Annotated in this window: 52 protein-coding genes and 1 tRNA gene (1 of these 53 only partly in view); 47 read left to right on the top strand and 6 right to left on the bottom strand. The window is 43.5% G+C overall.

Annotation, left to right across the window (positions count from 1 at the left end; translation table 11 throughout):
* The 6 genes from recG to DWW60_RS13360 all read left to right on the top strand — a co-directional run.
* On the top strand, positions 1-186 hold the 3' end of the coding sequence (recG, locus tag DWW60_RS01795; protein WP_117874246.1) for an ATP-dependent DNA helicase RecG. Its footprint begins 1,851 nt before the window's first position; 186 of the gene's 2,037 nt are visible here — the last part of the coding sequence; its start codon lies beyond the left edge, outside the window; it ends in the stop codon at positions 184-186.
* Between the two features lie 20 nt (positions 187-206).
* On the top strand, positions 207-1,799 hold the full coding sequence (locus DWW60_RS01790; RefSeq protein WP_117874245.1) for a cellulase family glycosylhydrolase: 1,593 nt from the start codon (positions 207-209) through the stop codon (positions 1,797-1,799).
* A gap of 104 nt (positions 1,800-1,903) precedes the next feature.
* On the top strand, positions 1,904-2,470 hold the full coding sequence (gene rsmD, locus DWW60_RS01785; protein WP_117874244.1) for a 16S rRNA (guanine(966)-N(2))-methyltransferase RsmD: 567 nt from the start codon (positions 1,904-1,906) through the stop codon (positions 2,468-2,470).
* Positions 2,463-2,951, top strand: a complete 489-nt coding sequence (gene coaD, locus DWW60_RS01780; protein ID WP_117549014.1) for a pantetheine-phosphate adenylyltransferase — start codon at positions 2,463-2,465, stop codon at positions 2,949-2,951. Before rsmD ends, coaD begins: the two co-directional genes overlap by 8 nt.
* Positions 2,952-2,997: 46 nt before the next feature.
* Positions 2,998-3,741, top strand: a complete 744-nt coding sequence (locus DWW60_RS01775) for a hypothetical protein (protein ID WP_117549013.1) — start codon at positions 2,998-3,000, stop codon at positions 3,739-3,741.
* Positions 3,742-3,947: 206 nt separating this feature from the next.
* Positions 3,948-4,253: a hypothetical protein gene (locus DWW60_RS13360; protein ID WP_147341842.1), complete on the top strand. Its 306-nt coding sequence runs from the start codon at positions 3,948-3,950 to the stop codon at positions 4,251-4,253.
* Between the two features lie 480 nt (positions 4,254-4,733).
* On the opposite strand, the gene DWW60_RS01760 is transcribed toward DWW60_RS13360, so the two are convergent.
* Positions 4,734-5,978: a tRNA(Met) cytidine acetate ligase gene (locus tag DWW60_RS01760; RefSeq protein WP_117874242.1), complete on the bottom strand. Its 1,245-nt coding sequence runs from the start codon at positions 5,976-5,978 to the stop codon at positions 4,734-4,736.
* A 290-nt stretch (positions 5,979-6,268) separates the two neighbouring features.
* On the opposite strand from DWW60_RS01760, the gene recA reads away from it, so the two are divergent.
* The 6 genes from recA (at position 6,269) to DWW60_RS01730 (ending at position 12,267) form a co-directional block, all read left to right on the top strand.
* A complete protein-coding gene (recA, locus tag DWW60_RS01755) occupies positions 6,269-7,327 on the top strand; it encodes a recombinase RecA (RefSeq protein ID WP_022216537.1) in 1,059 nt (352 codons plus the stop codon).
* Positions 7,320-7,940: a regulatory protein RecX gene (locus DWW60_RS01750; RefSeq protein WP_117549446.1), complete on the top strand. Its 621-nt coding sequence runs from the start codon at positions 7,320-7,322 to the stop codon at positions 7,938-7,940. Before recA ends, DWW60_RS01750 begins: the two co-directional genes overlap by 8 nt.
* Positions 7,941-8,014: 74 nt before the next feature.
* On the top strand, positions 8,015-9,568 hold the full coding sequence (gene rny, locus DWW60_RS01745) for a ribonuclease Y (RefSeq protein WP_022216535.1): 1,554 nt from the start codon (positions 8,015-8,017) through the stop codon (positions 9,566-9,568).
* Positions 9,569-9,725: 157 nt separating this feature from the next.
* Complete coding sequence (locus tag DWW60_RS01740; protein ID WP_117874241.1) at positions 9,726-10,280, top strand: NUDIX hydrolase; 555 nt, start codon at positions 9,726-9,728, stop codon at positions 10,278-10,280.
* Between the two features lie 225 nt (positions 10,281-10,505).
* Positions 10,506-11,384: a site-specific tyrosine recombinase XerD gene (xerD, locus tag DWW60_RS01735; protein WP_117549009.1), complete on the top strand. Its 879-nt coding sequence runs from the start codon at positions 10,506-10,508 to the stop codon at positions 11,382-11,384.
* Between the two features lie 34 nt (positions 11,385-11,418).
* Complete coding sequence (locus DWW60_RS01730; protein ID WP_055222574.1) at positions 11,419-12,267, top strand: formate/nitrite transporter family protein; 849 nt, start codon at positions 11,419-11,421, stop codon at positions 12,265-12,267.
* A gap of 195 nt (positions 12,268-12,462) precedes the next feature.
* On the opposite strand, the gene aroC is transcribed toward DWW60_RS01730, so the two are convergent.
* Positions 12,463-13,560: a chorismate synthase gene (aroC, locus tag DWW60_RS01725; protein ID WP_022216531.1), complete on the bottom strand. Its 1,098-nt coding sequence runs from the start codon at positions 13,558-13,560 to the stop codon at positions 12,463-12,465.
* 286 nt (positions 13,561-13,846) lie between these two features.
* On the opposite strand from aroC, the gene DWW60_RS01720 reads away from it, so the two are divergent.
* The 19 genes from DWW60_RS01720 (at position 13,847) to DWW60_RS01630 (ending at position 38,099) form a co-directional block, all read left to right on the top strand.
* Positions 13,847-14,017 (top strand): chorismate--pyruvate lyase, encoded by a 171-nt coding sequence (locus DWW60_RS01720; protein WP_117549008.1) that lies wholly within the window; start codon positions 13,847-13,849, stop codon positions 14,015-14,017.
* Between the two features lie 128 nt (positions 14,018-14,145).
* Positions 14,146-14,412, top strand: coding sequence for a 30S ribosomal protein S15 (gene rpsO / locus DWW60_RS01715; protein ID WP_004851136.1), 267 nt, complete (start codon positions 14,146-14,148; stop codon positions 14,410-14,412).
* Positions 14,413-14,717: 305 nt separating this feature from the next.
* On the top strand, positions 14,718-16,814 hold the full coding sequence (locus DWW60_RS01710; RefSeq protein ID WP_022216529.1) for a polyribonucleotide nucleotidyltransferase: 2,097 nt from the start codon (positions 14,718-14,720) through the stop codon (positions 16,812-16,814).
* Positions 16,815-16,971: 157 nt separating this feature from the next.
* Positions 16,972-19,374, top strand: coding sequence for a GH36-type glycosyl hydrolase domain-containing protein (locus tag DWW60_RS01705; protein ID WP_117874240.1), 2,403 nt, complete (start codon positions 16,972-16,974; stop codon positions 19,372-19,374).
* Positions 19,375-19,486: 112 nt separating this feature from the next.
* Entirely contained in the window at positions 19,487-20,143 is a 657-nt protein-coding gene (locus tag DWW60_RS01700; protein WP_022216527.1) for a ClpP family protease, read from the top strand.
* A 59-nt stretch (positions 20,144-20,202) separates the two neighbouring features.
* Positions 20,203-21,084 (top strand): undecaprenyl-diphosphate phosphatase, encoded by an 882-nt coding sequence (locus DWW60_RS01695; protein WP_117549004.1) that lies wholly within the window; start codon positions 20,203-20,205, stop codon positions 21,082-21,084.
* A 21-nt stretch (positions 21,085-21,105) separates the two neighbouring features.
* A complete protein-coding gene (locus DWW60_RS01690) occupies positions 21,106-24,003 on the top strand; it encodes an FtsK/SpoIIIE family DNA translocase (protein WP_117874239.1) in 2,898 nt (965 codons plus the stop codon).
* Between the two features lie 19 nt (positions 24,004-24,022).
* Positions 24,023-25,693 carry a formate--tetrahydrofolate ligase gene (locus tag DWW60_RS01685; RefSeq protein WP_117874238.1) on the top strand — a complete coding sequence of 557 codons (1,671 nt, stop codon included), beginning with the start codon at positions 24,023-24,025 and terminating at the stop codon, positions 25,691-25,693.
* 12 nt (positions 25,694-25,705) lie between these two features.
* Positions 25,706-26,548: a bifunctional methylenetetrahydrofolate dehydrogenase/methenyltetrahydrofolate cyclohydrolase FolD gene (folD, locus tag DWW60_RS01680; protein WP_117549001.1), complete on the top strand. Its 843-nt coding sequence runs from the start codon at positions 25,706-25,708 to the stop codon at positions 26,546-26,548.
* A 28-nt stretch (positions 26,549-26,576) separates the two neighbouring features.
* Positions 26,577-27,890 carry a 30S ribosomal protein S12 methylthiotransferase RimO gene (gene rimO / locus DWW60_RS01675; RefSeq protein WP_022216522.1) on the top strand — a complete coding sequence of 438 codons (1,314 nt, stop codon included), beginning with the start codon at positions 26,577-26,579 and terminating at the stop codon, positions 27,888-27,890.
* Positions 27,887-28,411, top strand: a complete 525-nt coding sequence (gene pgsA, locus DWW60_RS01670; RefSeq protein WP_015534884.1) for a CDP-diacylglycerol--glycerol-3-phosphate 3-phosphatidyltransferase — start codon at positions 27,887-27,889, stop codon at positions 28,409-28,411. The genes rimO and pgsA overlap by 4 nt, the downstream gene beginning before the upstream one ends.
* 240 nt (positions 28,412-28,651) lie before the next feature.
* Positions 28,652-30,067 (top strand): acyl-CoA carboxylase subunit beta, encoded by a 1,416-nt coding sequence (locus DWW60_RS01665; RefSeq protein WP_117874237.1) that lies wholly within the window; start codon positions 28,652-28,654, stop codon positions 30,065-30,067.
* A gap of 15 nt (positions 30,068-30,082) precedes the next feature.
* Positions 30,083-31,060: an OadG family protein gene (locus DWW60_RS01660; RefSeq protein ID WP_022216521.1), complete on the top strand. Its 978-nt coding sequence runs from the start codon at positions 30,083-30,085 to the stop codon at positions 31,058-31,060.
* A gap of 19 nt (positions 31,061-31,079) precedes the next feature.
* The gene (locus DWW60_RS01655) at positions 31,080-31,460 is read left to right on the top strand and encodes a biotin/lipoyl-containing protein (RefSeq protein WP_015534886.1); all 381 of its coding nucleotides are present in this window, start codon (positions 31,080-31,082) and stop codon (positions 31,458-31,460) included.
* A gap of 41 nt (positions 31,461-31,501) precedes the next feature.
* Complete coding sequence (locus tag DWW60_RS01650) at positions 31,502-32,632, top strand: sodium ion-translocating decarboxylase subunit beta (RefSeq protein WP_022216519.1); 1,131 nt, start codon at positions 31,502-31,504, stop codon at positions 32,630-32,632.
* A 33-nt stretch (positions 32,633-32,665) separates the two neighbouring features.
* On the top strand, positions 32,666-34,072 hold the full coding sequence (locus DWW60_RS01645; protein ID WP_015534888.1) for an oxaloacetate decarboxylase subunit alpha: 1,407 nt from the start codon (positions 32,666-32,668) through the stop codon (positions 34,070-34,072).
* A gap of 98 nt (positions 34,073-34,170) precedes the next feature.
* Entirely contained in the window at positions 34,171-35,430 is a 1,260-nt protein-coding gene (locus DWW60_RS01640; RefSeq protein ID WP_117874236.1) for an NAD(P)/FAD-dependent oxidoreductase, read from the top strand.
* 40 nt (positions 35,431-35,470) lie between these two features.
* Positions 35,471-36,133 (top strand): (d)CMP kinase, encoded by a 663-nt coding sequence (cmk, locus tag DWW60_RS01635; RefSeq protein WP_022216517.1) that lies wholly within the window; start codon positions 35,471-35,473, stop codon positions 36,131-36,133.
* Positions 36,134-36,149: 16 nt separating this feature from the next.
* Complete coding sequence (locus DWW60_RS01630) at positions 36,150-38,099, top strand: bifunctional 4-hydroxy-3-methylbut-2-enyl diphosphate reductase/30S ribosomal protein S1 (RefSeq protein WP_022216516.1); 1,950 nt, start codon at positions 36,150-36,152, stop codon at positions 38,097-38,099.
* A gap of 71 nt (positions 38,100-38,170) precedes the next feature.
* On the opposite strand, the gene DWW60_RS01625 is transcribed toward DWW60_RS01630, so the two are convergent.
* Complete coding sequence (locus DWW60_RS01625) at positions 38,171-39,229, bottom strand: ribonuclease H-like domain-containing protein (protein ID WP_055144524.1); 1,059 nt, start codon at positions 39,227-39,229, stop codon at positions 38,171-38,173.
* A gap of 202 nt (positions 39,230-39,431) precedes the next feature.
* On the opposite strand from DWW60_RS01625, the gene ruvA reads away from it, so the two are divergent.
* From ruvA to DWW60_RS01575, 10 genes are all read left to right on the top strand, one after another.
* Positions 39,432-40,034 (top strand): Holliday junction branch migration protein RuvA, encoded by a 603-nt coding sequence (ruvA, locus tag DWW60_RS01620; protein ID WP_117874235.1) that lies wholly within the window; start codon positions 39,432-39,434, stop codon positions 40,032-40,034.
* Positions 40,035-40,060: 26 nt separating this feature from the next.
* A complete protein-coding gene (gene ruvB / locus DWW60_RS01615) occupies positions 40,061-41,068 on the top strand; it encodes a Holliday junction branch migration DNA helicase RuvB (RefSeq protein ID WP_022216513.1) in 1,008 nt (335 codons plus the stop codon).
* A 13-nt stretch (positions 41,069-41,081) separates the two neighbouring features.
* The gene (locus DWW60_RS01610) at positions 41,082-41,483 is read left to right on the top strand and encodes a cell division protein ZapA (protein WP_015534892.1); all 402 of its coding nucleotides are present in this window, start codon (positions 41,082-41,084) and stop codon (positions 41,481-41,483) included.
* Positions 41,473-43,827 carry a peptidase U32 family protein gene (locus tag DWW60_RS01605; protein ID WP_117874234.1) on the top strand — a complete coding sequence of 785 codons (2,355 nt, stop codon included), beginning with the start codon at positions 41,473-41,475 and terminating at the stop codon, positions 43,825-43,827. The genes DWW60_RS01610 and DWW60_RS01605 overlap by 11 nt, the downstream gene beginning before the upstream one ends.
* 23 nt (positions 43,828-43,850) lie before the next feature.
* Positions 43,851-45,350 carry an FtsW/RodA/SpoVE family cell cycle protein gene (locus DWW60_RS01600; RefSeq protein WP_055279976.1) on the top strand — a complete coding sequence of 500 codons (1,500 nt, stop codon included), beginning with the start codon at positions 43,851-43,853 and terminating at the stop codon, positions 45,348-45,350.
* Positions 45,331-46,782: a peptidoglycan D,D-transpeptidase FtsI family protein gene (locus tag DWW60_RS01595; protein WP_071849453.1), complete on the top strand. Its 1,452-nt coding sequence runs from the start codon at positions 45,331-45,333 to the stop codon at positions 46,780-46,782. Before DWW60_RS01600 ends, DWW60_RS01595 begins: the two co-directional genes overlap by 20 nt.
* Positions 46,783-46,903: 121 nt before the next feature.
* The gene (locus tag DWW60_RS01590) at positions 46,904-47,356 is read left to right on the top strand and encodes an NUDIX hydrolase (protein ID WP_022216509.1); all 453 of its coding nucleotides are present in this window, start codon (positions 46,904-46,906) and stop codon (positions 47,354-47,356) included.
* A gap of 63 nt (positions 47,357-47,419) precedes the next feature.
* Complete coding sequence (locus tag DWW60_RS01585; RefSeq protein ID WP_015534895.1) at positions 47,420-48,274, top strand: class B sortase; 855 nt, start codon at positions 47,420-47,422, stop codon at positions 48,272-48,274.
* A 45-nt stretch (positions 48,275-48,319) separates the two neighbouring features.
* Positions 48,320-48,403 (top strand) — tRNA-Leu (locus tag DWW60_RS01580).
* A gap of 96 nt (positions 48,404-48,499) precedes the next feature.
* Positions 48,500-48,721 carry a hypothetical protein gene (locus tag DWW60_RS01575; protein WP_015534896.1) on the top strand — a complete coding sequence of 74 codons (222 nt, stop codon included), beginning with the start codon at positions 48,500-48,502 and terminating at the stop codon, positions 48,719-48,721.
* Between the two features lie 102 nt (positions 48,722-48,823).
* Here the strand turns inward: DWW60_RS01575 and sigE are convergent, their stop codons facing one another.
* Positions 48,824-49,561, bottom strand: a complete 738-nt coding sequence (gene sigE / locus DWW60_RS01570) for an RNA polymerase sporulation sigma factor SigE (RefSeq protein WP_015534897.1) — start codon at positions 49,559-49,561, stop codon at positions 48,824-48,826.
* Complete coding sequence (locus tag DWW60_RS01565) at positions 49,539-49,994, bottom strand: sigma-E processing peptidase SpoIIGA (RefSeq protein WP_022216507.1); 456 nt, start codon at positions 49,992-49,994, stop codon at positions 49,539-49,541. The genes sigE and DWW60_RS01565 overlap by 23 nt, the downstream gene beginning before the upstream one ends.
* Before the next feature lie 292 nt (positions 49,995-50,286).
* Here DWW60_RS01565 and DWW60_RS01560 point away from each other — a divergent pair, with 292 nt between their 5' ends.
* From DWW60_RS01560 to DWW60_RS01550, 3 genes are all read left to right on the top strand, one after another.
* On the top strand, positions 50,287-51,981 hold the full coding sequence (locus DWW60_RS01560; RefSeq protein ID WP_055273013.1) for a S8 family peptidase: 1,695 nt from the start codon (positions 50,287-50,289) through the stop codon (positions 51,979-51,981).
* 102 nt (positions 51,982-52,083) lie between these two features.
* Positions 52,084-52,776: a CDP-alcohol phosphatidyltransferase family protein gene (locus tag DWW60_RS01555; protein ID WP_055144505.1), complete on the top strand. Its 693-nt coding sequence runs from the start codon at positions 52,084-52,086 to the stop codon at positions 52,774-52,776.
* An 87-nt stretch (positions 52,777-52,863) separates the two neighbouring features.
* Positions 52,864-53,748, top strand: coding sequence for a phosphatidylserine decarboxylase (locus DWW60_RS01550; RefSeq protein WP_055144502.1), 885 nt, complete (start codon positions 52,864-52,866; stop codon positions 53,746-53,748).
* 113 nt (positions 53,749-53,861) lie between these two features.
* Here the strand turns inward: DWW60_RS01550 and DWW60_RS01545 are convergent, their stop codons facing one another.
* Complete coding sequence (locus tag DWW60_RS01545) at positions 53,862-54,236, bottom strand: metal-dependent transcriptional regulator (protein WP_055144499.1); 375 nt, start codon at positions 54,234-54,236, stop codon at positions 53,862-53,864.
* A gap of 267 nt (positions 54,237-54,503) precedes the next feature.
* On the opposite strand from DWW60_RS01545, the gene DWW60_RS01540 reads away from it, so the two are divergent.
* From DWW60_RS01540 to feoB, 3 genes are all read left to right on the top strand, one after another.
* Complete coding sequence (locus tag DWW60_RS01540; RefSeq protein WP_330417732.1) at positions 54,504-54,713, top strand: FeoA family protein; 210 nt, start codon at positions 54,504-54,506, stop codon at positions 54,711-54,713.
* Positions 54,714-54,766: 53 nt separating this feature from the next.
* Complete coding sequence (locus tag DWW60_RS01535; RefSeq protein WP_022216503.1) at positions 54,767-54,988, top strand: FeoA family protein; 222 nt, start codon at positions 54,767-54,769, stop codon at positions 54,986-54,988.
* Positions 54,989-55,119: 131 nt separating this feature from the next.
* Positions 55,120-57,609 carry a ferrous iron transporter B gene (gene feoB / locus DWW60_RS01530; RefSeq protein WP_117874232.1) on the top strand — a complete coding sequence of 830 codons (2,490 nt, stop codon included), beginning with the start codon at positions 55,120-55,122 and terminating at the stop codon, positions 57,607-57,609.
* Positions 57,610-57,671: the final 62 nt, after the last annotated feature.

Raw genomic sequence — 57,671 nt, 5'->3', positions numbered from 1 at the left:
AGGGGCCCGGGCGATTTCTTTGGAATAAGACAGAGCGGGGAGCTGATGTTCAAGGTTGGGGATATATACAATCATGCTGACATGCTTAGGGCGGCGCAGGACGTATACGACCGCTATGGACAGGAGATAGATGCGAAACTGATAAACAAAGGGGATGACAGGCTGTACACTATGCCTGTATTATAAATAAAAAAAGGGGGTATACCATGAAAAATAAGAAAACGATAGTTATGGGAATAATTATTGGCATTTTGCTGATAATTATAGCGGTTATGGGATATGTGATCGCTTCGGGAAAGAAAGGTGATTCCGTTAAGAAAGAAACGCTGCAGGAGACTTCTGCAGGCACAGAAGAAGTGAAAAGTGCTGACAATACGGGCGATACAACTGAGTCGTCAGAAAAACAGGATGACCAATCCCTGGATATTGCAGGCGATTTCTATGCTGAGATAGGACATGATACCACGTGGGAGGCAGATGGCAAAAAGTGTGCTACAGAGAGCATCAACATATATAACAACACATCTGCGTCTGCAAAGGATTGGAAGCTTGAGATTACATATAAGGGAACTCCGGCTGTAGATCAGATATGGGGCGGAGAGTACAAGATATCAGGCAAAACAGTGTCAATAAAGGCCGTGGATTACACCCAGGAGATACCGGCTAAGGGCAGTATCAACCTCGGATATAATTTTTCTTCAGATGACCTCGCCGTTGAGAAATACGTGCTGTATGTAAATGACACACAGTACAGCGGAGATGGTCTTAAGATGGTAGCATCAGCGCCTGAGAAGACCGACAGCAATGAAACAAGCGGAGGCGGGAAAAATACAGAATCCGCTGCCATTGAGAAGAAAAACAATACAAATGTTCCGGGAGAGATCCCATTTGAAACACATGGAAAACTTTCGGTAAAAGGAACGGATATAGTGGACATGAATGGAGACAAATATCAGCTTAAGGGTGTCAGCACCCATGGAATCACATGGTTCCCTGATTATGTGAATAAGGAAGCCTTTGAGACTCTGCGGGATGACTGGGGTGCAAATCTTATAAGACTTGCGATGTATACGGATACAGGAGACAGCTACGGATACTGCAGTGGCGGAGATAAGGACGAGATACTTGCTCTTGTCGACAAAGGAGTTAGTGCAGCGACTGAGCTTGGCATGTATGTCATAGTTGACTGGCACATACTAAGCGACAGTGATCCGAATAATCATATAGATGATGCAAAAGAATTCTTTGACAAGGTATCTAAGAAATATGCGGCACAGGAGAATGTCATATATGAGATCTGCAACGAGCCGAATGGTGGAACCCAGTGGAGCAGTGTCAAGTCGTATGCCGAGACTATAATACCGGTCATCAGGGCAAACGACAAAGATGCTCTGATAATCGTGGGAACTCCAAACTGGAGCCAGGATGTCGATATTGCGTCACAGGATCCGATAACCGGTTATGACAACATCATGTACGCAGTGCATTTTTATGCGGCTACCCACAAGGATGACCTGAGAAATAAGGTTAAGACGGCTCTGGACAACGGACTTCCTGTATTTGTGAGTGAGTTCAGCCTGTGCGATGCATCGGGCAATGGAGGTATTGATTACGATTCATCTGACGAGTGGTTCGAGCTTATAAACGAGAATAATCTCAGCTATTCATCATGGAGTCTGTGTAACAAGAATGAGACATCGGCACTTATAAAGTCTGATTCAACAGCCACGGGCAGCTTTTCCGATGGAGATCTGTCGGATACCGGAAAATACGTGAGAGACAGAATAATGGGAAAATAGAGTGAAGATTGGAAGCTCTTCTTGTAATTTCGCAGAAGGCATGGTATAAGAATGTCTGGCGGAGAACGTTTACAATAAACAGTACATATAGATAGGAGATTAATATGAGGGTTATTGCCGGTAGTGCAAGAAGTCTGAAGTTGGTGACGGTTGATTCGATGGATACCAGACCGACAACGGACAGGATAAAAGAAACCTTGTTTAATATGCTCTCAAATGATATTCCGGGATGTCGGTTCCTTGATGTGTTCAGCGGAAGTGGAGCTATTGGAATAGAGGCGCTCAGCCGTGGGGCAGACATGGCAGTATTTGTTGAGAACAGCAGAAAGGCAGTGGAGTGTATCAATAAAAACCTTGCGTTTACAAAGCTTGCCGACAGGGCGCAGGTATTGTCAGCGGATGCTGTTCAGGCAGTGGGGATGCTGGGGAGACAGGGGAAGGCATTCGATGTAATATTTATGGATCCTCCATATGGAAAGCTTTTGGAAAAGGCTGTGCTTGAAAGGCTTGCAGGTTCACCTCTGATGGATGATGACACAATGGTCATTGTGGAGTCGGATCTTGACACGGATTTTGATTATCTTGATGATCTGGGACTGGAGCTTTATAAGACGAAGAAATATAAGACCAATAAACATACATTTATATATAGGAGACTGGAAGATGAGTAGAGCTATTTATCCGGGAAGTTTTGATCCGGTGACACTTGGCCACCTGGATATAATTAAGAGATCTGCGGAAATGTTTGATGAGCTTATAGTCGGGGTGCTCAATAATACCGCAAAATCTCCATTGTTTTCTTTGGAAGAACGTGTTAATATGTTAAAGAATGTAGTCTCAGATATCCCGAACGTGAAAGTTATGGGTTTTGGAGGACTGCTGGTGGATTTTGCAAGACAGAACGACGTGAAGGTCATAGTGAGAGGCCTTCGGGCTGTGTCGGATTTTGAGTATGAATTACAGATTGCCCAGAGCAACAGGAAAGTTGCCCCGGATATTGACACGGTTTTTCTTGCAACCAGTATTGAGTATTCGTACCTTAGCTCAAGCGTGGTCAAGGAATATGCGAGCTTTGGTGTGGATGTACATGATTTTATCCCGGAGGAGATCAGGGATACATTGAGAGACCGATATTCGACAGACAGAGACTGACAGACGAAGGAAGAATTTTTGGATAGATTATTAGGAGGAGAAAAACATGGCAAGAAAAGGTATTGAAGAGATGATCAGTGAGATAGAGATATTTATTGACAATTGTAAGTATCAGCCATTGTCATCCAGTAAGATTATTGTACCAAAGGAAGATCTGGAGCAGATGGTGGGCGAACTCAAGCTCAAGCTGCCTAATGAGATAGAGAGATGTAAGAAGATCATGAGAAACAAGGAGGCTATACTTGCAGATGCAAGAGCGAGAGCTGATTCTATCATCACAGAGTCTGTTGCAGAGGCAAACAGACTGGTTGATCAGAGCCAGATAGTTGAGCTTGCCAACATCAGAGCGAATGAGATAACAGACATGGCGAGAAGTCAGGCTGAACAGATCATCGCTGAGGCGAATGCAGATGCCAGGGAAGTCAGAGCAGGTTCTATGTACTATTCAAAGGACAAGCTCACAGAGATCAGCCAGTATATAAATGCAACACTTCAGGCAGAGAGAGCAAACTATGAGAATCTCATTAAGTCTCTTGAGGACAATGCGGCAAGAGTTGCTGACAATATGGCAGAGCTTGATTCAAGCATAGCTCAGATCAATGGCGTTCCTGAGCAGGTACAGCCAAGTGCTGACGATTCAGCATTTGCTGATGATGACAACACAGATTACAATGTATACGGCAAGACAGAGTATTCATCAGACGACTCTGACGATGAGGATTATGATGACGAGGATGATGATGAATATGACGACGAGGATGAGGATGATGAGGAGTTCCTCGACGAGTAATCACGCCAGATGATACAGGATGTATTTACAGAAACATCATATAGAAAATGAAACACAGGAAGGCACATACTGTTTTCCCTGTTGTGTATTTTATGAATGACAGCCCGGATATTCTTATCATATCACGGCTTTGGAACAAGGCTGATAGCCCTCCAAAGGCAGTGAGTGAGAGAATGAGGGCTGTCTTTATTTTTGTGGAAATATCCATGCCGTATAATATTGGAACACCGCTGCCTATCTCCAGATATGCGGATATGATGGTGCAAGCATCGCCTGAAAAGTATCTGCACATAAGATTTCCTGCAATGGCAAATATGACCATGTACACACCGATCACAGTTATATTGTGTACCGAGCTGCTTATTATGTCAGAATACGTATTTTCTGGATTCCCTGAATTGGGGCTCTGGTTGTCTGATGATACCTGGACTGTTGCGGCAGTAAGCAGCTCCGTGGAAGTGCTGGAGCGGTGGGATGACATATATGACAGAGTAAGCGCTATTACAGTATAAATGATCTGTGGAAGATATACAGCCTCGATCAGCCGTGCAAACGATATATATTCCATCAAATGATCCCTGTATATGTAATTGTAAAGAAACATCGGACTTATATTGTTGCACATCGGGAGTAGGCTCTGACATACGTTTTCAGAGATGATCCTCTTTCGGTAAAAGAAAGCTATGATGATCGTGCCTGTGGGAAAACCGCATAGCAGGCCTATTATAAAGATGATCGCATATGCGCAGCATTTTGATACCTGTATCGATCTGAGAAAGCTGGTTATAACACCGGTCAGCAGCATAAAGGGGAGCAGAATAGGCACAATGGATGAGTACCATAGCTGTAACCCCTGGGTGCATCCGGATCTGATGATGTCTGAATTTAAACATGCAAATATTATAATTGAAGCTGTTAGAATTATATAACATACGTTCTTCATATGCCAATTGTATTCATTTTATAGAGCAAATATGATAAATAAGAATATGTCATATAACTATGACAGGTTGTTCAAAATCGGTCTTTATACTGATTTTGTATTTGTTGTATACCATGTTTCTGTATATGTCTGCGGCTTTTATGTCGTATGAGAACATGGACAGACCTGTGGAATCTGTATTTTTGTATATCTCGGCTGAACGGGTTATGATCGGTACCTGCGAAGCCTTTTTCATGCTTTTTATCACGGCACCTGCATCTTTTTTTAGTCCAAGAAGCTTGATGTAGGCTATCCAGCCGTTTTCTTTAAAATGGGAATAGTCATCACATCTCAGGTCTGTGATGGTGTGCAGCAGACCTCTCTGAATGTGCGTGAGAGTATAATTCCTGCATTTAAGTGCTGTTGCGGTCTCAGTAAAGGATAGATTTGTGTCAAGCCTGGAGAGACGGTTGCAGAGATCTCTATCCATGTCAACGATGTCATCCGTGCACGGAGCAAGTATCCTTCGTGCTGACAGGAGATGAGACAGGTCGTCGTCGAACATCGGAAATGACTTTCTGTACGCGTTTTGCAGGATGTTGTAGCAACTGTCAGGAATGTGGCGCCTTAAGCTTTCAACATCACTTGACCGGAGTAGCTCACGTATGGCTGAGGCCGAACAGATGTCGTTGTCGGTGGCAGTGCTGTTGTATTCTGATAAGATCCTTCTGATCGGGACAGTTTTGATCCTGGAGTCTGTCTGTATAAGAGTAGCAATATACTCTATGGCCAGAATGTTGTTCGGGCTTGCCAGGATACGGTCAAGATCAGCGCTGGTATAACCGGTAAGGTTCTGGTTCTGCAGATACTCGGAGATGGCGGCTGCTCTGGCTGATCCATATGAGATGCCCGAAGATACGGATTTTCTTATGGATTCCGATACCTGTGGCGGTTCATTGACGGTGAGTTCGGCAATTTTTTGCAGAAGATCAATGTCATCACATTCTGCGCCGAATGAGATATAGTCTATGCCATCAAGAGCGTTCATCATGCAGACTGCGGCATGTGCATAGTCTCTGGCACTTGATGATGCGTATACAAATGGAATCTCGAACACAGCGTCTACACCGCATCTCAAAGCGATCTCGGTTCTTGTGTGCTTATCTGCTATGGCAGGAACGCCTCTCTGAAGAAAATTGCCGCTCATAAAGCATATGACATGTTCGGCACCAGTTAGAAGCTTCGCCTGCTGTATCTGATATTCGTGTCCCTTGTGAAATGGATTGTATTCGCAAACTATGCCTACTGTGCTCATGGCTCCTCCTTGAAATGCGTGTTTTATAACCTGTCACGATTTATAATGCCTTTGTCGGTAAAGTTTATTCTATCTTAATAATTAATGGCTGTAAAGTGTGTTATAATGACGGGCATAAAGATGTTAAGTGAAAAATTCAAGATGCGGCATTGTTCTGATGCCGATGATCCCCACATACCAGACAGATATTGATTAATTAAGTGAAGGCAGCCAATTTATGGTTGACAAAGTGGCAATAATCTAATACTATATTAAAAGATAATCGAACATATGTTTAGGAGGAAGATACAATGGCGAATAATTCCGGTAATGTAAATATTGATGATAAGAGAAAGGCATTGGATGCCGCTATAGCACAGATAGAGAAGCAGTATGGTAAGGGTTCGGTGATGAAGCTTGGCGATTCCAATGCGAATATGAATATAGATGTGATCCCTACAGGATCCCTCAGCCTTGATATAGCACTTGGACTTGGCGGTGTGCCTAGAGGAAGAATCATAGAGGTGTTCGGACCTGAGTCGAGTGGTAAGACGACGGTAGCACTTCACATTGTTGCTGAGATACAGAAGAGAGGCGGAATCGCAGGCTTTATAGATGCCGAGCATGCACTTGATCCGACATATGCCAAGAACATAGGTGTAGATATAGACAATCTTTACATATCACAGCCTGACTGCGGAGAGCAGGCGCTTGAGATCACAGAGACCATGGTCAGATCGGGAGCGGTTGATGTCGTTATCGTGGACTCTGTTGCTGCACTTGTACCAAAGGCAGAGATAGACGGAGAGATGGGCGATTCGCATATGGGACTTCATGCCAGACTTATGTCACAGGCGCTCAGAAAGCTCACTGCTGTTGTCAGCAAGACCAACTGTGTTGTCATATTTATCAATCAGCTTAGAGAGAAGGTTGGAGTTGTGTTCGGTAACCCTGAGGTTACAACAGGTGGTCGTGCACTTAAGTTCTATGCTTCCGTAAGACTTGACGTAAGAAGAATTGATACGCTCAGACAGGGCGGTGAGATCGTAGGTAACAGAACAAGAGTTAAGATAGTTAAGAACAAGGTGGCTCCTCCATTCAAGGAGGCTGAGTTCGATATCGTGTTCGGCAAGGGTATATCTAAGGTTGGAGATATTCTTGATCTTGCTGTTGCGAACGACATAGTGGATAAGTCCGGTGCATGGTACGCATACAACGGCAATAAGATAGGTCAGGGAAGAGAGAATGCGAAGGCATATCTTGAGAACAATACAGCTATCTGTGATGAGATAGAGCAGAAGGTAAGAGAGGCGGTTGGTGTTGCCGGAGAGTCTGCCGAGAACACTGTAGATGATGGAGCAGATGAGTAGGATCGCAACTGTCACTGATATCAGGAAGATCGATGATAAAAGGTTTTGTCTGTTTGTGGACTATGAGCCTTTTTCATCGGTCTATGCATCGGATATACGAAGATTACATCTTGCCTGTGACGGTGAGATAGAATGGAGTAAACTTGAGGAATTCAGACGGGACTATCTGTTCAAACGTGCCATGAACAAGGCTGTGAACTCCATAAAATTTTCGGACAAGTGTGAATACGATATCAGGCAGAAGCTTAAGGATCTGTATTACGACGAAGAGATCGTGGATCAGACCATCGACAAACTGAAGTCGTATGGATATATAGATGATTACAGGTATGCATGTGGATATATACGCAGAAACTCCGCTAAAAAAGGCATTCGTGTCATACGATTTGAATTGCAGGCAAAGCATATAGGCCAGGATATTATCGATCTGGCTGTGGAAGACTCAGACATATCAGACGAAAGCGACAGGATAACACACATTTTACAAAAAAAATACACTGTGGAAGAACTGACTGAAAAGCGTGATAAAGTCTATGCATACATGTACAGCAAGGGTTTTGACAGGCGTAAGGTTTCTGAGTGTATACGAAATATTGTCTCTGATATTACTTGACATAACATCTTAAAAATATTAAACTTAAATAGTTGTATTCTTGTACAATGAAAACTTAATAAGGAGGTGCTCCTGTGAATTCACCAATAGTATGGGGAATAATCGCTGTTGTTGTAGTTGCACTGCTTGTTGCTACATGGTTTATCGCTATTGCATATCGCAAGAACATAGTAGAGACCAAGATAGGAAGAGCAGAGTCACAGGCAAGAGAGATTATTGACGAAGCTCAGAAGACCGCCGAGGCTAAGAAGCGCGAGATACTGCTTGAGGCAAAGGAAGATTCCCTTAAGACACGTAATGACCTTGAAAAGGAAGTAAAGGACAGACGTGGAGAACTTTCACGTATGGAGAAGAGAATTCTTGCACGTGAAGAGAATCTTGATAAGAAGACTGAGGCAGTTGAGAAGAAGGAAGCTAGTTTAGCTAACAAGGAAAGCGCACTGGACAAGCAGAAGGCTAAGGTTGAAGAGTTACAGGCGAAACGTTTACAGGAACTTGAAAGAATTTCAGGTTTGACCTCTGAACAAGCAAAAGAATACTTATTAAAGACTGTTGAAGATGAAGTAAAGCATGAAACAGCAGTTATGGTCAAGGAATTAGAAACCAGAGCTAAAGAAGAAGCGAACAAGAAGGCGAAGGAGTATGTTGTCAATGCAATACAGAGATGTGCGGTTGATCATATCTCAGAGACAACGATCTCATTAGTTCAGTTACCTAACGACGAGATGAAGGGTAGGATAATTGGTAGAGAGGGTAGAAATATTCGTACCCTTGAAACTCTCACAGGTGTAGATCTTATCATAGACGATACTCCTGAGGCAGTTATCTTATCAAGCTTTGATCCGGTAAGACGTGAGGTAGCAAGAATTGCACTTGAGAAACTCATCGTGGATGGTAGAATCCATCCAGCCAGAATCGAAGAGATGGTTGAGAAAGCGCAGAAGGAAGTTGAAAACATGATGCGCGAGGAAGGTGAAGCTGCTACTCTTGAGGTAGGAATTCACGGAATCCATCCAGAGCTGGTAAGACTTCTTGGAAAGTTGAAATTTAGAACAAGCTACGGACAGAACGCATTGAAGCACTCTGTTGAGGTAGCTCAGTTGTGTGGTTTGTTGGCCGGAGAGATAGGTGTCGATATCAAGGTTGCAAAGCGTGCTGGATTACTCCATGATATAGGTAAATCACTTGATCATGAGATGGAGGGTTCACATGTTCAGATCGGTGCAGATCTTTGTAGAAAGTACAAAGAGTCAGCGCTTGTTGTCAATGCGGTAGAATCACATCACGGTGATGTTGAGCCTGAGTCATTGATAGCACTTCTGGTACAGGCTGCAGATACAATTTCTGCTGCAAGACCGGGAGCAAGAAGAGAGACCTTGGAGACTTATACTACAAGACTTAAGAAGTTAGAGGATATTGCTAATTCTCATAAGGGTGTAGATAAGACATTTGCTATTCAGGCAGGTAGAGAAATTCGTGTAATGGTAGTTCCTGAGCATGTAAGCGATTCTGATATGGTATTGCTGGCTAGAGATATTGCAAAGCAGATCGAAGACGAGCTTGAGTATCCTGGACAGATTAAGGTAAATATTATAAGAGAGTCACGCGTGACAGATTACGCAAAATAAAAATTAGGGTTTGTAGAGATGATCTACAAACCCTTTTTATGATTTGTCATATAATGAAGATAACATCAAGCCGGTGCTTGAAGATAATTGAGGTGTATATGTTTCGTAATTTGTATGCATGATGAACTATGAAAACGGGAAGATAGGTGATCGATAAATGGAGAAATTTAAGAAAATAAAAACTGAAGTGGCTTACAGGGCGCATGTGTTTGATGTATATAACGACTATCTTGAACTGCCTGACGGCAGAAATGTTGTATATGATCTGATAAAGCATCATCCGGGAGCGTGCATCCTTCCGGTGAAAGACGATGGATCGATCATATTGATAAAACAGTACAGGAATTCTATTGATGATATAACCTACGAGGTTCCGGCTGGTTTTATCGATGAGGGAGAGGCTCCTGAAGATGCAGCCAGAAGAGAACTCAGGGAAGAGACTGGGTTTACTGCGAAGGTCGTGGAATATGTGACAAGGACTGTTCTGGCTATCGGTACAAGTGATGAACAGACTTACGTGTATATAGGCATGGGACTTACCGGAGGAACATGTGCATTGGACGAGAATGAATTTATAGAGACCGAGGAGATAGGTCTTGATGATGCACTCAATATGATAAGAGATGGCAGGATAGTGGATTCCAAAACAATAATTGCAATCTACGCATATTGGGGTAAGAAATGCTCCCAAACAAGCAATCACATAATTTGAAACATAGAAAATTCAACTGAAACATTGTCGGAATTAAAAAATGTGAAATATTTTTGAAAAGAATTATGTCAATATCTAGTATACATAATTTGATCGCGCACCGCATTTTGTACTTTTGCTAAAAATGCCGTGAAGCCTTGATTTTACTTGTTAAAATAGTGTTTGATTTTATTTACATTTATATTTATAATATAATTCAGTCTACATAACTAAGGGGATAAATTAGTGGAACAATACATAGACAGATATGTTGATTATTTAAGAAATGTAAAAAAATCCAGCGAGAATACTGTTGCATCATATCGGAGAGATCTGATAAAATTCTACAGGTATTTTGACGAGAAGGGCATAACGAGGATTGATGATATTAATGAAACTTATATCACTTCGTATGTGTTGGAAATGGAGAAACAGGGGATGTCCATGGCTACGGTGTCACGTAACATTGCATCCATAAAGTCATTCTATGCCTATCTCATGAGGGAGAGGATTGTGAATGAGGATCCAACGGAGAATATCAAGCCTCCGAAGATCGTGAAGAAGGTTCCTGAGACGCTTACCATAAGTGAGGTGAACAAGCTTCTCGACCAGCCTACCAACAAGACTCCAAAGGAGATCAGGGATAAGGCGATGCTGGAGCTGTTGTATGCTACAGGAATACGTGTTACAGAGCTTGTGACATTGAAACTCACGGATGTCAACATAAAGCTTGGGTTCATTGAGTGCCACGACGGCGACAGGGTGAGGACTGTTCCGGTTGCGGAGGTTGCTCAGAGAGCCCTCAGCAGATATATTACTGAGGTGCGCGATGATATGAGTGGAGGCAGTGATTATCTGTTCTTCAACTGCAAGGGTGCACCTATGACGAGACAGGGATTCTGGAAGATAATAAAGTATTATGCGGCTAAGGCCGGCATAGATAAGGATATAACACCTCATATGATAAGGCATTCATTTGCCTCGCATATGTTGGGGAATGGAGCGGATATAAAGTCTGTTCAAGAGATGCTTGGACATGTGGATATTGCGACAACCCAGATATATCTTACAAATAAGCAGAGTAAGCTCAAGGAAGAATATGCAAAGGCATATCCGAGGGCCTAACAAATAACTTATAAACTAAGGAGACAATTAAATCATGGAAAACAATTACTACGTTCCGGCACAGATCATTGAGAATAATCTCAAGGGTGCTGTTGGAAAGGCAAATCTCAAGCTGTACAAGATGATTATGATGGGATTCTTTGCAGGAATGTTCATTGCGATAGGAGCTGAGGGATCAAACCTTGCGGTGCATACGGTGGACAATTTCGGACTTGCGAAGACTCTTGCAGGATGTATATTCCCTGTAGGACTCATGATGTTATCGATTATCGGTGCAGAGCTGTTTACCGGAAACTGTATGATGATAACAGCGGTTATTGATGGTAGGATAAAGCTTGTGCAGATGCTCAAGAATTGGGTTATTGTATATCTCAGCAATATGCTTGGATCAGTTGTGACTGCAGCTCTTATATATGGAAGCGGTCAGTTTGATAATTCAGCAGGCGGCCTTGGCGCTTATACCATCAAGGTGGCTATGGGTAAGACAGGCCTTGATTTTTGCAATGCGTTCATGTCGGGAATAATGTGTAATGTTCTCGTGTGTATCGCGGTTCTCATGTCATCTTCGGCTAAGGATATAATTGGAAAGCTGTTTGCATGCTTCTTCCCGATAATGGTATTCGTCGTGTCGGGTTTTGAGCACTGCGTTGCAAATATGTACTATATACCTGCAGGTCTGATGGCTGCATCAAACAGCAAGTACGTGGACAAGGCATGCGAGCTCTATGGATATACCGCACAGCAGATAAGTGACCAGCTCACAGTGGGACATTTCTTCAGTAAAAATCTCCTCCCTGTAACGCTTGGTAATATCATCGGCGGTGGTCTGATAGTGGGAATTGGACTTTACATCATCAACAAGCCTAAAAAGGTGGAAGAGTAGAATTTGGCGCCAGACTTATAGGCAACAAGGTCAGAATGATGGACTGAATAAATGATGGATTGAAAAATAAGATAGATAAATAAAAAACAGATGTGGCATGATTTGAGGAATCACCCTGGATCATATCACATCTGTTTTTTATTACTTACATTTTATCGCATTATTGTTTGTCGCAATTTTCAGTTTGTTTGACAATTACTTATAAAAGTCAATTATCTTGTCCATTCTGGATGACATATTCTCAAATATAAGATCAAGGATCGTCAGGGCGGTCATGGCCTCGACGACCACAACAGCTCTCGGCCCAATGATAGGATCGTGGCGGCCTCTGATCGAGACCTCTATGTTATCCCTGGACTTGTTAACGGTTTTCTGTGTGGATGCGATGGATGGGGTCGGCTTGAAATGCGCCTTGATGATTATGTCTGAACCATCGCTCATTCCGCCGAGAATACCTCCGGCGTGATTGGTCTCCTTGTCTACGTTATAACCGTTCATGACAAATGCATCATTGTTATATGAGCCTCTTGCAGTGGATACCTCGGTGCCGTCGCCAATCTCGACAGCTTTCACAGCTCCGATGGACATAACTGCCTTTGCGAGGCATGCATCCAGTTTGTCAAATACCGGTTCACCGATACCTGCCGGCATTCCATGCACGATACATTCAACACCAGAGCCTATGGAATCGTTCTCCGCCATGCAGTCTTGAAGAAGGATTGATGCCTTCTCGTAGGCATCCGGGTCCGGCATGTTGAGGTCGTTCTTAAGTATATAGTCAGCGTCAAAATTGTTCCTGTCTATATGTACATCACCGATGGAAGATACGTAGGTAGTTATGGTGATACCGAGTTCCTTCAGTATCTTTGAGGCGATCGCACCGGCTGCAACTCTGCCGATGGTCTCTCGTCCCGATGAACGGCCGCCGCCTCTGTAATCCCTGAAGCCATATTTTTCATCAAATGTATAATCTGCGTGGCCTGGTCTGTAATATGTGGCGATATCTCCGTAATCCCCGGAGCGCTGGGATGTATTTCTCACCATCATGGATATAGGAGTTCCGGTTGTCTTTCCCTCGAAAATTCCTGACAGTATCTCTATGGTATCGGATTCCTTTCTAGGCGTTGAGAACTGTGAAAATCCGGGTTTTCTGCGATCCAGAAATACCTGTATATCTTCCTCACACAGTGGAAGACCGGCAGGGCAGCCGTCAACGACAACTCCCAGAGCCTTTCCGTGGGATTCTCCCCATGTGGTGATGGTAAATTTATTTCCTATGGTGGAACCTGCCATAATATATCTCCTTTCAAATGCGGCGAAACCTGCCGCTCTCTATTCGGCAAATGAACTGCAGAATCCTGCAGCGCAAATGTCCGCGCGCACTATTATAGCATAGATAAGTTTGTGATAACAAGAAATAAGTTGGGATGCTGTAAAGTGTGAAAGCGTATAAGGTGAATGTCAAACTGGGAATATTACCGGCCGGGGTTGTAATGAAATATGTTATATATTAAAATATCTATGAAATGAATGAAAGAACACGGCTGAAAGCACAGCCGGACATAAGGTGGTCAAGAAAATGGAGAAATATTATATAGTAAAATCGATAGACGGAGATTACGCAAATCTTGCTGATGAGAATGATCTTGGCGGTGAGACAAAGCTCGTTGCAAGGGCGCTGCTTCCGGAAAGTATAGCGGAAGGAACAAGGCTGCACTATGCATTTTTGCAGTATGAAATTGCGGATTAATTTCCTCTTTACAAAACCAGACACATATGTTATCCTACACAAGGTCAACTGACACTTAGTTTGAGGACACCTCTAGGCCTTTTGCCCGGTGTCAGTCATGTATATTATTTTATAGGAGGATTGTTATTATGATAACAAAAGAGCAGAAGCAGGAAATCGTAGCTAAGTACGGCAAGGATGCAAACGACACAGGTTCAACAGAGGTTCAGATCGCACTTCTTACAGCAAGAATCAACGATCTCAACGGACATTTCAAGGCTAATCCAAAGGATCATCACTCAAACCGTGGTCTTCTTAAGATGGTTGGTCAGAGAAGAAACCTTCTTGCATACCTCAAGAGCAAGGATATCGAGGCATACAGAAAGCTCATCGAGAGCCTTGGACTTAGAAAGTAATTTCTATTCGAGCCTTAATACAATAACAATTATGGGAATCATGTGTACACGCATGATTCCTTTTTATTTGCCCGGACACATTTTTATGGTATCAAATAGTGTAAACAGAGGTGTTTGGATATTGTATTTTTTATATTCGTATGATAAAATTTAAAAGATTGTGGAATGACATATCGAGACTTCTATAAAGAATATCATGGATCATCGCTGAAAGATGGCAAAAAGGTTATAAGACATGGTGTTTTTTATAGTTGTTTCGACGTCTTCCACAATACAAATAAATATTAAATCAAGGAGATTTTGAGATGAGTAAGGAATTCAAGAGATACCAGAAAGAGATCGCTGGCAGAATGCTCACTGTTGATATCAACAGAGTAGCTGCACAGGCAAATGGTGCTGCATTTATCAAGTACGGTGACACAACAGTGCTTTCAACATGTACAGCTTCAGAGAAGCCAAGAGACGGAATCGATTTCTTCCCACTTTCAGTAGAGTATGAGGAGAAGTTATATTCAGTAGGAAAGATACCTGGAGGATTCAATAAGAGAGAGGGTAAGGCATCAGAGAACGCTGTCCTCACATCACGAGTAATCGACAGACCTATGAGACCTCTTTTCCCTAAGGATTATAGAAATGACGTAACACTCAACAACCTTGTTATGTCAGTAGATCCAGAGTGCAGACCGGAGCTGGTTGCAATGCTCGGATCATCTATCGCAACATGTATATCAGACGTTCCATTTGACGGACCATGTGCCATGACACAGGTAGGTCTCATCGACGGAGAGTTCATCATCAACCCAACACAGAAGCAGTGGGATGAGGGTGATCTGAAGCTCACAGTTGCATCTACATCACAGAAGGTTATCATGATCGAGGCCGGTGCAAATATTGTACCTGAGGCTAAGATGATCGAAGCTATCTACATGGCTCATGATATCAACCAGGACATCATCGCATTTATCAATGAGATAGTAGCTGAGGTTGGAAAACCAAAGCATTCATATGTAAGCTGTGCAGTTCCAGAGGAGCTCTTTGCAGCGATTAAGGAGATCGTTCCTCCAGAGGCTATGGAGGAGGCTGTATTCTCAGACGAGAAGCAGGTTCGTGAGGAGAACATCAGACAGATCACAGAGAAGCTTGAGGAGGCATTTGCAGACAACGAGGAGTGGCTTGCAGTCCTTCCAGACGCTATATACCAGTATCAGAAGAAGACAGTAAGAAAGATGATCCTCAAGGATCACAAGAGACCTGATGGACGAGCTATCAACCAGATCAGACCACTTGCTGCTGAGGTTGACATCATTCCTAGAGTCCACGGCTCAGCTATGTTTACAAGAGGACAGACACAGATCTGTAACGTATGTACACTTGCTCCACTTTCTGAGATCCAGAGAGTTGACGGACTTGACGAGAACGTTACATCCAAGAGATATATGCACCACTACAACTTCCCTTCATACTCAGTAGGAGAGACAAAGGTTTCAAGAGGACCTGGACGTAGAGAGATTGGACACGGTGCACTTGCTGAGAGAGCACTTCTTCCTGTACTTCCAAGTGAGGAAGAGTTCCCATATGCGATCAGAACCGTATCAGAGACATTTGAGTCAAATGGTTCAACATCAATGGCATCAACATGTTCATCATGTATGTCACTCATGGCTGCCGGTGTTCCTATCAAGGCTATGGTTGCCGGAATCTCATGCGGACTTGTAACAGGTGATACAGACGACGATTACATCGTACTCACAGATATCCAGGGACTTGAGGACTTCTTCGGAGATATGGACTTCAAGGTAACAGGTACAACAGAGGGTATCACAGCTATCCAGATGGATATCAAGATTCACGGACTTACAAGACCTATCGTTGAGGAGGCTATCGCAAGAACACGTGAGGCAAGACTCTTCATCATGGAGACATGTATGAAGCCGGCCATCGCAGCTCCAAGACCAACGGTCAATGAGTTCGCGCCAAAGATTAAGCAGATCAAGATAGATCCAGAGAAGATCGGTGAGGTTATCGGACAGAGAGGTAAGACTATCAACACTATCATAGAGGAGACAGGTGTTAAGATTGATATCGATGATGAGGGAAGAATCTCTATCTGTGGCGTAGAGCAGGCAGGTATGGACAAGGCTATCGAGATGATCAACATGATCGTAGAGCCTCTTGAGGTTGGCAAGAACTACCATGGTAAGGTTGTAAAAGTTATCGACTGTGGAGCTATCGTATCGCTTGCACCTAACAAGGATGGACTCATCCACATCTCAAAGCTTTCAGACAAGAGAGTTGCAAAGGTTGAGGATGTTGTAAATGTAGGTGATGAGGTTGACGTTAAGGTCATCAAGATCGACGAGAGAGCAGGAAGAATAAGCCTGAGTCTCAAGGATGTACAGTAAATAACAGTTCTGAGCTAAACTATAATAAGATATTTTTTATAAGGGTAAATTTGATGTCTCGAAGCCGGTCTGTCATATGGCCGGTTCCGGGGCATTGTAGTAAATAAAGGCATACATGAACAAACTAAAAAATAAATGCAGATTTAAGGGGGAACATATGAGATACGGTTATTTTGACGAACAGAACAAAGAGTATGTAATTGACAGACCAGACACCCCGGCACCTTGGGCAAACTACCTTGGTTCACCGGAATACGGAGCTATAATCTCCAACAACGCAGGAGGCTACAGCTTTGAGAAGTCAGGAGCAAACGGAAGAATACTGAGATACATATTTAACAGCTTTGATCAGCCTGGAAGATATGTATATCTTCGCGATGATGACACAAAGGATTACTGGTCAGCATCATGGCAGCCGGTAGGCAAGAGTCTTGATGTGTATAAGAGTGAATGTCACCATGGAACGGCATATACAAAGATGTATGCAGATTATTCTGATATCAAGTCAGAGGTGCTGTATTATGTTCCACTTAACAAGACACATGAAGTGTGGAAGGTGAGAGTTACCAACAACTCTGATAAGCCTCGTAACCTTTCAGCTATCGGATACTGTGAGTTTACCAATGACTGCAATTATGAGCAGGATCAGGTAAATCTCCAGTATACACTGTTCATAACCAGAACATATTTCATGGATAACAACAAGATCCTTCAGGTCATCAATGAGAATGTTGAGAAGGCTGAGATCAATGGAAGTAAGGCAAACAGAAGATTCTTTGCACTTGCCGGAAGTGATGTTGCATCATACTGTGGTGACAAGGAGGAGTTCCTTGGAAGATATCACGGCTACGGCAATCCGATCGGAGTTATAAATGGAGATCTTGGCAACAAGCTCAACTACAACAGCAATGCCTGCGGTGGACTCCAGACAAAGTTCACACTTGCTCCGGGCGAGTCAAAGGATTTTGCATTCATAGTCGGAATGAAGGACAATGACGCTGCAAATGCTGTCATAGCCGGATACGCAGATCCTGCCGCAGCATGTCAGAAGGAGCTTGACGAGCTGATCGAGTATTGGCATTCAAAGCTCAACAACTTCCAGGTGCACACACCTAGTGATTCATTCAACAACATGGTAAATACATGGAATGCATACCAGTGTTTCATGACATTCATATGGTCAAGAGCTGCATCGTTCTCATACTGTGGTCTGAGAAACGGATATGGATACAGAGATACAGTTCAGGATATCCAGGGCGTTATCCACCTTGCACCTGAGATGGCTCTTGAGAAGATCAGATTCATGCTGTCAGCACAGGTTGACAACGGCGGTGGACTCCCACTTGTAAAGTTCACACATAACGCAGGTCATGAGGATACACCGGATGATCCATCATATGTACAGGAGACAGGACATCCTGCATACCGTGCAGACGACGCACTTTGGCTGTTCCCAACTGTATATAAGTATATTGCTGAGTCAGGCAACCTTGACTTCATAGACGAGGTTATTCCATTTGCCAACAAGGATGAGGGTACAGTTTATGAGCATCTTAAGAGAGCGATAGATTTCTCCATGAATAGACTTGGAGATAATGGTATGCCGGCAGGACTCTGGGCAGACTGGAATGACTGTCTGAGACTTGGAAAGAGAGGCGAGTCAACATTTGTTGCAATGCAGCTCTACTATGCGATGACAGTTATCAAGTATTTTGCTGAGATGAAGGATGATGCAGAGTACATAGATTACATCAACAGCATTCAGTACAAGATGGGTGAGACCATTCAGGAGAAGTGCTGGGAGGATGACAGATTCATCCGTGGATACAAGGAAGGCGGACAGGTCATCGGTTCAAAGAATGATCCTGAGGCAAGCATGTGGCTGAATCCTCAGTCATGGGCAGTTATAAGCGGACTTGCCACAAGAAAGCAGTCTGAGATCGCCCTTGAGTCTGTTCACAGGGAGCTTAACACAGAGTACGGTGTGAGACTTATGTTCCCACCATACAGAGAGCATGCATTTGACGGAGCGCTCATGCTTCTGTTCAATGCAGGAACAAAGGAGAATGCGGGTATATTCTCACAGCCACAGGGCTGGATAATACTTGCCGAGGCGCTCATGGGACATGGAAACAGAGCGTTTGAGTATTTCAACGAGAGCTCTCCTGCATCCATGAATGATAAGGCAGAGATCAGAAAGCTTGAGCCATACTGCCATGGACAGTTCACAGAGTCTGTTGGAAGTCCATTTGAGGGTCGCGCTCATGTACATTGGCTCACAGGTACAGCATCCACATGTATGGTTGGCTGCGTTGAGGGTATCATGGGTATGAGACCAGACTTTGGCGGAATCAAGATCGCGCCTTCAGTCCCATCAGACTGGAAGGAGTTCGAGATCGAGAAGATGTTCAGGGGTAAGAAGCTCTCAATCAAGGTTCAGAATCCTGATGGACATGAGAGCGGTTTCCAGAGCCTCACATTAAATGGTGAGAAACTTGAGACCAATTATATCCCTGCTGACAAGCTTGCTGATACAAACGATATCGTGCTTGTAATGTAATGAATATAAATACATTATTTATACCATATTAAGTTAAGAAGGGCTCAGCCCTTCTTAATTTTTGCCCTGATGCGGAATGAGTGGATCGGGGTTGGAAGGTGGTGCAGGCGAAGTGGAATCGGTATCGATCGCTGAGAGGTTAAAACTCACTGACAACATACATGTTATGGATGTTCCAGGTGGAGGTTATATCCTGTTATGTGGAATATATGGAGAGATTGAGGGGCATGACAAGCTTCCTGCCGGTATGAAGAGTACAAGCTACGAGAAGCTGCTTCCGGTGATAGCCCAGGCAGAAAACTGCGGAGATGTAAAGGGAGTCCTGACTCTGATAAATACGGTCGGAGGTGATGTTGAGTCTGGACTTGCCATATCTGAGATGTTGTCCAGCCTGTCAAAGCCGGTCGTCAATATCGTGCTTGGCGGCGGACATTCCATAGGAGTTCCTCTGGCGGTGTCGGGAAATGTGTCTTTTATAGTGCCGACCGCAACGATGATAGTTCATCCAATAAGGACAAATACGGCGGTGCTTGGAGTTAAGCAGAACTTTGAATATATAGAGAAGATGCAGGAGAGGATCATACAGTTCACAGTGGATCACTCATCTATAGACAGGAAAGAACTGGAGAAACTTATGTTTAACACGACAGAGCTGACCAAGGATGTGGGCTCGGTCCTGATAGGAAAACAGGCTGTCGAAAAAAGGGTTATAGACAGGATCGGTGGTATGTCGGCGGCTTTAAAAACGCTGTATGACTTGATTAATTAAGAAAATGATAGTAAAATTCCATAGGATATTGTATAAACATCGATCAAGGGAGGTCGGTCATGAGCTTATTACAGGCAATTTTGATGGGAATAATACAGGGAGCTACAGAATTTCTTCCAGTCAGCAGTTCGGGACATCTGGCTATTTTCAAGAATATTTTTGGAGTGAAGACCGATACGGGTATATTATTTGACATACTGCTCCATTTTGGCACGCTGGTTGCCATATTTATAGTCTACTGGGCAGATATAAAGAAGCTTGTTATAGAGGGACTCAAGATAGTTGGAGACTGCTGTGTCAATCTGGTAAATTTCATAAAGAACAAGACCTCGAAGGAGGGACAGATATATCCGTATAGGAAGATTGTGTGTACGGCATACAGAAAGTTTGTTATGCTCATACTCGTGTCAACTCTTACGACGACGGTGATCGCAGTCCCATTTGACAAAGCTATAGGACATGCGGGAGATACACTTTTGATACCGGGTATCTGTCTGTGTATAACATCTGTTATCCTGTATTTTGCGGACAGACTGCCGGCTGGTAAGAAAAGTGTGGCAAAGGCTACATACAGAAATGCCATATTTGTTGGACTGGCACAGGCTGTTGCCACGCTTCCCGGAATATCCAGATCCGGAAGTACGATAACTGCAGGTATGGCGTGCGGCTACACAAGAAAATTTACAGTAAAGTATTCGTTTATAATGTCCATACCGGCTGTTCTTGGCGCTGTCATACTGGAGATACCTGATCTGTTTAAGGCATCAATCTCAGGGGCGGATGTCGTTAATTACATAGTTGGTATGATCGTTGCCGGCATTGTCGGATACATATGTATAAAATTTATGCTTTATACGGTCAAGAAAAAGAATTTTAAGGGATTTTCCATATATTGTATGATCGCGGGAATCGTGTCTGTAATATGGTATTTTGTTGCTTAAGATTTAGAATAGAGGTAGAAAATGGCTGCTGGTAATAAAAAGTCATACAAGAACAATACATCAAGGAATGGCACGTCCAAAAACGCTGCGTCTAAAAAGACTGTGGCAAAGAACTCTTCAAAAGGCGGATCAAATAACAGGACATCTGCGAAGAAGAATACTGCATCGAAAAAAACATCTGCCAGATCAAAGACTGCCATAGAACGCAAAGCCCGGGAAGAGGAACTGGCAAGGCAGAAGCAGATGAGAAGTGAGATCATACTCATAGTTCTCTTTGCATTTTCGGTATTTCTGCTGCTTGCAAACTTCAGGATCTGCGGAATAGTGGGAGATACCGTATCGGGATTTTTCTTTGGAATAATCGGTTTCAGCGAGTACATATTCCCGGTATATCTGTTTGTGTCGGCTGCCTATCTTATATCAAATGATTTCAGGAGAAAGATCGTCAAAAAGGTTGTATATTTTGGCGTTGTGCTCATCCTGTTGTCCATGGTATTTCAGACTATATATTCATCGACCTTTGAGTCGGTCAAGGTTCTGTACATGGATGGGTATAAGGACAGATCAGGCGGAGGAGTTATATGCGGAGGAATATTCTTTGCGATAAGGACACTGCTTGGAGTTCCGGGTGCGTGCATAGTAATATTTATAGCTGCGGTTATCATGTTCATTCTCATAACGGAGATATCAGTTATAGACGAGATCAAACTTTTCATAGCATCTATCCGTGAGCGCAGAGAAAGCGATGATGACGAACAGTATGAAGATGAGGAGTATCAAAGTGACAGATATGACGATGGTTATTACTCACATGATGTAAATGATACTCCGGTTCGCAGAGTGAGACCATCGATGGCAAATCTCAATGTGTACAGCAGTAATAATTCCAAGGGCGACAGAGCTTCCGACAGGACTGCTGCAACACAGGTCAAGCCAAGGAAGACTAAGACACAGAAGGATGTAGAGAGGGAGCCTGCCAGGGATTTCTTTGCCATGGAGGATGTCCACGAGCTCACTCCTGGAGATGGCGCTGTGGATATGTCCTATGATGAATTTAACAATGATATAGAGAAGATCGTCATGACCGACAGAGAGGAGATCGTCAATCCAGTTCAGATAGACAGAGGGGATCCTGTGCATAAACCGGTGCGGAAGCTTGCACCTGTGAAGAGAAGAAAGCCGGTGGTCGTAACTCCTGAAGAAACAAAGCTGGCTGCTGTGGACACTGATATGGAGGATGCAGAGATACTTTCATTTACTGATGATGCGGAGGATGTCCTTGCGGGAGCGGTAAATGGCAATATGCATCCAGAGAGTGTGTCAGATTACAATCCGCTCTACGACTCTGCATTTGCGGAGGAGGAGAAGACGGATACCGCGGCTCAAAGCAAAAAGAAGCCGGCGGTACAGACTGAGAGCTCAAAGCAGTATCAGGAGGGAAGAAAGTATAAATTCCCAACGGCAGATCTGCTGTCCCAGCCTAAAAAGGCGAACAATTCCAACAGGGATGCCCATGTCAGGGAGACCGCCATCAAGCTTAAGAATACCCTCGAGACATTTGGCGTTAATGTAACCATAACAAACTATAGCTGCGGTCCTGCTGTAACGAGATTTGAGATGCAGCCGGAGCAGGGTGTCAAGGTCAGCAAGATACTGAACCTTGCGGACGACATAAAGCTCAACCTTGCGGCTGCGGATATACGTATAGAGGCACCGATACCTGGCAAGGCAGCCATAGGAATAGAGGTCCCTAACAAGGAGAACTCAATTGTGGCGTTCCGGGAGCTTATAGAATCAGATAATTTCAAGAACCTCAAGTCCAAAGTGGCATTTGCGGTTGGTAAGGATATAAGTGGACAGGTTATCGCAACCGATATTGCCAAGATGCCACATCTTCTGATCGCCGGAGCCACAGGTTCAGGTAAATCAGTGTGTATCAATACACTTATAATGAGTATACTGTACAAGGCCACACCGGAGGAGGTAAAGCTCATAATGATAGATCCTAAGATGGTTGAGCTTGCATGTTACAATGGCATACCACACCTTTTGATACCGGTCGTAACAGATCCAAAGAAGGCGGCAGGGGCACTCAACTGGGCAGTTATGGAGATGACCAGAAGATACCAGCTTTTTGCTGAGCACAGTGTACGTAATATACAGGGATATAATGACAAGATTGAAAATGCCGTTATAGCAGGAGCCGATGGAGAGAAACTGACCAAGATGCCACAGATAGTGGTTATAGTGGATGAGCTTGCGGATCTTATGATGGTTGCCCACGGCGAGGTCGAGGATGCAATAGTCAGACTTTCACAGCTTGCCAGAGCGGCGGGTATACATCTTGTCATAGCAACACAGAGACCGTCGGTTGATGTCATAACAGGTCTCATAAAGGCAAATGTTCCATCGAGAATAGCATTTGCAGTTTCGTCGGGAGTTGATTCCAGAACCATACTTGATATGGTAGGAGCAGAGAAACTTCTTGGAAAGGGAGATATGCTGTTCTATCCGACAGGCTATCCTAAGCCGGTCAGAGTACAGGGCGCATTTGTGTCGGATGATGAGGTTACAGCGGTTGTTGATTTCCTCAAGAAGAACAATGGCGTGGGAACATATGATGAGGAGATATCCAAATCGATATCCGGAAATGGTGGATCAGGAGCCACAGCGATAGGTGGGGCTTCAGCCAGTGATAAGGATGAATATTTCGTGGAAGCGGGAAGATTCATTATAGAGAAAGAAAAAGCTTCTATAGGTATGCTTCAGAGAACGTTCAAGATAGGCTTTAACAGAGCCGCAAGGATCATGGATCAGTTGATGGCCGCGGGAGTAGTTGGCCCGGAGGAGGGCACAAAGGCCAGAAAGATCCTGATGACTCAGGAACAGTTTGATGAATATATAGACACTAATTTATAAAAAGCGGAGGATAAGAGCTATGATGACAGACATTGAAATTGCACAGAAGGCTGAGATGAAGCACATAAGGGAGGTTGCTGCAAAGCTCGGAATATCAGAGGATGACCTCGATCTCTATGGAAAGTATAAGGCAAAGCTCTCAGATGAGCTTATAAAGAAGGTTGAGGGCAACGAGAACGGAAAGCTTATCCTCGTTACAGCCATCAATCCAACACCTGCAGGAGAGGGAAAGACGACAATCACTGTAGGACTTGGTGAGGCTATGGGACAGCTTGGAAAGAAGGCGGTTATCGCACTTCGTGAGCCATCACTTGGACCATGTTTTGGAATCAAGGGTGGTGCAGCCGGCGGCGGATATGCACAGGTAGTACCTATGGAGGATCTCAACCTCCACTTTACAGGAGATTTTCATGCTATAACATCCGCAAACAATCTCCTTGCAGCCATGATGGATAACCATATCCAGCAGGGAAATGCACTGAGAATAGATGTGAACAGAATAGTGTTCAAGAGATGTATGGATATGAACGACAGAGTTCTCAGACACACAGTTGTCGGACTTGGAAAGCGTGTCGACGGAGTGCCTAGAGAGGACGGATTTGTCATCACAGTTGCATCGGAGATCATGGCTATTCTCTGTCTTGCAAGTGACATGAAGGATCTTCAGGAGAGACTTGGCAGAATAATCGTTGCATACAACATGGACAATGAGCCTGTGACAGCGGCTGATCTCAAGGCTGTAGGCGCTATGGCAGCGCTCTTAAAGGATGCCATCAAGCCAAACCTTATCCAGACACTTGAGCATACACCGGCAATCGTACACGGCGGACCATTTGCAAATATAGCACATGGATGTAACAGTGTAATGGCTACAAAGACAGCATTAAAGCTTGCAGATTATGTAATAACAGAGGCAGGATTTGGCGCAGATCTCGGAGCTGAGAAGTTCTTCGATATCAAGTGCCGAATGAACAACCTTAAGCCGGATGCGGTGGTTCTGGTTGCTACAGTAAGAGCACTCAAGTACAATGGCGGAGTTGCAAAGGCAGATCTCGGCGAGGAGAATCTCGACGCGCTTAAGGCTGGTATAGTAAACCTTGAAAAGCATATTGAGAATCTTCAGAAGTATGGCGTTCCTGTTGTTGTTACACTGAACAGATTTGTCACAGACAGCCAGGCAGAGCTTGACTTTGTCAAGAAGTTCTGCGAGGACAGAGACTGTGATTTTGCTCTTGCAAATGTATGGGAGCAGGGAGGCAAAGGTGGTATAGACCTTGCAAATGCAGTGCTCAACACGCTGGAGAACAAGAAGAGCAACTTCAAGGTGCTCTACGATGACAGCCTTTCAATAAAGGATAAGATAAATTGTATCGCTACAGAGATATATGGCGCGGATGGTGTTACATACAGCGCAGAGGCCAGCAAGGCCATCGCCAAGATCGAGGAGATGGGATTTGGTAACTTCCCTGTATGTATGGCAAAGAACCAGTATTCTCTGTCAGATGATCCAAAGAAGCTTGGAAGACCTACAGGATTCGATATAAATATCCGTGAGGTTTATGTCAGTGCAGGAGCGGGATTTGTGGTAGCGATTACCGGAACGATCATGACCATGCCTGGACTTCCAAAGGCTCCGGCTGCAGAGAGAATTTATGTGGATGATGACGGCAAGATCGTCGGATTATTCTAGGAGGACAGATAAATGTATAAGCTTATAGATGGTAAGGTTATATCAAAACAGATAAAGGATGAGCTCAAGGAGAAGGTTGCAGGGCTTAAGGCAGAGGGTGTAGAGATATGCCTTGCTGTTATTCAGGTCGGCAATGATCCTGCTTCATCAGTATATGTTGGCAACAAGAAGAAGGCATGTGAGTATATAGGAATAGGTTCACTGTCATACGAGCTCCCAGAGGAGACAACTGAGGAGGAGCTTCTTGCACTTATAGAGAAGCTCAATTCTGACGATAAGGTGAACGGAATACTTGTACAGCTCCCGCTTCCAAAGCATATAGATGAGGATAAGGTCATAAAGACCATATCTCCAAAGAAGGATGTGGACGGCTTCCATCCGATGAGTGTTGGTGCGCTCAGCATAGGACAGCCGGGCTTTGTGTCATGTACACCAGCCGGAGTTATCCAGCTCATCAAGAGATCAGGAATAGAGATAGAGGGTAAGGAGTGCGTGGTACTCGGCAGAAGCAATATAGTAGGCAAGCCTATGAGCATGCTGCTGCTCCGCGAGAATGGAACCGTAACCGTGTGCCATTCCAGAACAAAGAATCTCAAGGAAGTGTGCAGACGTGCTGATATACTCGTGGTGGCAATAGGAAAGCCAGAAATGATCGATGCATCTTACATCAAGGAAGGCGCAACAGTTATAGATGTGGGAATCCACAGGAATGAGAATAATAAGCTCTGCGGTGATGTGGATTTTGAATCAGCCAAGGAGGTTGCCGGAGCGATAACTCCTGTACCTGGCGGAGTCGGCCCTATGACCATAGCCATGCTCATGTCAAACTGCGTGGAATCAATAAATATAAACTAAGAACAAGTGCAAAATTATTGGAGAACAGATGAAAGTATTACTCATATCACTAGGCTGTGATAAAAATCTGGTGGACAGCGAGGTCATGCTCGGTTTGCTGAACAAAGCCGGCCACCAGCTTACAAATGATGAGACAGAGGCAGATGTAGTAGTTGTAAATACCTGTGCGTTCATCAGCGATGCGAAAGAGGAAAGCATCAACACCATCATCGAGATGGGAGAACTGAAGAAAACCGGAAAACTAAAAAAGCTTATCGTTGCGGGATGTCTGTCCCAGAGATACAAGGACGAGATAATGAAGGAGCTTCCGGAGATCGATGTCATTATTGGTGCGACCAATTACGATAAGATAGTTGAGGCAATAGGAACCGACGAGGAGTCGATCGTAGATGATATAAATTATACTCCAAGGCCGATTGCCGAGAGAATAGTAACGACAAATGCATCGATGGCGTATTTTAAGATCGCAGAAGGTTGTAATAAACTGTGCACTTATTGTATAATACCTCACATACGAGGCAGATACAGAAGCATGCCGATGGACAGCCTGATCGCATCCGCTGAAAAGCTTGCGTCTGATGGTATAAAGGAGCTTGTCCTTGTGGCACAGGAGACTACGCTGTACGGAGTTGATCTGTATGGTGAGAAGAAGCTTCCAGAGCTTCTCACAAAACTCAGTGAGATAGAAGGCATAGAGTGGATAAGACTTCTGTACTGTTATCCGGAGGAGATAACAGATGAACTAATAGAGGTTATGGCCACGAATCCGAAGATCTGCCATTATGTCGATATACCTATCCAGCATTCTGAGAATGCGATACTTAAGAGAATGGGCAGACGGACCAGCAGAGAGGACATTGTGGAGCTTGTCGGCAGACTGAGGACAGCCATGCCGGATATAGCCATCAGAACCACGCTCATATCTGGTTTCCCAGGTGAGACACAGGAACTGCACGATGGTCTGGTCGACTTTGTTGACGAGTGCGAGTTTGACAGGCTTGGAGTATTCACTTATTCGCCTGAGGAGGGCACTCCGGCTGCGGAGTACGAGGATCAGGTGGATGGAGAGCTGGCTGTAAAGTGGCGCGATGAGATCATGGAGCTTCAGCAGGAGATTTCCTATGAGAAGAACCAGCAGATGATCGGAAGCACCCAGAAGGTTCTCATTGAGGGATATCTGGTCGACGATGATGTATATGTGGGAAGAACCTACAGAGATGCTCCGGGGGTTGACGGAATAGTGTTCGTCAGCGCACCATATGAATTGATATCCGGTTCATTTGTGGATGTGAAGATAACCGAGGCAAATGAATATGACTTGACAGGAGTGATAGTAGAATGAATTTACCAAACAAATTGACAATACTAAGAGCTATAATGATTCCATTCTTTCTCGTGTTTTTATATATGTCACCGGGATGGTCGAAGTGGGTGGCACTTGGAATATTCATAGCCGCATCACTTACAGATATGCTTGACGGAAAGATTGCAAGAAAATACAATCTGGTCACCAATTTTGGAAAATTCATGGATCCTCTGGCAGATAAGCTGCTGGTATGTTCGGCACTCATAGCACTGTCGGATCTGAACAGGATCCCAGCATGGATCGTTATAGTGATCATAGCGCGTGATTTCATAATAAGCGGATTCAGACTTATTGCGGCAGAAAAGGGAATTGTTATTGCTGCCGGATGGTGGGGAAAGATCAAGACAACGGTTCAGATGATCATGGTAGGATTTCTGATAGCTGATCTCAAGGTGTTCTACATCTTTGATCAGGTGCTCATCTACCTTGCACTTGCACTGACACTTATATCTCTTGGAGATTATCTGTATCACAACAGAGAAGTTCTCAAGGACTAAAACAGTAAAAAATAAAACAGATTTTATAATTCAACGGGGAATTTGGGGTATACTTTTGTTTGGGGGTATATTTTACACAGATTCCCTGTTTTATTTTGAAAAATAATTGCTTACAACGCCGATAAACCTTTGGTGGTTTTTTCGATTTTACTTGAAATATGACGACAAAGGCTTTACAATTATACTCGGCGAAAATTGGACTATATATAGTCCTAAAATAAATTAAACGGAGGGCTAAAAATGAGCAACACACCAAGCTTGTCAGCAAGTGACAGAATTTCAATGTTACTTGATGACTCAAGTTTTGTTGAAATCGGCGCATATGTAACTGCTAGAAATACAGATTTCAACATTCAGGACAAGGATACTCCAAAAGACGGCGTAATAACCGGTTATGGAGTGATCGATGGCAATTTAGTTTATGTTTACAGCCAGGATGCAAAGGTGCTCGGCGGTTCTATAGGCGAGATGCATGCCAAGAAGATCGCAAACCTTTACGACATGGCAATGAAGATGGGTGCACCTGTTATCGGGCTGATCGATTGTGCCGGACTCAGACTTCAGGAGGCTACAGATGCTCTTAATGCATTTGGAGAGGTATTCATGAAGCAGACTCTTGCATCAGGTGTAATACCACAGATCACAGCTATATTTGGTACATGCGGTGGTGGTGCAGCACTTATACCTAATCTCACAGACGTAACATTCATGACTAAGGAAGGAGCTAAGCTCTTTGTTAACAGTCCAAATGCTCTGGATGAGAACCGTGCAGAGAAGCTTGACACTGCAGCAGCAGATTATGTTGCAGAGAACACAGCAAATGTTGACGCAGTATACGACACAGAGGCAGAGCTTCTCGGTGCAGTGAGAACTATGGTAGGTCTTCTTCCATCAAACAATGAGGATGATGGCGACTGCGCAGTATGTGAGGATGATGTGAACAGAATCATTCCAGATCTTGCTACAAAGGCAGGGGATGTGAAGGCTGTTATAGCAGATATCACTGATGATGAGTTTGTATTCGAACTCAAGAAGAATTTTGCAGATGACGTTGTTACTGCATTTATCAGACTTAACGGTGAGACAGTCGGTGTTGTCGGAAACCAGAAGGATGTCATGACAACAGCCGGTGCATATAAGGCAGAGGATTTCGTAAAGCTTTGTGATTCATTCAATATCCCAGTTGTCACACTTGTAAACATCAAGGGATTTGCAGCAACTGTAAAGGAAGAGAAGACTATCTCAAAGGCTGTTGCAAAGCTTACTTACGCTTATGCCAACGCAACAGTGCCAAAGGTAACTGTTATGCTTGACAAGGCATATGGTACAGCCTACACAGTTATGTGTTCAAAGGCTATCGGAGCTGATGTTGTATTTGCTTGGCCTAAGTCAGTTATCGGAACAATGGATCCAGAGATGGCTGTAAAGATCATGTATGAAGATGAGATCGCAGCAGCCGGTGACAAGCTTGCTTATATCAAGGAGAAGAAGGCTGAGTACACAGATGCTCTTTCAGGTGCCGTATCTGCAGCGAGAAGAGGCTACGTGGATGATATCATCGAGCCTGATGCAACAAGAAAGAGAGTTATAGCAGCACTCGATATGCTTTTTTCTAAGAGTGAGGACAGACCATTCAAGAAGCATGGAACAATATAAAGGAGTGACAACTTAATGGAAAAGATAATAAAGAAAAAGTTATTATTGATAGTTTCTATGTTAGCTGTTACATTTGCACTTGCCGGATGTTCGTCTTCAGACAAGAAAGTAGAATTTGACTATGACGGAAACACATTGGTTCAGATAGCAGAAACACAGGCTACGAATTACATGCAGGTTGCGCAGGTTGAAGATGTATATAATTTCTATGTGGATGAAGAGGCAAATGGCGGTCAGGTAGATGAAACGACTGCTGATGCATTAAAGGTTTTTTCAACGATTGAGTCTGACTATGGTAAATTCCAGCAGTTTAAGCCGGTCAATCTCGAAGATGAAGATGATAAAACAATACAAGAAGTTGATGACAAGGTTGTTGTTACATTATATGCAGAATGTGCAGAAAAAGAAGCTATAGTAAAGGCAACATTTGTAGACAATTCGGTAACTTACAATTTCCAGAAGTATTCAGTGATGGCTCAGAATCAGTATTCAGAAGAAGAGGCTGATCAGATGCTTGCATCAAATGGTGTTTATCCATACAAGATTTCCGAATTTGAAGTTGCTGCTAATCAGACACTTAAGGACAAGATGAAGGATGCGGGAGCAAATACCCTCATAGGTATGGGTATCGTGTTTATAGCACTTATCTTCATATCATTCATAATTTCACTTCTCAAGTATGTTCCGGCTCTTTTGGACAAGGAGACAAGAGAGAAGAGAAAGGCTGAGAAGGCAAAGAAGGCTCTTGGAAGCGTTGCAACATTAAATGTTGACAAGGAGGATGAGACTCCTGCAGGAAACGCACCTGCTCCGGCTGGAATAGTAGACATTGTCAACACAGCGACCGGTGAGAGCGTTATGAACGACTCAGAGCTTGTTGCGGTTATATCAGCAGCGGTTATGGCGGCACAGGGCGGAAAGACAAGAGTTCGTGTAAACTATCCAAGTAACGATAAGTTGGTTGTAAGACCAAGAAAAAAGAATAAGAGATAATTATAGGAGGATAATTGTTATGAAGAATTATAGAATCACAGTTAATGGCACATCATACGATGTATCAGTTGAAGAATTATCAGGTGGCGCAGCTCCAGTAGCAGCACCTGTAGCAGCAGCTCCAGTGGCAGCACCTGCACCAGCAGCAGCTCCTGCAGCTCCAGCACCAGCAGCAGGCGGCGCAGGAAGCGTTAAGGTTTCATCACCTATGCCTGGTAAGATCCTTGCAGTAAAGGCTAATGTTGGCGATTCAGTAAAGAAGGGTCAGGTAATCCTTATCCTTGAGGCTATGAAGATGGAAAACGAAGTTGTTGCTCCAGAAGATGGTACAATCGCAAGCATAGACGTTACAGTAGGCGCTAGTGTTGAGTCAGGCGATACACTTGCAACACTCAACTAATTGCTTGAATTAGAATAAATCTTATAGGAGGAAACAACTAAATGGGCAGCACAATAGTTGACGTTTTGACAAATTTAGCTAATCAGACCGGTTTTGCAAGTCTTGACTGGAAGAACTACGTTATGATCCTTATAGCGTTTGTATTCATGTACCTTGCAATCGGAAAGGGCTTTGAGCCACTTCTTCTTGTCCCTATCTCATTTGGTATGTTTCTTGTAAACATGTTCCCAGATATTATGGCAGAGGGCGGCTTGTTACATTATTTTTACCTGCTTGATGAGTGGAGTATCTTACCTTCGCTTATATTCATGGGTGTAGGTGCCATGACAGACTTTGGTCCGCTTATTGCAAATCCAAAGAGCTTCCTGCTTGGCGCTGCAGCTCAGTTCGGTATTTATGCAGCTTACTTCCTTGCATTCCTTATGGGATTCAATGGTAAAGAGGCTGCAGCTATATCAATCATCGGTGGTGCTGATGGTCCTACATCTATCTACCTTGCCGGTAAGCTCGGTATGGGTGGAACACTTCTCGGACCTATAGCAGTTGCGGCATATTCATATATGTCACTGGTTCCAGTTATCCAGCCACCTATCATGAAGGCTCTCACAACAAAGAAGGAGAGACTTGTTAGAATGCCACAGCTCAGACCTGTAACCAAGATCGAGAAGATTCTCTTCCCTATCATTGTTACACTTGTGGTAGTTCTTATACTTCCAACAACAGCTCCACTTGTAGGTATGCTGATGCTTGGTAACCTCTTCAGGGAGTGCGGCGTTGTAAAGCAGCTCACAGAGACAGCTTCAAACGCTCTTATGTATATCGTTGTTATCTTACTTGGTACTTCAGTAGGTGCATCTACAAGTGCAGAGGCATTCCTTAAGATGAGTACACTTAAGATAGTATTCCTTGGTCTTGTCGCATTCGCATTTGGTACAGCAGCCGGAGTTCTCTTCGGTAAGCTCATGTGTTGGGCGACAAAGGGTAAGGTTAATCCGCTTATCGGTTCAGCTGGTGTATCAGCCGTTCCAATGGCAGCCAGAGTTTCACAGAAGGTTGGATCACAGTATGATCCTACAAACTTCCTTCTGATGAACGCTATGGGACCAAACGTTGCAGGTGTTATCGGTACAGCCGTAGCTGCAGGTACATTCCTTGCAATATTTGGAATTTAATCAGAATTTATATAATTATAGGAGGACGATAAAATGGCAGATAAGAAACCGATAAAGATTACGGAAACTGTACTGCGTGATGCGCATCAGTCACTTATAGCTACTCGTATGACAACCGAGCAGATGCTTCCTATCATCGACAAGATGGATAAGGTTGGTTATCATTCAGTAGAGTGCTGGGGCGGTGCAACATTTGATGCATCACTCAGATTCCTTAAGGAGGATCCATGGGAGAGACTCAGAAAGCTCAGAGATGGATTCAAGAATACAAAGCTGCAGATGCTCTTCAGAGGACAGAATATCCTCGGATACCGTCATTATGCAGATGATGTTGTAGAGTATTTCGTACAGAAGTCAATCGCAAATGGTATTGATATCATCAGAATATTTGACTGTCTGAACGATCTTAGAAACCTTCAGACATCAGTTAAGGCTTGTAACAAAGAGGGTGGACATGCCCAGGTAGCTCTTTCATATACACTCGGTGATGCATATACTCTGGATTACTGGAAGGATATGGCAAAGAGAATCGAGGATATGGGAGCAGATTCAATCTGTATCAAGGATATGGCTGGACTTCTTGTTCCAAATAAGGCTACAGAGCTTGTACAGGCACTCAAGGATGGTTCAAGCCTTCCAATTCAGCTTCATACACATTACACATCAGGTGTAGCTTCAATGACATATCTCAAGGCTGTAGAGGCTGGATGTGATGTCATCGATACAGCAATCTCACCTCTTGCGCTTGGTACATCACAGCCTGCAACAGAGGTTATGGCCAAGACATTTGAGGGAACAGAGTTTGATCCAGGTCTGGATCAGAAGCTTCTGGCTGAGATAGCAGACTACTTCAGACCACTCAGAGAAGAGTGGATCGCAAGTGGTCTCTTAAATCCAAAGGTTCTTGGCGTTAACGTTAAGACACTTCTCTACCAGGTACCTGGTGGAATGCTTTCAAACCTCGTATCACAGCTCAAGGAGATGGGTGCTGAGGATAAGTTCGAGGCAGTTCTTGAGGAGGTTCCAAGAGTTCGTAAGGACTATGGTGAGCCACCACTTGTTACTCCTTCAAGCCAGATCGTTGGCACGCAGGCAGTTCTCAACGTCGTAACAGGCGAGAGATACAAGATGTGTACAAAGGAGTCAAAGGCACTTGTACGTGGCGAGTATGGTCAGTCAGTAAAGCCTGTTGATCCAGAGGTTAAGAAGAAGGTTATCGGCGATGAGAAGCAGATCACATGCCGTCCAGCAGATCTTCTTGAGAACGAGCTCGACAAGATTGAGAAGGAGATGATCCAGTACAAGAAGCAGGATGAGGATGTACTCACATATGCACTGTTCCCACAGGTTGCAACTGACTTCTTCAAGTACAGAGAGGCTCAGGATAAGAAGGTCGATGTCACACTTGCTGACAAGGACAGCACAGCTTATCCAGTTTAATAACTGAATTCATAAGGTCAGATATATAAATGATCATAAAAAGGGACGGAGCTCCGCGAGCGGAGTCTCTGTCCTTTTGTTTAATATATGGAGATAATATGACAGGAAAAATAGTGGTTATGGGAGCAGGAGCTGCAGGGGTAATGGCTGCACTGACAGCGGCACAGAAGAATAAGGTCATTCTCATTGAAAAGAATGACAGGATCGGAAAAAAGTTATTTATAACAGGTAAGGGACGTTGTAATGTGACAAATGCATGTGACGCTGACGGATTTTTTAATTCAGTGGTCACAAACAGCAAGTTTATGTACAGCTCCTTTTATACATTTGACAACAATATGATAATGGACTATCTGGAGAAGGCCGGATGTCCGCTCAAGATAGAACGCGGAGGAAGAGTGTTCCCGACAAGCGATCATTCTTCAGACGTTATAGGAGCATTCAAAACTCTTATAAACAGAAATAAAAATATAAGTCTGTATTTGAATACGAAGGTTACAGGAATCAATATAGAGGATGGCAGGATAAAGAGTGTTGACGTATCAGGAGATAACGGCGGGACAGGCAATGACAGGATATACTGTGATGCTGTTATAATTTGTACCGGCGGAAGATCGTATCCACTCACGGGATCTACCGGAGACGGATACAGACTGGCAGAACATATGGGTCATACGATAAAGCCGTTAAGTCCATCACTGGTTCCGTTTGAGATAGAAGAGAAATGCTGCTCCATGATGATGGGACTGTCGCTTAAAAACGTGGCACTTCACATAAGCAGTGGAAAGAAGAAAATATTTGACGAACAGGGGGAGATGCTGTTTACCCACTTTGGCATAAGTGGGCCGCTGGTGATCAAGGCCTCCGCATATATACACAGGTATATTGGAAAAGATATAGACATGTACATAGATCTGAAGCCGGCTATGGACAGAGATATGCTTGATGCCAGACTCCTCAAGGATTTCAAGAAATATGCAAACAAAGACTTCAAGAATTCTCTTGGAGATCTGCTTCCGATCAAGATGATAGATGTGGTTGTGGAGAGATCCAGTATCGATCCGTATAAGAAGGTCAACTCAGTGACCAGGGAAGAAAGACAGAGACTTATAGATGTGCTGAAGGAATTCAGACTTACATTTGTGGGGCTTCGGGGATATGATGAGGCTATAATCACAAGAGGCGGAGTGAGCGTAAAAGAGGTAAATCCTTCCACCATGGAGTCTAAGCTTGTGGGGGGCGTGTATTTTGCCGGAGAACTGCTGGATATCGATGCGCTGACAGGTGGATTTAACCTGCAGGTGGCGTGGTCGACTGGATATCTGGCTGGACTTTCTGCTTCCGAGAGTTTACAATAGGCGTGGACGACAGTCAATTTAATTACAGGGAGACGAAGATATGAATATAGCAATAGATGGACCTGCAGGTGCAGGCAAAAGCACGATAGCAAAAAAGGCGGCAGGCGAGCTTGGTTTTATATATGTGGATACAGGTGCCATGTACAGGGCGGTGGCTGTATATCTCACAGAAAGCGATATATCTGCCAGCGATGAAGACCTGGTGGAGAAAAGCATAGCGGACATTTCCGTGGAGATAAAATATGAGGATGGAGCACAGCAGGTCTACCTTAACGGCGAGAATGTAACAGGAAAGCTGAGAACTGAGGCTGCCGGTAATATGGCTTCAAAGGCATCTGCACTTCCATGCGTCAGGGAAAAGCTTTTGTCACTCCAGCGGGATCTCGCTGCTTCAAATGATGTTGTCATGGATGGAAGGGATATAGGAACAAATATACTTCCTTCAGCAGAGCTCAAGGTATACCTTACCGCCTCTTCGGCAGTGAGGGCCAAAAGAAGATATGACGAGCTTGTCGCAAAGGGCGCTGAGAATATTGATATAGAGAAGATAGAGCAGGATATAATCCAGAGGGATAAGCAGGATATGGAGAGAAAAACAGCTCCTTTAAAGAGGGCTGATGACGCGGTTCTTATCGACAGCTCAGATATGACGATAGAGCAGGTTACAGACACTATAGTCGGACTTGCAAGAGAGAGAATGTAATACAGGTGGTTTAGATATGGAGATATTACTTGCAAAGAGTGCCGGATTCTGCTTTGGCGTTCAGCGTGCGGTGGATACAGCATACGAACATGCTGACGAGGAAAATGTGTATACTTATGGTCAGATAATACACAATGAAGAGGTGGTTGGTGACCTTACAAAGCACGGAGTGCAGGTGATCGACAGTGATGACGAATTGCTTGAGATAAAAGACAGCAAGGTCATAATCAGATCCCATGGCGCTGAGAAAAGGATATATGACATTCTGGAGGCTGGTGGGAATACGGTGATAGATGCGACCTGTCCATTTGTCAAGAAGATACACAACATAGTGCGCGAGGAAGGACAGAAAGGAAATACAGTCGTCATCATAGGCGACTCAAGCCATCCCGAGGTGAAAGGAATCGTGGGCTGGTGTGTAGAGCCTCCGGTAGTCATAGGTTCCGAGGAGGAGGCTGAGGCTTTTGTAAGAAAATGTATTGACGGAGAGGTCAAAACAGCGGATAATATATCGATAGTTAGTCAGACAACTTTTAATTACAGAAAATTTAATTATATTGTTGATATTATTCGAAATAAATTGTATAATGTTACTGCTTATAAGACTATCTGTAATGCTACGTCTGTGCGTCAAAGGGAGGCGCAGGAGATTGCATCAAAGGTAGATGCCATGATTGTTATAGGTGGTCGGAACAGCTCTAATACTCAGAAGTTATATGAGATTAGTAAAAAAGAATGTGAGAATACTTACTATATACAGACACTCGTTGATTTGGATTTGACTACTTTTGAATCCGTTAGTAGGGTAGGTATTACAGCTGGGGCATCTACCCCAAACAAAATTATTAAGGAGGTTCATGGTAGGATGGACGAGATGAATTTTGAAGAATTATTAAAGAATGATGAGAGCAGAGTCTCAATCAAGACAGGAGAGATAGTAGAAGGTAGAGTTATCGATGTTAAGCCTGATGAGATTCTGGTAGACATCAGCTACAAGTCAGATGGTATTATTCCTAGAAGCGAGTATACCAACACACCTAATGCAGATCTGACAGAGCTTGTACATGTTGATGATCCGATAACAGCCAAGGTTGTTAAGACAAACGATGGCGAGGGATCAGTTCTTCTCTCATACAAGAGAGTTGCTGCAGAGAAGGCTAATGAGAAGCTTGAGGCTGCTCTTGAGTCAGGAGAGATCCTTACAGGTAAGGTTGTTCAGGTTGTAAGCGGTGGACTTAACGTTATGTACGATGAGACAAGAGTATTTATCCCTGCTAGTCTTGTTTCAGATACATACGAGAAGAATCTTGACAAGTACCTTGATCAGGATATCGAGTTTGTACTCACAGAGTACCAGCCAAAGAAGAGAAGAATAATTGGTAACAGAAAGCAGATCGTTGCAGCAAGAAAGGCAGAGGCTGCAAAGGCTCTGTTTGATAGAATAGAAGTTGGAATGATAGTTGAGGGTGTTGTAAAGAACGTTACAAGCTTCGGTGCATTCATAGATCTCGGTGGAGCAGACGGACTTCTTCACATCTCAGAGATGTCATGGGGAAGAGTTGACGATCCTAAGTCAGTTCTCAAGGTTGGTGATACTGTTAAGGCATTCATCAAGAACATTGACGGCGAGAAGATCGCTCTCAGCCTTAAGTTTGATGATACAAACCCATGGCTTAACGCAGCAGAGAAGTATGCTCCTGGAACAGTAGTTACAGGTAAGGTAGCAAGAATGGCTGATTTCGGTGCATTTATCGAGCTTGAGCCAGGTGTTGACGCACTTCTCCATGTATCACAGATCTCATATGAGCATGTTAACAAGCCAGAGGATGTATACAAGGTAGGCGATGAGGTTGAGGCAGTTGTTGTTGAGTGCAATGCAGAAGACAAGAAGATCAGTCTCAGCGTAAAGGAATTACTTCCAGCTCCAGAGTATACAGATGATGTAGCAGAGGACACAGAGGAGTAATCTGATATATAGACAGTTAAGAAAACCGTAGTCGATAATGACTACGGTTTTTTTATGCCAGAATATTTATATCAGAATAGTTTGTTCAGGACTGCAAGGATATAGGCGTGGGATTGCTCACATTTTTCGTGTAATTCGGTGCTGTCCGAAAGAAAACGGTTTCCTTTAAGATCTGTATCATAGAATATCTCTCCGTGAAATCCTGGTGGACAGGGTATGAAGCTGCCGGTCTTGGTGGTGAAAGCATTGTCCTTTGTCGCTTTTTCCTTGTGGGCATCGTCCACATAAGCCGCCATTGATTTGTGTATGGCCATGTGCTCCATAGGTAGATAGTAATAATTTTTGTAGTCCTTGAAGAAGTATTTCATTTCGGTGTCCCGGGTCTTTGGAACGACCACATGCATATGTGTGTTACATGCATTTACAAGAATTCCATTCAGGGATTCCGTTATGCGGCATGGAAGCTTTGGAATGGAACAGTTGTATGTTATTGAATCGATGGTATCGGATATATCATCTATCTGAAAGTCATCAGGAATATGAGGGATATTCACAAATTCAGATATAGATATAAGCCCTCTTATATCGTCATGGTTATGGGTGAGCATATCGTCAAGCAGAGATTCGTCGTGAGAATTCAGATAATGCTTGTAGGCGGATATAAGATCGCCTCCTGATATAAAAGTATTTCTCTGGAAGTCAATCAGATGCTCTATGTCAAACTGTTTAGCCGAGTCCAGACGCAGAAGCTTTTTGTATTTTCTGGTTGTTCTATATATATCCACGCTCTGTATATTGTCAAGCGTAGAGTCCACGTCGAATTGCTCCATCTTTTTCAGCAAGTAGGGGATGTCAAAGGTATCGCCGTTGTATGACACCAGTATTTTGTGATTCTTTAGGATCTGTTCAAAATGGGACAGCATTTCAGGCTCTGAAGTTCCGTTGTCATTGAATATCAACTGGGTGCGAAATGCACTGTCTGAGAAATATGAACATCCGATCAGATAGAGATCCGAACGTTTGGCGCTGAGGCCGGTTGTTTCTATATCAAAATAGAGTATATCCGACAGCTCGTCCGATATGTGAGCTGTATCTACATTTATGTCTTCAGTATATTCAAAAATTTTCATAATGGCTCCTTTGGGTTCCCTGCGTAAGGTACATTATAGAACAAGCACTGTTCTGCAATATATATAGTAGCTGTCGTTTTTCAAAAAAGCAAACATATATTCACAATTGATAAATAATATGATATAATTACGAAGATTTAATGTCGGTTTCTATGCGATTTTGAGATACCGTCATATATTACAGGACAGGAAAAGTTAACGGATGATTTCATATATTCGAGGAGCACTTGAAATAAAGGGTGACAATTATATAGTGATCGAGTGTGGTGGAATAGGGTATCAGCTCATGGTATCCGGAAAGTTTATGGAGAAGCTTCCACCGGTACATTCAGAGATAAAAGTAAGCACATACATGTATATACACGAGGATGAGATAAGTCTGTTTGGCTTTGAGAACGCAGATGAACTCAATGTGTTCAAGATACTGCTGGGAGTGAGCGGTGTGGGGCCAAAGGTTGCCATGTCTCTTCTGTCAACACTCACCGTGAACGAGCTCAGGCTTGCGGTCATATCTGAGGATGTAAAGGCCATATCAAAGGCTAATGGAATCGGGGCAAAGGGCGCTTCGAGGATCATTCTGGAGCTCAAGGATAAGCTGAGCATGGAGGATATGATAGATGCAGCATACAATGATTCGGTTGCTGTGCAGACCGCTGCAGGCGATGTGAGAACAAATGTCATATCGGCTCTCACAGAACTTGGATATTCAGGTGTTGAGGCGGGACGTGCTGTTTCGCGCGTAGATGGTTCAGCGGATATGGATGAGGAGCAGCTCCTTAAGGCGGCACTCAGATTTATGATATAGATTATTGATCAGATAGGTAGAAAAAAATGGGCAGAATTATTTCAACAGAAAGCTTGGACATAGAAGAACAGAAAAGTGAATATAATCTCAGACCTCAGTATCTGTCGGAGTATATTGGACAGAAAAAGGTCAAGGATAATCTGCACATATTCATAGAGGCGGCGAAGAAGAGAAATGAGCCACTGGATCATCTGCTTCTGTATGGACCGCCGGGACTTGGTAAGACGACGCTGTCGACCATTGTGGCAAATGAGATGGGGGTAAATATCAAGATTACCTCGGGACCTGCCATAGAAAAGCCCGGTGAGCTTGCCGCGATACTCAACAATCTGTCGGACAACGACATTTTGTTTATCGATGAGATACACAGACTCAGCACACAGGTTGAGGAGGTGCTCTATCCGGCTATGGAGGATTACGCAATAGATGTTGTGATAGGCAAGGGCGCAGGTGCAAGGTCGATCAGACTTGATCTGCCAAGATTTACACTGATAGGTGCAACGACGAGGGTCGGAATGTTGTCGGCTCCCCTAAGGGACAGATTTGGAATGGTGGACAAGCTGGAATTTTATACCCATGACGATCTGAGAGAGATAGTGATGAGGTCAGCGGAGGTTCTTGGAGTTGACATAGACGAGGAGGGTGCACTTGAGATCGCAAGAAGATCAAGAGGTACACCGAGACTTGCGAACAGACTTCTCAAGCGCTGCAGGGATTATGCTGAGGTGTGTCATGACGGCCATATAGATCACGATGTTGCTAAGGCCGCTCTGGACAAGCTTCAGGTCGATTCCATGGGACTGGACGTGAACGATAGAAATATATTAATGACAATGATAGAGAAATTTGCAGGAGGGCCTGTCGGTCTGGATACACTGGCGGCTGCCGTTGGTGAGGATCCGGGCACGATAGAGGATGTGTATGAGCCGTATTTCATAATGAATGGATTCATAAACAGAACTCCCCGGGGAAGAGTTGTCACTGATCTATGTTACAGACATTTTGGACTGGATGCATTTATAAAGGATAAGTAAAGGAGAATGGGATATGGCACAGAAGAATGATATCAAGGTGGTAATCAACAATAAAGTATATACATTGAGCGGCCAGGAGAGCGAGGACTATCTCCAGAATGTGGCGACATATATCAATGGCAAGATAGCAGAATGTCAGTCATCTGAGGCGTACAGGAGATTTAACGCAGAGTATCAGAATGTTCTGCTTGCACTGAATATAGCCGATGACTACTTTAAGGCAAAGGATCAGGTCAATCAGATGCTCACCGAGGATGACGACAAGGATAAGCAGATATATGATCTGAGACATGAGGTTATCGAGGTGCAGATAAAGTATGAGTCTGCACAGAAGATGATAGAGGAATACAAAGAGAAGATAAGTGAACTTCAGAGACAGATCATAAAACTTGAAGCGGAGAAAAATGTTAAATAAGACTGAAATTTTGGCACCGGCGGGCAACACGGAGGCGGTGAAAGCTGCAGTCAATGCATATGCAGACGCGGTATATCTTGGAGGCAGTATGTTCAGTGCCCGGGCATTTGCCGGTAATTTTGATGAAAAAGAATTGCTTGATACCATAGACTATTGTCACAGATTCGGAGTGAAGGTCTATATGGCGATCAACACACTGCTTAAGAATGAAGAGATACAAAGGCTCCCATCATATGTGGAGCCTTATTACAGGCAGGGCGTGGATGGGATAATTGTACAGGATATGGGAGTTGTCTCCGTTCTGGGCAAGTCGTTTCCAGACCTTCCATTGCACGGAAGTACACAGCTCAGCGTGTCCAGTTCACAGGGCGCTGCGTTTCTGAAAAGCATAGGCATGACCAGATTTGTGCCATCGAGAGAATTGTCATTGTCAGAAATCACAGAGATCAAGAAAAATGTTGATATAGAGGTGGAGACATTTGTCCACGGAGCGATGTGTTACAGCTATTCCGGAAGGTGCCTGATGAGCAGCTTTGCCGGAGGAAGAAGCGGTAACAGGGGAAGGTGTGCCCAGCCGTGCAGAAAGCAGTATGCCTCAAATGATGTAAATGAGTATATGCTCAGCCTGAAGGATATGTGCATGTTGAAGAGTCTGAGCAGGCTCATAGATGCGGGAATTGATTCTTTCAAGATAGAGGGAAGAATGAAAAAGCCAGAGTATGTGGCTGCAACCGTGACTGCGTACCGTGAGGTCAGAGATGCTTATCTGGCGGGCGAATCAGTGGAGAAACTGGCAGAGGAGCAGGAGAAGAAGCTTCTCGACATATATAACAGGGGCGGATTCTGCTCAGGTTATTATTACACATCCAATGGCAAAAAGATGCTTGCAAACAGCAGACCGAACCACACAGGAATTAAGGTTGGGCGTGTGAATGCGGTAGAAAAGCCATATGTGGATATAAAACTTGACGAGAATGTATCCGCAGGCGATGTCCTTGAGATAAGAGGCAGAAATGGTGATGTGGAGCTCACATGCAATGTGGCGGCAAAAGCGGGAAAGAATGTCAGACTTAAGGCGAAGTCATTCAGGAGCATTGCAAAGTTCAATGATGTATACCGTACAAGAAACGGTAAGCTTCTGGAAGATATACAGAATAATATAATAAATGCCGACAGGAAGATAGAGCTCGCTGCACATGTCAGTGCGTATGCGGATCAGCCATTAGAGCTTAAGCTTTCAACTGTAGAAGGAAAGTGTTCTGTCTCAGTCGAGGGGCCTGTGTGTACACAGGCACTTAACAAGCCTGTCACAGAGTCACAGATAGTTGACAAGATCAAAAAGACAGGCGGTACAGATTATGTGCTCGTGGATATAGCTGCTGATGTATCTGACAACCTGTTTGTACAGATAAGCGCAGTGAACAACCTGAGGCGGGAGGCGCTTGAACAGCTTGGACTGCAGATCTCACAGAGTTACAGGCGGGATGGCGGTGCAGTAAGAACTGGCCTGCCTAGCGCTGAAAGACCTCTTGAAAATGTGAAAAACAACACTGTTCACGGTGTTACAGTTGGAGTGTCGGACGCTGACCATGTAAATATTGTTAAGAATTATAAATGGGTCAGCAATGTAATAGTAGATTATAATGTCAGAAAATATGCAGATGAATTGAAGCAGGCCGGATTCAGAGTGATCCTTGCTCTGCCTGAGGTATTGCGGCAGAGAGAGCTTGACAGATATTCAGGCCTTTCCGGTGAACTTGGTTCATTTGACGGTGTGATGATCAGAAATTATGATGAGCTGGGAATTCTAAAGAAGTTGGACTATAAGGGACTCGTGATCGCAGATGCCAGTCTCTATGCGTATAATGATAATGCGTTTGATTTCTATAGAGAGAATATGGGTGATGTGTGCTTTATGTGCTCAAACGAGCTCACACTTGATGAGATACATGGTCTTTCATATGATACACTCATAAAGCTCTATGGTCATCAGAAGGTTATGATCACTGCAAACTGTATAGCAGGCAATTACATGAACGGCTGTGCCTCAAGGAAGATGTCCCGGAATGTCCTGACGGATGACAGGGGAAACAGATTCTATGTCAGAAATGACTGTGCGCACTGCTATAACATTATATATAATGGTGTTCCTACAAATATGATAGACAGACTGGCTGAAACCGGTATTTCAGGTAAAGACTGTTATATTGAATTTACAATTGAGGATACTAATAAAGTAAAGGATATAATGGACAGTCTGGAGCTTGCCATGTCAGGGGAAAAAGCAGTATCCATGTCTGTAGATCAGTATACCAGGGGACATTATTACAAAGGAATCGATTAAGATTTTTTGATAAAGGTGGAAACATGATAACAATAGTAACGGAGATAGCGAAGTATTTGATCATATTTTTTATGGTTTTATACACCGTAAAATGCTTTACGGTTTTAAAGCCTGTGCCTGCCGATAAGAAACGGCGGGCGCTTAATGTGCAGATATTTTATGTGTTCATGATACATTTTCTTTGCTATCTGACATTATATCTGCATTATGAGAAGAAGAGCATACTTATATTTTATCTGCTACAGATGATAGTATCCATAACATATATGGTTTCATATCATGCCATTTATAAGGGCTCATCGAGACTTATAACGAACAATATGTCATTCCTTCTTCTCATAGGTTATGTCATGCTGACAAGACTTGATTTTGACCTGGCGAAGAAGCAGTTTATATTTGCCACGATCATGTTGGTGGTGACGGCATTTGTGCCGTTGTTCGTGGTAAAGTTCCCGCAGATAAAGAAATGGAATATATTCTATGCGGTGTTTGGTATAGGCTTCCTGTGCACGGTGTTCATCCCGCATGTGGGAGTTGATAAATATGGTTCAAACAACTGGATAAGCATAGGCGGAATATCGATGCAGCCTATGGAGATCGTCAAGATCATATTCGTATTCTTCCTTGCCAGCTCATTTGAAAAGGCAAAGAACTTTAAGGATATGATGAAAACGATCTGTGTAGCAGGACTTTTCATGCTGGTTCTGGTGGCTGAGACGGATCTCGGTGGTGCGGTGATCTTCTTCATGGTATTTGTCATGATGCTGTACCTTGCCACTGGTAAGCACAGCATACTTATAGGCGGAGGCCTCGGAGGTTCGGTTCTTGCTGTGGTTGGATATATGCTTTTGAAGAATCATTTCAGCCATGTCACCATGAGAATCGATGCATGGCTTAACCCGATCGAATATATAGATGGAAGTGGATATCAGGTTGCACAGAGTCTGTTTGCGATAGGCTCGGGCGGATTCGAGGGAACGGGTCTGTGCCAGGGACTTCCGACATCGATACCGGTCGTGTCCAGTGATTTTATATTTGCTGCGATATGTGAGGAGCTTGGAGTTATATTTGGACTCTGCCTGCTTCTTATGTATCTGAGCTGCTTCATATATTTCATCAATATATCGATGAAGATAAGAGATGCTTTTTATAAGAATGTAGCCTTTGGTTTTACAATATGCTTCATATTCCAGATATTCCTGAACGTTGGCGGTGTTGTGAAGTTCATACCATCTACGGGTGTGACGCTGCCACTTGTGAGCTATGGAGTGAGTTCGGTTGTCAGCACACTCATTATATTTGGAATAATTCAGGGTATATGTGTATTAGAGAACAGAGGAGTTGATAAAAATGTCAGACAGGAAAGTATCAGCAGGGAAGAGTGGACAGAGACCCCAGTTGCGGTCAGGGGCCAGTCAAACAGCGGTGAAAAACAACGCAAACAGAAAAAGCCAGTCCAGCGCAAAGCAAAGACAGGATACGACAGGAAAGAGACGAACTCAGATGAATTCTGGGGAGAATAGTGACATTCTGGACAAGAAGACAAATGACAAAAAGAATGTGCCTGTTCTGGTTATAACATATTTTGTTGTCATAATCTTTATCTGTATGTTTGCATATATTATCGTGTTTATGGTGAGGGATTCAAGAACATTCATCGCCAATTCATACAATGGGAGACAGTCTCTCTATGCGGAGAAGATAAAGAAGGGAAGCATCATATCCAGCGATGGAAATGTCCTTGCGGAGACATTGACGGATGATGATGGAAATGAGTACAGAAATTATCCATATTCCAATGTGTTCGCACATGTTGTCGGATATGACAGCAACGGACAGGCGGGACTTGAGATGAGCTCCGCGTACTATCTCCTGACATCAAACCAGAACATAATCACGCAGACATACAACAAGCTCAGGAATGAGAAGAGTCTGGGAAACAATGTCATAAGTACACTGAATACCACGCTGCAGAGCACGGCTTACGATGCACTGGGATATAATGACGGCGCTGTTGTGGTTATGGAACCGGATACTGGAAAGATCCTTGCCATGGTCTCAAAGCCTGATTTTGATCCGAACTATATAGACAGTGTGATAGAGGATTCACAGGATTCTGACAGCTCTTATCTGTTGAATCGTGCAACACAGGGTCTGTATCCACCTGGTTCAACCTTCAAGGTACTCACGGCTCTGGAGTATATTCATGAGAACAGCAATTATCAGAAATATTCGTATGAGTGCGAGGGCGAGGATATATTTGACGGAGTACAGATACACTGCTCAGATTATGCGGTTCATGGAACTGTGGATCTGGCGGACTCACTGGCGAAATCTTGTAACACTTCATTTGCCAATATAGGAATGAAGCTCAACAAGCAGTCGTACAAGGATCTGTGTGAGAAGTTCCTGTTTAACAAGGATCTTCCTTATGACGGATATTACAGAAAATCAGTATTCGAGTTAAATGCAACCTCAGATGATTCGGAGATACCGCAGACAGCCATAGGACAGGGCGACACACTTATAACACCTCTGCACAGTGCCATGATCATGAGCACCATAGCAAACGGAGGAGTCATGATGTCCCCATATCTTATCGACAGGATAGAGACATGCGATGGCAATCTTGTAAAGACATTCAAGCCGAACACCTACGGTAAGATCATATCTGCATCTGACGCAAGACTTCTGAAGGATCTGATGCTTGGCGTAACATCATATGGTACGGCATCGGATGCATTTGCAGATTGCTCATATACCATAGCCGGAAAGACAGGTACTGCGGAGTTCAACGACAACATGGATTCACATTCGTGGTTTGTTGGATTCTCAAATGTTGATGATCCGGATATAGTCGTATGTGTCATAGTTGAGAATGCAAGCTCAACTGGAGCTTCAGCAAAGTATATTGCCAGACAGCTCTTTGACGCATACTATAATTATGTGAAATAATTGCACAAAATGATGCGTATGCCATTAATACGTGATCATATTTACTTTAAAAATAATTTGACATATGATATACTGACTTCAAGTTTTAATTACACACCCGGAAGAAACAGGAGGAATTGCAGTGATAGAAGCAACAAGCTGTGGAGGGGTGGTAATCTTCAGAGGAAAAGTATTGTTGTTGTATAAGAATTACAAGAACAAATACGAAGGATGGGTTCTCCCCAAGGGAACTGTTGAAAAGGGCGAGGAGCACGATGAGACCGCCTTGCGAGAAGTGAAAGAGGAGACAGGTGTAAGCGCATCTATAATCAAATACGTGGGAAAGAGCAATTACACTTTTAACACGGCATTTGATGTGGTAAATAAGGATGTTCATTGGTATCTCATGATGTCTGACAGCTATTACAGCAAGCCACAGAGAGAAGAGTATTTCGTGGATTCCGGTTACTACAAATACCATGAAGCCTACCACCTTCTGAAATTTCCTAACGAGAAGCAGATACTTGAACAGGCATATTCAGAGTATGTTGATCTTAAGAAAAAGAATCTGTGGGGAAACAAGAAGTATTATTAATCAACAAAAGGACTTCTGTATGCAGGTACAGAAGCCTTTTTAGTTTTCTTTTGAGGGTAAGACATGAACAGAAAGAATGCAGACAGATCAAAACAAAAGAAAAAGAGAACAGCAAAGGATATAGTTTTGGACATACTGCTGGTCGTTTTTTTACTTATAGCAGTTTGGAGCGGTGCGTATCTTGGAAGGTATTATTATATTGCGAAGAATGCGCAGAATAACTTCAATGATCTTAAAGGAATGCTCGATACCGATGGGGATGATACCGAAAAGGTTACGGTGGAGGTCTCGGATAAAAGTAAGGACAATGGCGAGAAGAAGATACTCAAGAAATTCGAGAAGTTATACGAGAAGAACAGTGATATTGCAGGATGGCTCACGATCGATGGCACGACCATAGATTATCCGGTCATGTACACTCCCGATGACAACGATTATTATCTGCATCTGGATTTCGATAAGAACTGGAGTGATCCGGGTACACCGTTCATAGATACGAACTGCAGGCCGTTTGATGACAGAACGGACAATGTTCTCATATACGGACATAACATGAAGTCGGGAATAATGTTCAGAGAGCTGCTTCAGTATGAGGACGAGAGCTTTTATAAGAAGCATAAGAATATCAAGTTTGACACGTTGTATGAGACCGGAACATACGAGGTCATCGGTGCATTCCGATCGGAGATATATCCTGACGATGACACGGAGCACTATCATTATTATGAGTTCTTTAACGCTGCGGATAAGGCGGAATTTGATGAATATATTGATTTTGTCAAGTCAAACACATCATATGACAGCGGTGTTACGGCTGAGTACGGTGATGAACTCATCACACTTTCAACATGCGCTTCACACACTGAGGATGGCAGATTTGTCGTGGTTGCGCGAAGGATAACAGGGGATGATAAGTAGTTGACACTAAATGGGGCATGTGTTAATATAACAAATGTCGCAAGCGCCGGCTTGTCGGAATTGGCAGACGAGGCAGACTCAAAATCTGTTGGTGGCAACATCGTGCGGGTTCAAGTCCCGCAGCCGGCATTATATTGAGCCTGAAACCTGAGTAGAATCAAGGGTTTCAGGCTCTTTTGGTATACGTGGGAATAAGATCTTGAAATGAATGGGAGGTGATATATTATGATGAGTAGAAAAGTAAAACAGCAGGTGAATTCGGCTGTGAATGAGTTGGATATGAATCTGGCGAACAACTACAAGGATCTGGCGCATAAAGCCTTGAAGGAACTTGATGAGCTGGTTACGAAGCTTAATGAGGAGGGGCAGCTCAAGGAAAAGGACTACACCAAACTGAGGGATAAAGTGGATGATTACAAGAGACGTATGGCGGGATATCATCACTGACAGTATGTCATAATGACATAATATCGTCACTGAAAGATTATGACCGGGAGACTGCAGAACAACGGATGTATGTAGCTTCCCGGTCATATTTGTCTGTGTGTATCAGTATTGCTTCATTATCTCTCTGCGAAGCTTCTTGATTATTCTTTTTTCCAGCCTGGATATGTAGGACTGGGATATTCCCAGGAGATCAGCCACCTCCTTCTGAGTCTTTTCTACCCCACCTATGGTGTTTATTCCATACCGCAGTTCTATGATGGTGCGTTCCTTTTCACAGAGCTTTGATATTGCATTGTCGAGGAGATTGTAGTCTACCTCTGTCTCCAGATCACGGTAGACTACGTCCTCATCCGTTCCCAGAATGTCGGACAGAAGCAGTTCGTTGCCGTCCCAGTCAACATTCAGCGGTTCATCGATGGACACCTCTGTTCTGAGCTTGCTGTTGCGACGGAGAAACATGAGTATTTCATTCTCAATACATCTTGATGCGTAGGTAGCAAGCTTTATGTTTTTGTCATTTTTGAAGGTGTTTATGGCTTTGATGAGACCGATCGTGCCTATGGATATCAGATCCTCAATTCCGACACCCGTGTTGTCAAATTTTTTAGCAATGTATACGACAAGTCGCAGATTTCGCTCTATCAGCATTTTCTTTGCGGAATCCGACTGGTTGTTTGTGAGTTCGTTTATGACCACGGCCTCCTCGTGGGGCTCCAGCGGGGCGGGAAGTACCTCGGTTCCTCCAATATAATATATATCTTTGCCGCTTTTCAGGGAGCGCAGTGAAATATTGCTGGCAACAGTAAATTTGAAGTCGTTACCCCTTATTGTGTTTAACATGTCTTTTGCCTCTTTTCATATAATATTTGCTTAAAAGAATACATTTGTCTGTGTGAAGTATATTAAATGTATTTGGGCTGATACCGATCAGTGGTCTGTGTTCCATGTATGAGCTGTCGATGAACATGTAGTCAATGTCCATGGCGAGCATAAGCTGATTTCCGGAGCATATCGTATTGTAGGGAATTATGTGTATTCCGGCCGGAATGTCATCACGGTAATCATATTCATATATGGAAGACGGTTTTTTGATGTAGTCATCGAGCAGTGGAGTCAGTTCCGGTGGAGCCAGTTCGATGGCTACGGCGTATGTAGTCACGGCGACGTTGCGTCCTGTGAGATTGCATCTTAGCGTGTTACCTGTGTCCAGGTAACCGATAGCATTGGTGATCCTTGAATGTCTGCCTAGTAATACATTTGTCAGAAAGTTCAAATAATTCACTTCTTTTCATGTAGTGCAATTGGAATTATATATGTGGGCCGGTAAGAAAATGGTCGTATTACAATAAATGAAGCATCGATATTTCGATTGAATTTTTAATATGTTGATGGAAATGTGGTTAAGTTTTTCAATATACGACTATATATTTGAAAAATGTGTATAAATCTGTGGATAATGTGGAAAAGTGCTAAAACATCCTAAAAAGTGCGAAATAAGCAAACAATTTGCGACATAGAGCGATATTTTGTGCAATATAATGATAAAAAATGAGAAATGTATATGTATGGATGACAAAATAAGCCCTGAACTTAAACTTGCCATGGATGCGGATGGTTACATGCCGTACAGCAGTCTTTATCTTGGATATAACGCATCCGATGATTCGTGGATGCTGATAATCAGACATTCCGGTGACATAGATGATCTTGAGGGAGATATTCTGAATAGCTGCGTTTATCTGCTCGGGGGATATGCCATAGTGAACGTGTATTCCTACAATATAAAAAGGCTTCAGGAGGAGCCGAGGGTACTTTATATCGATAAAGCTCAATATTACAGTTATGGTGCGGGTGTCGCCTATGACAGATACATATCCTGCATAACGGAAAATTTCATGTCGAAGTATGGGCTCACAGGCGAAGGCGTATGTATCGGAATTATAGATAGCGGCGTGAATATCCTCAACCGGGAATTTGCAGATGACGCCGGCTCCAGGATAGTCATGTATTGGAACCAGAATACAGATTATGAAAGGACTTACCCAAACCGCTATGGTCTTGGACGGATATATGATCAAAGTGAGATCGGGCAAATGTATGAGGACAGGCGGCTGCCCGGTGTCATGGGAGAGCAGCACGGCACGGAGGTTGCATCTGTGGCCGCCGGGAGCAATATAGGAGTGGCGGGAAAAGCCCGGATCATTGTCGTTGAACAGTCGCTTGAACGCGCGCTGCCGGACACGATAGGTATAATGATGGGGATAGATCTGCTTGTGAGATACAGCATGGAGACTGGAACTCCGGTAGTGATAAATCTTTCATATGGAAATAACTTTGGAGCCCATGATGGCACGTCGACACTTGAGCTGTTTGTTAATTCTGTGGCCCAGATGGCTAAGGTGTGTGTTGTCACGGGTTCAGGAAATGACGGTGGAAGACAACTGCATACCAGCGGTATGCTTGGAAATGTAAGCTATGCGAGTATTGACATTGCGGTGGCGGCCGGTGTGAAAAACTTTGGCCTGCAGATATGGAAAAACTATATCGACAGCTTCGATGTGCTCGTCTATTCGCCGTCCTACGACCTTGTGGCGTATCTCACGGAGGGACAGATAGTATCCGGGGCGTATTATGGGAGCACGGAGTTGCTTGGGATATTCCAGGGACCTTCACCTTACAATGTCAAGCAGCTCATATATGTATTTTTCCAGTCTGAGACCGGGGATATAGAGCAGGGGATATGGCATGTGAGGATTGCACCGAAGAGCATTGCAAATGGGATATTCAATGCGTATCTACCCGGTGACAGTTATGTGACGGGGCAGGTTGCATTTGAGAATCCTTCGGTGTATGGAACCCTCACGATCCCGGGTACGGCATCAAATATAATAACGGTGGCTGCCTATGATCAGGTAAATGCATCCATAACGGGATTTTCAGGCAGGGGTTTTACGTCGGATAATGCCATAAAACCGGATATTGCAGCTCCGGGTGTCGGAGTGACTGTCAGCTATGGTGAGTATGGATACGGAAATGCCGATGGCACATCGCTGGCGGCGGCATTTGTGTCTGGCTGTGCGGCACTTATCATGGAATGGGGGATAGTCCTGGGGAACGATCCATTTATGTACGGAGAGAGGGTTAAGGCTCAGCTTATAAGGGGAGCAAAGCCTCTCGGTTCACTGGGCAGTTACCCGAACAGATATACAGGCTGGGGGACCGTGTGTATGGAAAACAGCTTCAAAGGATTAATTGTATGAAAGATTTGCAAAAAGATGTGGTTTTATGTCAAGTAATTGTGTATAATTTGATTCATACGTGCTTTTTGCAAGTATAAAAGAAAAAAACGGGGTATTTCACATATGGTAGGATTTTATAATTATACAGTTATTTTGACATATATGAGCCTGGTGTCATCTATCACAGGCATGTTCTTTACATTTACCGGACACCTTAGCATAGGAATATTGTGTCTTGCACTTTCCGGTCTGTTTGATGCATTTGACGGAAAAGTCGCAAGGAGCAAGAAGGATAGGACTATGGATGAGAAGAGATTTGGTATCCAGATAGATTCTCTCTGTGACCTGGTGAGTTTTGGAGTTTTTCCTGTTGTATTGTGCTGGTATTCAGGAATGAACACGCCGTTTGGAATGGTTATTCTTGCACTGTACTGTCTGGCTGGAATGATAAGACTTGCATACTATAACGTGCTCGAGGAGAAGAAGAACAATGACGATGATGATGCTGAGGTCATAGAGCAGCCAGATGGAAGAAAGTATTTCCATGGAATGCCGATCACCGCAATATCGGTGGGGCTTCCTATAATATACGTTACGTCACCTTTGCTTGGGTCCTCTTTCCCAATTCTGCTTCATGGAATCATGATACTTGCAATGATACTTTTCATAACAGATTTCAGATTCCCTAAGCCAACCACAAAGGAACTTATGGTGATAATTGTCATTGTGGCAGTTGCCGTAGTTTGGCTTATGATAAGATACATGGTCAGACGTCATATCATAACTATTCCTTATTTTATATCCCTTCTATTATAAGTGTATAGGAGCTATGGAAAATAAAAGATATAGAAGTAATTTGGCTATACCGGATATACAGAAGCGATGAAGGATGATGTATAAGATATGATAAAGAACAAATATGCAATATACAAAAGATCAAAACATAATGAGTGTGTATCGACACAGGACAGAGTCCTGCGCCTGTTATATGGCAACAGAGCGGGTCGTATGGTGCTGGGATGGCTGATCAGACCAGAGGTGTCAAAGCTTGTGGGAAGATTCATGGACACTGGATTATCCAGAATCATGATCAATCCATTCATTAAGAAAAATGATATTGATATATCTGTGTGTCAGAAGAATGAGTTTGACTCATATAACGATTTTTTCAAGAGAAAGCTGGTGCCGGGAGCAAGGACCATAGATATGACCGATGAAGGTTTTGTGAGTCCATGTGACAGCAGGCTTACGGTATATGATATAGAAGACACAGAACGACAGACTTTCAATATAAAGGATTCAGAGTACACGGTGGCATCCCTCCTCAGGGACAAAAAGCTTGCGAGACACTACAGAGGTGGAAAATTGTGGCTGTTCAGACTGTGTGTCGATGATTATCACAGATACATATATAACGTGTCTGGAAAGCAGTCTGATGTCAGACGTATAGAAGGCTTATATCACACAGTTAACCCTATAGCCAGTGAATATTACGACATTTACAAAGAAAATACCAGAGAGTATTGTCTTATAAGGACGCAGGATGCGGGAACCATCATTGATATGGAGGTTGGAGCACTTCTGGTTGGTCGTATAGTTAACAGGTATGTGGATTCCACGGATGTCAGAAGAGGAGAGGAAAAGGGCTATTTTGAGTTTGGTGGCTCAACAATCATTCTTCTCATCCAGAAGGACAAAGTCGCTCCTTTAGACAGAATAGTTGAAAATTCTAGAAAAGATATTGAGACCAGAGTCAGACAGGGCGAGCTGGTTGGATATGTACGTTAAGAGCAATATTATATATTCCATATAAAACAGGAACAGCGTATAGCTTGCTATGGAGCTATACGCTGTTCCTGTTTTGTTGTTTATCCTGTCTGTGTCAGAACTTATATTCTATGTTATGCATTTGTAGAATTCACATGCCTCTTGATGGCCTCAAAAGTCTCCTGGCTTATAACGTGTTCGATCTTGCAGGCATCCTCGGCTGCGGTCTCTTTTGCAACGCCGAGACTTGTGAACCATGAAGACAGAAGCTGGTGCCTCTCATATATCATCTCTGCAATTTTTTTACCGGCTGCTGTGAGAGTTATGTATCCTGAATCGCTTACTTCTATATAACACATCTCCCTGAGATTCTTCATAGCAACGCTTACACTTGATTTCTTATAGCCAGTCTCGTTGGCAACATCAACGCTTCGGACGACCGGAAGCTTCTGGCTGAGAACGAGAATGGTTTCAAGATAATTCTCTACTGATTCATTCGTGGTCAACATTATTATATATCCCCCTTATATTTAACATTATAAATGTATCTGTATCAATGTAGCAATTATAAATAATATATCATAAATGAATTTTTTATTCAATTTGATAATTGAAATACGAATTTCGACAAATAGGCACTTTTTATCAATAAAAGAGCCGTGTTTTGTTCAATTAGTCCAAAATGATTAATATTATTGACATCTAATCAATGTTAGTATATACTAACCACGATATGAAAATCAGTGGTTTAAGTTGCTAGTTAAGGAGGTGCAATTATGCCATTAACATTTGCAAAACCGGGAGAAGCCAATGTGATCAAAAAGGTTGGCGGGAGAGAGAAAACACGATTGTTTCTTGAAAAGCTGGGCTTTGTTGAGGGTAGTATTGTAACTGTCGTGGCGGAGAATGCAGGAAATCTTATAGTTAATATCAAAGATTCCCGTGTTGCCATTGATAAAGATATGGCCAGCAAGATACTTGTATAGGTACGATTACATGTATCTGACTGACGACAAAAGTATGTAAAAGGAGTAAGATCATGAGCACATTAAAAGATGTCAAGGTTGGCAGTACTGTCACTGTCAAGAAGATTGCAGGCGAGGGTCCTGTAAAGAGACGTATCATGGACATGGGCATCACAAAGGGTGTACAGGTTTATGTTCGTAAGGTTGCCCCTCTCGGTGATCCTGTAGAGGTTACTGTAAGAGGCTATGAGTTATCAATACGTAAAGCTGATGCTGAGATCATAGAGGTAGAGTAACAGCTTATTTTTTTGTTCATACGTTAGTATATGCTAACATATGATAGAAAAGACTAATATGAAGTACGCAGACGCCGTGCGTAAGCACCTTTAAATGCGTCTGCACAATACAATAGGAAAGAGGGTAAACAATGTCAGTAAAGATTGCACTTGCAGGAAATCCTAACTGCGGTAAAACAACATTATTCAATGCTTTAACTGGCGCTAACCAGTACGTAGGTAACTGGCCAGGTGTTACAGTTGAGAAGAAAGAGGGTAAGCTTAAGGGTAACAAGGATGTTATCATAACCGACCTTCCTGGTATCTATTCACTTTCTCCATATACTCTTGAGGAAGTTGTTGCCAGAAATTATCTTATTCAGGAATATCCTGATGCCATCATCAACATTATCGATGGTACTAACATAGAGAGAAACCTTTATCTTTCAACACAGCTTATTGAGCTCGGAATCCCTGTTGTCATGGCTGTTAACATGATGGATCTTGTAAAGAAGAACGGCGACTCCATCAACATCAAGAACCTGAAGGAAGCTCTTGGATGTGAGGTCGTTGAGATCTCAGCTCTTAAGGGTACCGGTATTGACGATGTTAAAGAGAAGGCTATCGCAGCAGCAAAGTCCAAGACAGCAAATGCAAGAGTTCACAACTTTGATGAGGCTGTTGAGGCTGCAATCGAGAGCGTAAGCACTAAGCTTGACATGGAGGAGAACAGAAAGAGATTCTTCGCGATCAAGCTCATCGAGAAGGATAGCAAGATCATAGAGCAGATGAAGAATGCTCCAGATTGCTCAGCAGAGATCAAGAAGCTTGAGGATGACTTCGATGATGACACAGAGAGTATTATCACAAGTGAGAGATATTCATACATTTCATCAATCATTGACAAGTGTGTAAAGAAGGCTGCAAATGGACAGAAGCTTACAATATCAGATAAGATCGACCGTGTTGTAACAAACCGTATCCTTGCACTTCCTATATTCGTTCTCATCATGTGGCTCGTATATTATATAGCAATGTCAACAGTAGGTGCATGGTGCACAGACTGGACAAATGATAACCTGTTCGGCGATGGTTTCCATCTCTTCGGCATCGGAAGCTCAGCTTATGAAGATGCATCAGGTGACTATGATGCAGCAACAACAGCACTTGATGCATACGGCGTACTCGTAACAGATGACGAGGATGCTGTTGATGTAGATGCCACAAAGGCAGCTATCGAGGCAAACACAAACACAGAGGCAAGCGTTAAGTATGAGATGGAAGATGAGGAGACACTCGATACATACGATATCGATGTATACTACTCAGAGGTTCCAGCAAATGCTGACGAAGAGACAACAAACGCAATGTCATATCTTGATGCAGTTGATTACTTCAACGAGACACAGATGGCAGAGATTGATCCTGCTGATTATGGCGTATTTGTTCCTTCAATCCCAGATCTCATCTCTGCAGGACTTGACAAGATTGGATGTGCAGATTGGTTACATGGACTTATCATCGATGGTATTGTAGCCGGTGTTGGTGCTGTACTTGGTTTCGTACCTCAGATGCTCGTACTGTTCATCTTACTTGCAATCCTTGAGTACTGTGGATATATGGCACGTATCGCCTTCATCATGGACCGTATCTTCAGAAAGTTCGGTCTCTCAGGAAAGTCATTCATACCTATCCTTGTAGGTACAGGTTGTGGTGTGCCAGGTATCATGGCTTCACGTACAATTGAGAATGAGAAAGACCGTCGTATGACAGTCATGACAACAACATTTATACCATGTGGTGCTAAGGTTCCATTTATCGCTATGATCGCCGGTGCTATATTCGGTGGTTCATCAATAGTTGCAACAAGTGCTTACTTTATTGGTATTGCAGCAATTATATGTTCTGGTATAATACTTAAAAAGACAAAGATGTTCGCCGGAGATCCATCACCATTCGTTATGGAGCTTCCACCTTATCATATCCCAACAGTAGGTTCTGTACTCAGAAGTATGTGGGAGCGTGGCTGGTCATTCATCAAGAAGGCTGGTACGATAATCACACTTTCAACAATTGCTGTATGGTTCACAACATACTTCGGATTTGTTGATGGTTCATTCCAGATGCTTGATGAGAGCCAGATCGATTACAGTATTCTTGCAAAGATCGGTAATGCGATAGCATGGATCTTCGTTCCACAGGGCTGGGGCAACTGGCAGGCAACTGTAGCATCTATCACAGGTCTTGTTGCCAAGGAGAACATCGTTGGTACAATGGGTATCCTTTACGGTGGTGGAGATGGTACAGTTTACCAGGCACTTGCAGGCGCATTCACAACAGCAAGCGGATTCTCATTCCTTGTATTCAACCTTCTCTGCGCACCATGTTTCGCAGCTATGGGTGCTATCAAGAGAGAGATGAACAGTGCTAAGTGGTTCTGGTTCGCAATCGGATATCAGTGTGGATTTGCTTACCTTGTAGCACTTGTTGTATACAGAATCGCAGGTCTCTTCACAGGAGCTTGTACATTCGGTGTATGGTCAGTAGTAGCAATTGCACTTGTTGTTCTGTTCTTCTTCATGCTGTTCCGTCCGGATCCAAACAAGAAGGTAAAGACAAGCAAGGAGTTCCTCAACGCTTAACTTTTCATAAGGAGGGACCCACGTAAGTGGGAGGAATCCTTATGAAGCACGCAGACGCCGCG

The organism is Coprococcus sp. AF16-22, assembly GCF_003461545.1.
GTDB lineage: Bacteria > Bacillota > Clostridia > Lachnospirales > Lachnospiraceae > Coprococcus > Coprococcus aceti.
This window is presented reverse-complemented; position numbering and strand designations above follow the sequence as displayed.

Excerpts from the sequence above, each read along its gene's own strand:
- DWW60_RS01790 (WP_117874245.1), top strand. The coding sequence starts at position 207 with ATGAAAAATAAGAAAACGATAGTTATGGGAATAATTATTGGCATTTTG.
- rsmD (WP_117874244.1), top strand. The coding sequence starts at position 1,904 with ATGAGGGTTATTGCCGGTAGTGCAAGAAGTCTGAAGTTGGTGACGGTT.
- coaD (WP_117549014.1), top strand. The coding sequence starts at position 2,463 with ATGAGTAGAGCTATTTATCCGGGAAGTTTTGATCCGGTGACACTTGGC.
- DWW60_RS01775 (WP_117549013.1), top strand. The coding sequence starts at position 2,998 with ATGGCAAGAAAAGGTATTGAAGAGATGATCAGTGAGATAGAGATATTT.
- DWW60_RS13360 (WP_147341842.1), top strand. The coding sequence starts at position 3,948 with ATGCCGTATAATATTGGAACACCGCTGCCTATCTCCAGATATGCGGAT.
- DWW60_RS01760 (WP_117874242.1), bottom strand. The coding sequence starts at position 5,978 with ATGAGCACAGTAGGCATAGTTTGCGAATACAATCCATTTCACAAGGGA.
- recA (WP_022216537.1), top strand. The coding sequence starts at position 6,269 with ATGGCGAATAATTCCGGTAATGTAAATATTGATGATAAGAGAAAGGCA.
- DWW60_RS01750 (WP_117549446.1), top strand. The coding sequence starts at position 7,320 with ATGAGTAGGATCGCAACTGTCACTGATATCAGGAAGATCGATGATAAA.
- DWW60_RS01740 (WP_117874241.1), top strand. The coding sequence starts at position 9,726 with ATGGAGAAATTTAAGAAAATAAAAACTGAAGTGGCTTACAGGGCGCAT.
- DWW60_RS01730 (WP_055222574.1), top strand. The coding sequence starts at position 11,419 with ATGGAAAACAATTACTACGTTCCGGCACAGATCATTGAGAATAATCTC.
- aroC (WP_022216531.1), bottom strand. The coding sequence starts at position 13,560 with ATGGCAGGTTCCACCATAGGAAATAAATTTACCATCACCACATGGGGA.
- DWW60_RS01720 (WP_117549008.1), top strand. The coding sequence starts at position 13,847 with ATGGAGAAATATTATATAGTAAAATCGATAGACGGAGATTACGCAAAT.
- rpsO (WP_004851136.1), top strand. The coding sequence starts at position 14,146 with ATGATAACAAAAGAGCAGAAGCAGGAAATCGTAGCTAAGTACGGCAAG.
- DWW60_RS01710 (WP_022216529.1), top strand. The coding sequence starts at position 14,718 with ATGAGTAAGGAATTCAAGAGATACCAGAAAGAGATCGCTGGCAGAATG.
- DWW60_RS01705 (WP_117874240.1), top strand. The coding sequence starts at position 16,972 with ATGAGATACGGTTATTTTGACGAACAGAACAAAGAGTATGTAATTGAC.
- DWW60_RS01695 (WP_117549004.1), top strand. The coding sequence starts at position 20,203 with ATGAGCTTATTACAGGCAATTTTGATGGGAATAATACAGGGAGCTACA.
- DWW60_RS01690 (WP_117874239.1), top strand. The coding sequence starts at position 21,106 with ATGGCTGCTGGTAATAAAAAGTCATACAAGAACAATACATCAAGGAAT.
- DWW60_RS01685 (WP_117874238.1), top strand. The coding sequence starts at position 24,023 with ATGATGACAGACATTGAAATTGCACAGAAGGCTGAGATGAAGCACATA.
- folD (WP_117549001.1), top strand. The coding sequence starts at position 25,706 with ATGTATAAGCTTATAGATGGTAAGGTTATATCAAAACAGATAAAGGAT.
- rimO (WP_022216522.1), top strand. The coding sequence starts at position 26,577 with ATGAAAGTATTACTCATATCACTAGGCTGTGATAAAAATCTGGTGGAC.
- pgsA (WP_015534884.1), top strand. The coding sequence starts at position 27,887 with ATGAATTTACCAAACAAATTGACAATACTAAGAGCTATAATGATTCCA.
- DWW60_RS01665 (WP_117874237.1), top strand. The coding sequence starts at position 28,652 with ATGAGCAACACACCAAGCTTGTCAGCAAGTGACAGAATTTCAATGTTA.
- DWW60_RS01660 (WP_022216521.1), top strand. The coding sequence starts at position 30,083 with ATGGAAAAGATAATAAAGAAAAAGTTATTATTGATAGTTTCTATGTTA.
- DWW60_RS01655 (WP_015534886.1), top strand. The coding sequence starts at position 31,080 with ATGAAGAATTATAGAATCACAGTTAATGGCACATCATACGATGTATCA.
- DWW60_RS01650 (WP_022216519.1), top strand. The coding sequence starts at position 31,502 with ATGGGCAGCACAATAGTTGACGTTTTGACAAATTTAGCTAATCAGACC.
- DWW60_RS01645 (WP_015534888.1), top strand. The coding sequence starts at position 32,666 with ATGGCAGATAAGAAACCGATAAAGATTACGGAAACTGTACTGCGTGAT.
- DWW60_RS01640 (WP_117874236.1), top strand. The coding sequence starts at position 34,171 with ATGACAGGAAAAATAGTGGTTATGGGAGCAGGAGCTGCAGGGGTAATG.
- cmk (WP_022216517.1), top strand. The coding sequence starts at position 35,471 with ATGAATATAGCAATAGATGGACCTGCAGGTGCAGGCAAAAGCACGATA.
- DWW60_RS01630 (WP_022216516.1), top strand. The coding sequence starts at position 36,150 with ATGGAGATATTACTTGCAAAGAGTGCCGGATTCTGCTTTGGCGTTCAG.
- DWW60_RS01625 (WP_055144524.1), bottom strand. The coding sequence starts at position 39,229 with ATGAAAATTTTTGAATATACTGAAGACATAAATGTAGATACAGCTCAC.
- ruvA (WP_117874235.1), top strand. The coding sequence starts at position 39,432 with ATGATTTCATATATTCGAGGAGCACTTGAAATAAAGGGTGACAATTAT.
- ruvB (WP_022216513.1), top strand. The coding sequence starts at position 40,061 with ATGGGCAGAATTATTTCAACAGAAAGCTTGGACATAGAAGAACAGAAA.
- DWW60_RS01610 (WP_015534892.1), top strand. The coding sequence starts at position 41,082 with ATGGCACAGAAGAATGATATCAAGGTGGTAATCAACAATAAAGTATAT.
- DWW60_RS01605 (WP_117874234.1), top strand. The coding sequence starts at position 41,473 with ATGTTAAATAAGACTGAAATTTTGGCACCGGCGGGCAACACGGAGGCG.
- DWW60_RS01600 (WP_055279976.1), top strand. The coding sequence starts at position 43,851 with ATGATAACAATAGTAACGGAGATAGCGAAGTATTTGATCATATTTTTT.
- DWW60_RS01595 (WP_071849453.1), top strand. The coding sequence starts at position 45,331 with ATGAATTCTGGGGAGAATAGTGACATTCTGGACAAGAAGACAAATGAC.
- DWW60_RS01585 (WP_015534895.1), top strand. The coding sequence starts at position 47,420 with ATGAACAGAAAGAATGCAGACAGATCAAAACAAAAGAAAAAGAGAACA.
- DWW60_RS01575 (WP_015534896.1), top strand. The coding sequence starts at position 48,500 with ATGATGAGTAGAAAAGTAAAACAGCAGGTGAATTCGGCTGTGAATGAG.
- sigE (WP_015534897.1), bottom strand. The coding sequence starts at position 49,561 with ATGTTAAACACAATAAGGGGTAACGACTTCAAATTTACTGTTGCCAGC.
- DWW60_RS01560 (WP_055273013.1), top strand. The coding sequence starts at position 50,287 with ATGGATGACAAAATAAGCCCTGAACTTAAACTTGCCATGGATGCGGAT.
- DWW60_RS01555 (WP_055144505.1), top strand. The coding sequence starts at position 52,084 with ATGGTAGGATTTTATAATTATACAGTTATTTTGACATATATGAGCCTG.
- DWW60_RS01550 (WP_055144502.1), top strand. The coding sequence starts at position 52,864 with ATGATAAAGAACAAATATGCAATATACAAAAGATCAAAACATAATGAG.
- DWW60_RS01545 (WP_055144499.1), bottom strand. The coding sequence starts at position 54,236 with ATGTTGACCACGAATGAATCAGTAGAGAATTATCTTGAAACCATTCTC.
- DWW60_RS01540 (WP_330417732.1), top strand. The coding sequence starts at position 54,504 with ATGCCATTAACATTTGCAAAACCGGGAGAAGCCAATGTGATCAAAAAG.
- DWW60_RS01535 (WP_022216503.1), top strand. The coding sequence starts at position 54,767 with ATGAGCACATTAAAAGATGTCAAGGTTGGCAGTACTGTCACTGTCAAG.
- feoB (WP_117874232.1), top strand. The coding sequence starts at position 55,120 with ATGTCAGTAAAGATTGCACTTGCAGGAAATCCTAACTGCGGTAAAACA.